This window comes from Methylomarinum sp. Ch1-1 (assembly GCF_030717995.2).
In the GTDB taxonomy this organism is placed as follows: domain Bacteria; phylum Pseudomonadota; class Gammaproteobacteria; order Methylococcales; family Methylomonadaceae; genus Methylomarinum; species Methylomarinum roseum.
Genome location: NZ_CP157743.1, coordinates 4,206,345 through 4,264,015, shown reverse-complemented (window position 1 = coordinate 4,264,015; position 57,671 = coordinate 4,206,345). Strand labels below are relative to the sequence as shown.

The 57,671-nt window shown below is 52.3% G+C and carries 42 protein-coding genes and 2 pseudogenes (2 of these 44 cut by a window edge); 26 read left to right on the top strand and 18 right to left on the bottom strand.

Annotation, left to right across the window (positions count from 1 at the left end; translation table 11 throughout):
* Positions 1-570, bottom strand: partial view of a methenyltetrahydrofolate cyclohydrolase gene (gene fchA, locus Q9L42_RS19260; RefSeq protein ID WP_305906762.1) — the 5' portion only. Its footprint begins 60 nt before the window's first position; the window shows 570 of its 630 coding nt (coding positions 1-570); it begins with the start codon at positions 568-570; its stop codon lies beyond the left edge, outside the window.
* Positions 571-720: 150 nt separating this feature from the next.
* A complete protein-coding gene (cysS, locus tag Q9L42_RS19255; protein WP_305906763.1) occupies positions 721-2,106 on the bottom strand; it encodes a cysteine--tRNA ligase in 1,386 nt (461 codons plus the stop codon).
* Between the two features lie 195 nt (positions 2,107-2,301).
* Here cysS and Q9L42_RS19250 point away from each other — a divergent pair, with 195 nt between their 5' ends.
* Both Q9L42_RS19250 and Q9L42_RS19245 read left to right on the top strand, forming a co-directional pair.
* Positions 2,302-2,814, top strand: coding sequence for a peptidylprolyl isomerase (locus Q9L42_RS19250; RefSeq protein WP_305906764.1), 513 nt, complete (start codon positions 2,302-2,304; stop codon positions 2,812-2,814).
* A 116-nt stretch (positions 2,815-2,930) separates the two neighbouring features.
* Positions 2,931-3,659 carry a UDP-2,3-diacylglucosamine diphosphatase gene (locus tag Q9L42_RS19245; RefSeq protein ID WP_349431638.1) on the top strand — a complete coding sequence of 243 codons (729 nt, stop codon included), beginning with the start codon at positions 2,931-2,933 and terminating at the stop codon, positions 3,657-3,659.
* Positions 3,660-3,677: 18 nt separating this feature from the next.
* On the opposite strand, the gene Q9L42_RS19240 is transcribed toward Q9L42_RS19245, so the two are convergent.
* The 3 genes from Q9L42_RS19240 to Q9L42_RS19230 all read right to left on the bottom strand — a co-directional run bounded on the left by Q9L42_RS19240 (position 3,678) and on the right by Q9L42_RS19230 (position 5,820).
* On the bottom strand, positions 3,678-3,848 hold the full coding sequence (locus Q9L42_RS19240) for a hypothetical protein (RefSeq protein ID WP_305906765.1): 171 nt from the start codon (positions 3,846-3,848) through the stop codon (positions 3,678-3,680).
* Between the two features lie 218 nt (positions 3,849-4,066).
* Positions 4,067-4,984: an OmpA/MotB family protein gene (locus tag Q9L42_RS19235; RefSeq protein ID WP_305906766.1), complete on the bottom strand. Its 918-nt coding sequence runs from the start codon at positions 4,982-4,984 to the stop codon at positions 4,067-4,069.
* Positions 4,981-5,820, bottom strand: coding sequence for a motility protein A (locus tag Q9L42_RS19230; RefSeq protein WP_349431637.1), 840 nt, complete (start codon positions 5,818-5,820; stop codon positions 4,981-4,983). The genes Q9L42_RS19235 and Q9L42_RS19230 overlap by 4 nt, the downstream gene beginning before the upstream one ends.
* Before the next feature lie 402 nt (positions 5,821-6,222).
* Here Q9L42_RS19230 and Q9L42_RS19225 point away from each other — a divergent pair, with 402 nt between their 5' ends.
* On the top strand, positions 6,223-6,873 hold the full coding sequence (locus Q9L42_RS19225) for a response regulator (protein WP_305906768.1): 651 nt from the start codon (positions 6,223-6,225) through the stop codon (positions 6,871-6,873).
* A gap of 29 nt (positions 6,874-6,902) precedes the next feature.
* On the opposite strand, the gene Q9L42_RS19220 is transcribed toward Q9L42_RS19225, so the two are convergent.
* Together Q9L42_RS19220 and Q9L42_RS19215 are read right to left on the bottom strand one after the other, a co-directional pair.
* On the bottom strand, positions 6,903-7,808 hold the full coding sequence (locus Q9L42_RS19220; RefSeq protein ID WP_305906769.1) for an NAD(P)-dependent methylenetetrahydromethanopterin dehydrogenase: 906 nt from the start codon (positions 7,806-7,808) through the stop codon (positions 6,903-6,905).
* A gap of 37 nt (positions 7,809-7,845) precedes the next feature.
* Positions 7,846-8,754 (bottom strand): NAD(P)-dependent methylenetetrahydromethanopterin dehydrogenase, encoded by a 909-nt coding sequence (locus Q9L42_RS19215; protein ID WP_305906770.1) that lies wholly within the window; start codon positions 8,752-8,754, stop codon positions 7,846-7,848.
* A 251-nt stretch (positions 8,755-9,005) separates the two neighbouring features.
* Here Q9L42_RS19215 and Q9L42_RS19210 point away from each other — a divergent pair, with 251 nt between their 5' ends.
* The 17 genes and pseudogenes from Q9L42_RS19210 (at position 9,006) to Q9L42_RS19130 (ending at position 28,572) form a co-directional block, all read left to right on the top strand.
* Positions 9,006-9,626 (top strand): 5-formyltetrahydrofolate cyclo-ligase, encoded by a 621-nt coding sequence (locus Q9L42_RS19210; RefSeq protein ID WP_349431636.1) that lies wholly within the window; start codon positions 9,006-9,008, stop codon positions 9,624-9,626.
* Positions 9,626-10,765 carry a carboxynorspermidine decarboxylase gene (locus Q9L42_RS19205; RefSeq protein ID WP_349431635.1) on the top strand — a complete coding sequence of 380 codons (1,140 nt, stop codon included), beginning with the start codon at positions 9,626-9,628 and terminating at the stop codon, positions 10,763-10,765. The genes Q9L42_RS19210 and Q9L42_RS19205 overlap by 1 nt, the downstream gene beginning before the upstream one ends.
* 6 nt (positions 10,766-10,771) lie before the next feature.
* On the top strand, positions 10,772-12,055 hold the full coding sequence (locus tag Q9L42_RS19200; protein WP_349431634.1) for a MinD/ParA family protein: 1,284 nt from the start codon (positions 10,772-10,774) through the stop codon (positions 12,053-12,055).
* 305 nt (positions 12,056-12,360) lie between these two features.
* The gene (gene queA, locus Q9L42_RS19195; protein WP_349431633.1) at positions 12,361-13,383 is read left to right on the top strand and encodes a tRNA preQ1(34) S-adenosylmethionine ribosyltransferase-isomerase QueA; all 1,023 of its coding nucleotides are present in this window, start codon (positions 12,361-12,363) and stop codon (positions 13,381-13,383) included.
* Positions 13,384-14,522: 1,139 nt separating this feature from the next.
* On the top strand, positions 14,523-15,104 hold the full coding sequence (locus Q9L42_RS19190; RefSeq protein WP_305906778.1) for a hypothetical protein: 582 nt from the start codon (positions 14,523-14,525) through the stop codon (positions 15,102-15,104).
* Between the two features lie 62 nt (positions 15,105-15,166).
* A complete protein-coding gene (mfd, locus tag Q9L42_RS19185; protein WP_349431632.1) occupies positions 15,167-18,616 on the top strand; it encodes a transcription-repair coupling factor in 3,450 nt (1,149 codons plus the stop codon).
* A 1-nt stretch (position 18,617) separates the two neighbouring features.
* The gene (locus Q9L42_RS19180; protein WP_305906779.1) at positions 18,618-19,148 is read left to right on the top strand and encodes a CsiV family protein; all 531 of its coding nucleotides are present in this window, start codon (positions 18,618-18,620) and stop codon (positions 19,146-19,148) included.
* 90 nt (positions 19,149-19,238) lie between these two features.
* On the top strand, positions 19,239-20,321 hold the full coding sequence (gene glcE / locus Q9L42_RS19175) for a glycolate oxidase subunit GlcE (RefSeq protein WP_305906780.1): 1,083 nt from the start codon (positions 19,239-19,241) through the stop codon (positions 20,319-20,321).
* A complete protein-coding gene (gene glcF / locus Q9L42_RS19170) occupies positions 20,322-21,527 on the top strand; it encodes a glycolate oxidase subunit GlcF (protein ID WP_305906781.1) in 1,206 nt (401 codons plus the stop codon).
* Between the two features lie 4 nt (positions 21,528-21,531).
* Positions 21,532-21,729 (top strand): DUF1289 domain-containing protein, encoded by a 198-nt coding sequence (locus Q9L42_RS19165; protein WP_349431631.1) that lies wholly within the window; start codon positions 21,532-21,534, stop codon positions 21,727-21,729.
* 383 nt (positions 21,730-22,112) lie between these two features.
* A complete protein-coding gene (locus Q9L42_RS19160) occupies positions 22,113-22,574 on the top strand; it encodes an REP-associated tyrosine transposase (RefSeq protein ID WP_305906783.1) in 462 nt (153 codons plus the stop codon).
* A gap of 64 nt (positions 22,575-22,638) precedes the next feature.
* A pseudogene (locus Q9L42_RS19155) lies at positions 22,639-23,926 on the top strand (transposase).
* 392 nt (positions 23,927-24,318) lie between these two features.
* A complete protein-coding gene (locus tag Q9L42_RS19150) occupies positions 24,319-24,696 on the top strand; it encodes a rhodanese-like domain-containing protein (RefSeq protein WP_305906785.1) in 378 nt (125 codons plus the stop codon).
* Between the two features lie 214 nt (positions 24,697-24,910).
* On the top strand, positions 24,911-26,266 hold the full coding sequence (miaB, locus tag Q9L42_RS19145) for a tRNA (N6-isopentenyl adenosine(37)-C2)-methylthiotransferase MiaB (protein WP_349431630.1): 1,356 nt from the start codon (positions 24,911-24,913) through the stop codon (positions 26,264-26,266).
* A 3-nt stretch (positions 26,267-26,269) separates the two neighbouring features.
* A complete protein-coding gene (locus Q9L42_RS19140) occupies positions 26,270-27,250 on the top strand; it encodes a PhoH family protein (protein ID WP_305906786.1) in 981 nt (326 codons plus the stop codon).
* A gap of 9 nt (positions 27,251-27,259) precedes the next feature.
* On the top strand, positions 27,260-27,718 hold the full coding sequence (ybeY, locus tag Q9L42_RS19135; protein ID WP_349431629.1) for an rRNA maturation RNase YbeY: 459 nt from the start codon (positions 27,260-27,262) through the stop codon (positions 27,716-27,718).
* Positions 27,718-28,572: an HlyC/CorC family transporter gene (locus Q9L42_RS19130; RefSeq protein WP_349431628.1), complete on the top strand. Its 855-nt coding sequence runs from the start codon at positions 27,718-27,720 to the stop codon at positions 28,570-28,572. Before ybeY ends, Q9L42_RS19130 begins: the two co-directional genes overlap by 1 nt.
* A 550-nt stretch (positions 28,573-29,122) precedes the next feature.
* Here Q9L42_RS19130 and Q9L42_RS19125 read toward each other — a convergent pair.
* From Q9L42_RS19125 to glgB, 3 genes are read right to left on the bottom strand one after another with little or no spacing between them, the layout of a single operon-like run.
* A complete protein-coding gene (locus Q9L42_RS19125) occupies positions 29,123-29,944 on the bottom strand; it encodes a type II and III secretion system protein (protein ID WP_305906788.1) in 822 nt (273 codons plus the stop codon).
* The gene (gene glgA, locus Q9L42_RS19120; RefSeq protein ID WP_305906789.1) at positions 29,937-31,439 is read right to left on the bottom strand and encodes a glycogen synthase GlgA; all 1,503 of its coding nucleotides are present in this window, start codon (positions 31,437-31,439) and stop codon (positions 29,937-29,939) included. The genes Q9L42_RS19125 and glgA overlap by 8 nt, the downstream gene beginning before the upstream one ends.
* A 10-nt stretch (positions 31,440-31,449) precedes the next feature.
* Positions 31,450-33,627 carry a 1,4-alpha-glucan branching protein GlgB gene (gene glgB, locus Q9L42_RS19115; protein WP_349431626.1) on the bottom strand — a complete coding sequence of 726 codons (2,178 nt, stop codon included), beginning with the start codon at positions 33,625-33,627 and terminating at the stop codon, positions 31,450-31,452.
* A gap of 214 nt (positions 33,628-33,841) precedes the next feature.
* On the opposite strand from glgB, the gene glgC reads away from it, so the two are divergent.
* The 4 genes and pseudogenes from glgC (at position 33,842) to Q9L42_RS19095 (ending at position 40,455) form a co-directional block, all read left to right on the top strand.
* Entirely contained in the window at positions 33,842-35,122 is a 1,281-nt protein-coding gene (gene glgC / locus Q9L42_RS19110) for a glucose-1-phosphate adenylyltransferase (protein ID WP_305906791.1), read from the top strand.
* A complete protein-coding gene (locus Q9L42_RS19105) occupies positions 35,112-36,797 on the top strand; it encodes a glycoside hydrolase family 57 protein (RefSeq protein ID WP_349431625.1) in 1,686 nt (561 codons plus the stop codon). The genes glgC and Q9L42_RS19105 overlap by 11 nt, the downstream gene beginning before the upstream one ends.
* Positions 36,798-37,171: 374 nt before the next feature.
* Positions 37,172-38,653 carry a 4-alpha-glucanotransferase gene (malQ, locus tag Q9L42_RS19100; RefSeq protein ID WP_305906792.1) on the top strand — a complete coding sequence of 494 codons (1,482 nt, stop codon included), beginning with the start codon at positions 37,172-37,174 and terminating at the stop codon, positions 38,651-38,653.
* Between the two features lie 187 nt (positions 38,654-38,840).
* Positions 38,841-40,455 (top strand): annotated as a pseudogene (locus Q9L42_RS19095) (ISNCY family transposase).
* Between the two features lie 1,119 nt (positions 40,456-41,574).
* On the opposite strand, the gene Q9L42_RS19090 reads toward Q9L42_RS19095, so the two are convergent.
* Both Q9L42_RS19090 and Q9L42_RS19085 read right to left on the bottom strand, forming a co-directional pair.
* A complete protein-coding gene (locus tag Q9L42_RS19090) occupies positions 41,575-42,432 on the bottom strand; it encodes a quinoprotein dehydrogenase-associated putative ABC transporter substrate-binding protein (RefSeq protein WP_305906793.1) in 858 nt (285 codons plus the stop codon).
* A gap of 372 nt (positions 42,433-42,804) precedes the next feature.
* Positions 42,805-44,661 (bottom strand): methanol/ethanol family PQQ-dependent dehydrogenase, encoded by a 1,857-nt coding sequence (locus Q9L42_RS19085; protein WP_305906794.1) that lies wholly within the window; start codon positions 44,659-44,661, stop codon positions 42,805-42,807.
* 714 nt (positions 44,662-45,375) lie between these two features.
* On the opposite strand from Q9L42_RS19085, the gene Q9L42_RS19080 reads away from it, so the two are divergent.
* Positions 45,376-47,847 carry a cation:proton antiporter gene (locus tag Q9L42_RS19080; RefSeq protein ID WP_305906796.1) on the top strand — a complete coding sequence of 824 codons (2,472 nt, stop codon included), beginning with the start codon at positions 45,376-45,378 and terminating at the stop codon, positions 47,845-47,847.
* Between the two features lie 118 nt (positions 47,848-47,965).
* On the opposite strand, the gene Q9L42_RS19075 is transcribed toward Q9L42_RS19080, so the two are convergent.
* Together Q9L42_RS19075 and Q9L42_RS19070 are read right to left on the bottom strand one after the other, a co-directional pair.
* Positions 47,966-50,125 (bottom strand): transglycosylase SLT domain-containing protein, encoded by a 2,160-nt coding sequence (locus Q9L42_RS19075; protein WP_349431624.1) that lies wholly within the window; start codon positions 50,123-50,125, stop codon positions 47,966-47,968.
* A gap of 320 nt (positions 50,126-50,445) precedes the next feature.
* The gene (locus Q9L42_RS19070; RefSeq protein WP_305906799.1) at positions 50,446-50,976 is read right to left on the bottom strand and encodes a hypothetical protein; all 531 of its coding nucleotides are present in this window, start codon (positions 50,974-50,976) and stop codon (positions 50,446-50,448) included.
* A 278-nt stretch (positions 50,977-51,254) separates the two neighbouring features.
* On the opposite strand from Q9L42_RS19070, the gene Q9L42_RS19065 reads away from it, so the two are divergent.
* Positions 51,255-51,725: a methyltransferase family protein gene (locus Q9L42_RS19065; RefSeq protein ID WP_349431622.1), complete on the top strand. Its 471-nt coding sequence runs from the start codon at positions 51,255-51,257 to the stop codon at positions 51,723-51,725.
* A 301-nt stretch (positions 51,726-52,026) separates the two neighbouring features.
* On the opposite strand, the gene Q9L42_RS19060 is transcribed toward Q9L42_RS19065, so the two are convergent.
* From Q9L42_RS19060 to Q9L42_RS19045, 4 genes are all read right to left on the bottom strand, one after another.
* Positions 52,027-52,545, bottom strand: a complete 519-nt coding sequence (locus Q9L42_RS19060) for a DUF2937 family protein (RefSeq protein ID WP_305906801.1) — start codon at positions 52,543-52,545, stop codon at positions 52,027-52,029.
* A 70-nt stretch (positions 52,546-52,615) separates the two neighbouring features.
* The gene (mltF, locus tag Q9L42_RS19055; RefSeq protein ID WP_305906802.1) at positions 52,616-53,959 is read right to left on the bottom strand and encodes a membrane-bound lytic murein transglycosylase MltF; all 1,344 of its coding nucleotides are present in this window, start codon (positions 53,957-53,959) and stop codon (positions 52,616-52,618) included.
* Between the two features lie 31 nt (positions 53,960-53,990).
* Positions 53,991-57,467, bottom strand: coding sequence for a translocation/assembly module TamB domain-containing protein (locus Q9L42_RS19050; RefSeq protein ID WP_349431621.1), 3,477 nt, complete (start codon positions 57,465-57,467; stop codon positions 53,991-53,993).
* Positions 57,464-57,671, bottom strand: the 3' portion of a protein-coding gene (locus Q9L42_RS19045; protein ID WP_349431620.1) for an autotransporter assembly complex protein TamA. The gene runs 1,520 nt beyond the window's last position; only the last 208 of its 1,728 coding nucleotides appear in the window; the start codon falls outside the window, past its right edge; it ends in the stop codon at positions 57,464-57,466. The genes Q9L42_RS19050 and Q9L42_RS19045 overlap by 4 nt, the downstream gene beginning before the upstream one ends.

Here is a 57,671-nt window from a genome sequence, read left to right as displayed (position 1 = left end):
GATGGATTCTAATTCAGCCAGTTTGGCATCGGCGAAGTCCCTATCTTTAAGGCTGCCGGCATTGATGTAGACATTCAATGCGGCGCTTTTTAGCGCTGCGTAGCCGGCCATGACGGCGACGCCGGCATCGCTGATGACGCCCAGATTGCCTTTATCGGCGGCGATGCGGCTGAGTCTTATTGCTTCGGCGCAAGCCTTGGCGCAGTCCAGCGGCACTATCGTCGCTTCCTTCAAAGCGGCTTGGATTTGCTCACTTCTGGCGGCTTTTTCTTCATCGCTTTCCTTGGGCAAGCCATAACAGGTCATCAGTTGGTCGAATACTTCGACATCGGCCTTGATCATCTCGGTCAGTTTCGCCCGCAGTGCTTCCGATTTATCTAATAAGGCCTGCATATCGGTTTCCACTTCGGCATATTTCGGTTTGCCGATGGTCAGATTGCAGACCATGCTGGTCAAGGCGGCTGATTGTGCGCCCATCACTGCCGCGGCGCTGCCGCCGCCCGGCGTCGCTGCTTTACTGGCCAGTTCGTCGAGAAAAACGGCTATCGATTTGTCTTTGATTTCGTTCATTGTCTGTTGGTCGTGTTGATATTAGCTACAGGCCTGCATTGAGTTTACAGGCTGTATTTCACTGTTGGGTTAACGCTGTGCTAACCCAGCCTACTAAATAAATAACAAGTGGCCGGCTGGATTCGTCCGGCATGCGGGCTGCTTCCTGTGCTAGCTTTCTCGGCGCCAGGTGGTTTTGCCGCCGGGGGCGTCTTCCAGTACGATGCCTTGCGCCTTCAACTGGTCGCGGATCTGGTCGGCCTTGGCCCAGTCTTTGTTTTGTTTGGCTTGCGCACGCTCTTCGATTAATTGCTCGATGTCCTGTTCGGACAGACCTTCTTTATTGGCGCCGCCCTTTAGAAAGTTGTCCGGATCGTCCTGCAAGATGCCGAGGATGGAGCCGAGGAATTTCAATGTGGCGGCCAGCGCTTGGATTTTGTCGGGATTGTTTTTAGACTTGTTCAAGTCTCTGGCGAGGTCGAACAACACCGAAATGGCGACTGGCGTGTTGAAATCGTCATTCATCGCTTGCTCGAAGGCGGCCTTGTAGGCCTTGTCGATATCAGCGTCGCCGATATCGATGCCGCGCAGCGCCGTATAAAGACGGGTTAGGGCGGCGCCGGCCTCGTCCAGTTGTTCGTCGGAATAATTCAGCGGACTGCGATAGTGGCTGGACAGGATGAAGAAGCGAATGATTTCCGGACGATACTGTTTCAGCACTTCGCGCACGGTGAAAAAGTTGCCCAATGATTTGGACATTTTCTCTTCGTTGACCCTGACGAATCCGTTATGCATCCATAGATTGACGAATTTCTCGCCGGTCGCGCCTTCAGATTGGGCTATTTCGTTTTCATGGTGCGGGAACTGTAAATCCATGCCGCCGCCGTGGATGTCGAAATAGTTGCCCAGGCAGCAGGTCGACATCGCCGAGCATTCGATATGCCAGCCGGGGCGGCCGTGTCCCCAAGGGGAGTCCCAATAGGGTTCGCCGGGTTTGGCTGTTTTCCAGAGCACGAAGTCGAGCGGATCGCGTTTGGCGGTGTCGACATCGACGCGTTCCCCGGCTTGAAGGTCAGCAAGGTTTTTACCGGACAGGCGGCCATAATTTTCGAATTTGGCGACCGCATAAAACACATCGCCGTTGCTGCCGACATAGGCCAGGTCGTTGTCGATCAGTTTGCCGATCATTGCGATGATTTCATCCATCGATTGCGTGGCTTTCGGTTCCCGATTCGGCGGCAATACCGACAAGGCGCGTTCATCTTCATGCATCGCGTCGATGAAGCGTTCGGTCAGGGCGCTGAAATCTTCACCATTTTCGTTGGCGCGTTGGATGATTTTGTCGTCTATGTCGGTGACGTTACGCACATAGGTCAGATCATAGCCCAGATATCTGAAATAACGTGCGACCGTATCGAATACCACCATGACGCGGGCATGGCCGATATGGCAGTAATCGTAAACCGTCATGCCGCAAACATACATCCCAACTTTGCCGGCCACTCTGGGTGTAAAGGTTTCTTTGCTTCGTGTTAAGGTGTTATATATTTTCAGCATTTTCGCCACGATAGTTTGATTGCATTACCAGAACGGTAAAAAAACTTGCCAATTTACCAAGTTTTGGGCTTCTCTTTCAAGAAAAAAACAAATAGAATCTGCTGTTTGCATCATTTTTAGGGGAATCTGTACTTGAAATCGTTTTTCCTGATCTTGTCAATATTACCAATTCTTTCATTTGCAACGGAAAATAACATGTCTGAAAGCCAAGAAAAAGTAAAGTTAACCACGTCCATGGGCGAGATTGTTATTCAATTGAATGCCGAAAAAGCGCCGATTTCGGCGGAAAATTTTCTGACTTACGTCAGGGATGGTTTTTATGACGGCACTATCTTTCATCGGGTGATTCCCGGTTTCATGGCTCAGGGAGGCGGCTTTGATAGCGACTTCAAACAAAAGCAGACACACGCGCCGATTAAAAATGAAGCGGATAATGGGTTGAAAAACAAGCGCGGCACGTTGGCGATGGCGCGCACGCCGGATCCCGATTCGGCGACCGCGCAATTTTTTATCAATTACAAAGACAACAGTTTCCTGGACTTTAGCAGTCCGACGCCGAATGGTTGGGGGTATGCTGTTTTCGCCGAGGTCGTTGAAGGCATGGATGTGGTCGATCAAATGGCCGATGTGCCGACCGGAAACCATGGCATGCATCAGGATGTGCCGAAAACCGACATCGTGATCGAAAAAGCCGAAGTGGTCGAATAACACTCCGCCGAGGCTCATCGTCATCAAATCTTGAGATGCGATGGGTGTCGCCATTCCTTCAGGGCGACTGTCTGCCTGTTTACGAATTCGGAACTGAATAACTTCATAGCAATACATTGAAACAGGAAATCATTTTTATCTCCGATCTGCATATTTCGCTGGAAAAAAAAGCTATCACTCGCAGGTTTCTAGCTTTTCTGGAGAATAGGGCGGTACGCGCTGGTGCGCTATATATCCTGGGCGATTTGTTTGACGCCTGGATCGGTGATGACGACAGCACGCCTCCGAATAAAGCGATCAAGAAGCAACTGAAACAATTGACCGCATCCGGAACCGCGGTTTATTTGCAAGTGGGCAATCGCGATTTTCTGCTAGGCAGGCAGTTTGCCGAGGAAACCGGTGTGAGATTGCTGGACGATTATCATGTCATCGATTTGTTCGGGGTTCAGACCTTGCTGACGCATGGCGATTTGCTGTGCAGCGACGATATAGCTTATCAGCAATTCAGAGCCAAGTCGCGAACGACTGAATGGATGGCCGACGTCTTGGCCAAGCCCTTATGGTTGCGATTGTTGGCGGCGCGTTGGTATCGTTTTCGCAGCCATTTTCACAAGCGCAAGAAAACTCAGGAGATCATGGATGTCAATCAGCAAACCGTTGTCGACACGATGCGGCGTTATCGGTGTAAGCGGCTGATTCACGGTCATACCCATCGACCGGCAGTGCATGATTTTGATTTGGACGGTTGTTCGGCGCAACGTTTTGTATTGGCGGACTGGAAGAGGCAGGGCGCCGATATCTTATGTTGGACGGACGAAGGTTATACGATCGAACGTCTGGCTTAATAAATTAGCAGACTGGCGTTAATGTGGGGCGCTTTGCTCTTCCCATCCTATCGAATTGTCAAATTTGCCGCTCTGCAAAGTCAATTCTCCGGCGATAGCCGGTTCAACGCTGAAATTCAAAAACACGGTGACGATGAAAACGTATGTGATAAGCTTCAGCAAGACTGATTGGGCTTTGACGAAGGCCATAAAAATTACCCTTGTATTGTAGTATTTATCGGGATAAAGCTGTTAACAAAATTAACGCAAAAATCATGCCTTTGCTGGTGAGGGCTTGATCTGTCAGGGTGGGTCGGCATTATCTGACATTATGCCGGGCTTTACTGTAAAGAAAGTCGACGCTTTTGCTCGTAAATCTAAACGTTCTGCACGCTTTTTGTGCAAGCAATTTTGCTGAGAAGGCGGATTTATTCGGTTTTGTAAGGGACGTTAGTGTTGTCAGGCATCTTGACGACGATATTGACGCGCCGGTTTTTTCGCCGTCCCGGTTCGGTGGCATTGTCGGCAATCGGTTGAGTATCGGCGTAGGTGACCGCCCGCATTCTGGAGGCATCGATCTGTTGGGAGGCGAGAAAATGCAGCACGCTGGTGGCCCTGGCGGCGCCTAGTTCCCAGTTGGACGGAAATTGAGCGGTTTTGATCGGGCGGTTGTCGGTATGCCCTTCGATATATATCAAACCCTTGGCTTGTTTCAGCAGTGGTGTCAGCTTACTTAACACCGACCTTCCCGTTTCGGTCAGTGTCGCCTCCGACGATTGATAGAGGATGTTGTCTTGAATCTCCAGTTGGGCATAGCCCTGCGTGACGGTCATGTTGATGCTGTCGGACAGGCCCAGTTGTTGCAGCTGGCTATGCAATTGTTGTTGCATGGCCGCTTCGTCCTTAGGTTCGGTTTTGCTTTCGGCTGCCTGTTCTTGTTCGGGCAGCGGTGTGTTTTCGGTAGTCTGTATTGTCGCAGCCGGTTTTGTGGCTATGGGTGTCTTTTCCGGCGCAACCGTTGGCTCCGTTTCGACTTGAATGGGCTGTTGAGGTTTTGCCGGTGGCGGCGCTACAGCAGGCTCGGCAGGAACGACGGGTGCGGGTTCGGCTTTCTTCGCCGGCTTGATGGTTTTTTTGATAATGACGATTTTTGTCGGTTTTTCATTGCTCCGAACGTCGGGCTCAAACGTGCTCAAGGCCACCAGCGTGACCACCAGCATGACAATCAGTACGAAGACGTCGAGATAGGTCAGCAGCCAGTTTGGCGGCTGGCGGCGGTCGCTCAAGCTCAGTAATTCGTCAATGGCCTGGGAGGATTCGAGGCGGGAGAAAGACTTGCCGTTCATCGGTGCTGGGGCTTGCCGCTGTCTTGCAATTCATCCTCGTAATGAACGATGAATGAACTGAGGGTTTCTCGGATAAAAGAGGGGTTGCGGCGTTCGGCGATCAGCGTGATGCCTTCCATCAGCATGCTCATCAGCATGATGCGCTGTTCCGTTCTTCTTTCCAGTTTGATGGCGATGGGGTTGAACATCAGGTTGGCCAGCATCAGTCCGTAAAAGGTCGTGGTCAAGGCGACGGCCATGTTGGCGGTGATCGAGCTGATGTCCTTGATTTCGATGATTTGTAGCATGTTGATCAGGCCGACCAGCGTTCCCAGCATGCCGAAGGCCGGGGCGAACGAGGCCATGCTGTGGAAAATGCTCGATTCGGCTCTTTCCTTGGCACGCAAGCGGGAAATACGCCATTTCAATAAGGCTAGGATGTCTTCAACCGGGGTGTTGTCGACGATCAGCTGAAAGCTGGTTTTCAAATACGGATTGTTGATGTTGTCGATGACATTCTCGATGGCGGCGGTATCGTGTTGAAACCACATCTTGGCGACGGCGATGATTTCATCGGCTTCCCGTTGCGGATTCAAGCTGTCGTAAAAGAAAACGCGTTTGATCGATTTGATGGCTTGTTTGATATCGCGTAATGGATAACTGAGAAATGCCGCCGCCAACGTGCCGCCCAGTACGATGGTCAGTCCGGGGAAATTGATGAAGGTATCCGGATCGTTAGCGGCGTAAGCGATAATGAAGATCAATAGCGCCAGACTTAACAAGATGCCTATCGTGGTGGAATAATTAATAGCCGGTTGTTTAGCCACAGATTGCGAGAGCCATTTGCTGTTTTTCATGGCAAAAGCATAGCATAACTTTTTATTGCGTCCGCAATATCCGAGGCAGTTATGATTGGATCGGGGCGATTGCGCTATGTTGCCGGTGATTGTCGCGTAACCCGCCCACATCCACACACATCTAGCCCTCTTTGTTATCTAAATTAAGGATTGCTGAAACAGTTGTGGCGGGATAATATTGTGCGAGGTCTAAAGCGCTTTGTTGTAAAATACGGCAGCATAACCTAGCCGGTAATGATGCTGTGCATACCAATGGAAAATGGTCTATGCTTTGAACCGGTACGAAACGATAGTAATTGCTGTATAGTGGAAAATTTGTGACACTAAAAGGCATTTGTTCAGGGATCGATGGGCGTCATCATGACGTTTGTCAAAATATTCAATTTATAGTGCAGTGATTTTATGATTAAGGTTTTACTTGTTGATGATCATGAGTTGGTCAGAACCGGGGTTGAGGCTTTGTTGAATGCGGTCGATTCAATCGAGGTCGTCGATGTGTGCAGTACCGGAGAGGAGGCTCTGGAGCTGCTGGAAAAGCATGATCCGGACATTATTATGCTGGATATCAATATGCCGGGCATCGGCGGTGTGGAAACCTGTCGGAGGATTCTGCAATCCAACCCTGAGGCTAAGGTCATCGTGTTGTCGGTGTGCAACAATGGGCCGGTGCCTCAGCGCTTGCTGAAAATGGGGGCGATGGGATTTATTTCCAAAGGCTCGCCGGTGGACGAGATGGTCAATGCGATCCATACCGTTATGTCAGGCCAACGTTATCTGTGTTCGGAAGTGGCTAACAATCTGGCTTTTCAAGGCTTGCAGGACGAAGGTTCGTCGCCGTTCGGTAAATTATCGCAACGAGAATCGCAGGTGGTTAATCTGATTCTGCAAGGCAAGAGTATCCAGGAAATGTCGGATATTCTGGTGATCAGCGACAAGACGGTGAATACCTATCGCTATCGCCTGTATGAGAAATTGAAGGTTAAAAATGACGTCGAATTAACGCGTTTGGCGGTCAAGTTTAATTTACTGGAGAACTCGGTCAGCGGATACTGAAGAAAGCGATTTCTTCAGTATCCGTGAGCTCACACCAAGGTTTGCGCCTTGCTGAAGGCGTCGCGAAAGTCCAGGTATAGCGGGGTTTCGCTTTCCAGCATCGATTTCAACAACACATTTTGCAGTTGATATTTGATATCGCCGACCGCCAGCGGTCCGACGCCGACCGCGCCGCTAACGCCGGTCGCATGGATCAGCGGGGCGCCGAAGTCTTTCAGCTTAATGCCTTCGATGCCCATCGGGGGGACTGCATTGACATCGCCGGCTACTTTCAGCTGTTTGACCTCGGCTAGGACCCGTGCATTCAAGACCTGAATGCCGGCCTTGGCGGTGCAGAAAATAATGTCTGCATCGGTGATCAAGGCGGCTTTTGCGTCATCGGAACCAGCCACGGCGCCCTGCAGCGTCGACTTAAAGCGTCGGTTGTATTCCTTGGCGGCGTCATTGGCCGCGTCAAGCGACAGATGATCCACCAGCGTCGTATCGGCGCCTGCCAGCGAAGCGATCACGCCGGTGGCGATGCCGACCGGGCCGGTGCCGCCAAAAACCAGAGCTTTGCTGCCTTTTAGCGCCTTGCCGTGTTTTTGTTGCAGCTCTCTTTCCACGCAAGCCACCAGTGCGGCGGCGGTGGTGTAAGCGCCGCTGGGATCGGCAAACACGGAAATCTGGAAAGGAGGCACCATCGCCTGTTGGGCGGTTTTCAGCATGTCGATAGCCAGTCCCATGTCGCGCCCGCCGATGAAGATCGCGGTTTTTTTGACGCCGCTTGGCCCGCGCGAAAAAATGGCGTCTTGCGTCAGGCCATGCACGCTTTCCAATTTGACATTCGAATACGGCATCAATACATCGAAGCCGGCATCCAGCGCCATGTTGACGTCGAAGGGGCTGTTGTTAGGCGTCGGATCGAACATATGGAGGATACTACGTTTATCCATTTTCTGGCCTCCTTTCGGATGATGGGGACAAAAGCCTTTAAGCAGATTCTTTAATAAATTCACGAGCGACTTCAAAAGCGTGTTCAAAATGTATATAGAGAGGCTTGTCGGATTCCAGCATCCGCTTCAGCAGACGACTTTGGGCCTGATATTTGATGTTGCCGATCGCCAGCGCGCCAATGCCGACGGCGCCGCTTTGTGAACCCGCGATGGCCGCGCCGTTATCGAAGGCATCGACGCCGGCAATGCCGGAGGGTGGAACCGCATTGACGTCGGCCGCGACTTTCAATTGCGGCGCCGAGGCGATCAGTTCCGCGCTCAACAGTTCGATGCCGGCCGCGCCGGTCGCAAAAACCACATCGGTGGTTTTAATGTATTCCGCCTTATCGGCGTCGGCGCCCGCGCTGATGGAGATTTTGCCGTCGCCGAATTCATTGCTGCATAAGTCGGCGATGCGTTCGGCTTTTTCCAACTGGCGTCCGATAATTCTGACATTGGCGCCGGCCTGAGCGGCGATGACGGCGGCCGCCTGTCCGACGGGTCCTGTTCCGCCTAGCGCGAGGATGTTTTTGCCTTCCAGCGTGGAGCCGAATTTGTCGGCCAGCTCTTTTTCAACTGCGGCAACCATGCCGGCAGCCGTGGTAAAAGCGCCGCTGGGGTCGGCGAATACGGAAACTTCAAAAGGCGGAACCATCGAGTTTTTCGCCGTTTTCAACATGTCCATTGCCAATTTTGTTTCACGGCCGCCAATGAAGATGCCGGTTCTTTTCAAGCCTTTGGGGCTACGTGAGAAGATGGCGTCCTGAACCAGGCCGCGAACTTCGCTAGGTTCAACATTTATATAGGGGACCGCTTGCAGCCAGCCCGCGTCCATTGCCATGTTGACATCGAAAGGACTTAAATTTTTCGCCGTTGTCAGCATGTGTAGAATAAATGGTTTTTCCATGGTTACCTCTTGAAGTTGTTTAGCGCTTAAGTATAAAAGAAAATACCGGTCGATAACAGGCTTGTGCGGTTTGAGTTTCATTGTGAGGGTATAATTGCTGACGAAAGACGAAAGACGAAAGACGAAAGACGAAAGACGAAAGACGAAAGACGAAAGACGAAAGACGAAAGACGAAAGACGAAAGACGAAAGACGAAAGACGAAAGACGAAAGACGAAAGACGAAAGACGAAAGGTGAAAGGTGAAAGGCAGGTGAGTGAGAGTGAAGAAGGGGATAAATCGGTGCTAAAACAGCAACAGCGTCGCCAAGCCGATGCGGCGCGTCAGGCTCAATCAGAGAAAGATGAGCTCAGTCGAAAGATTTGTGAGCAGTTTGTTGCGCTTCCGGAGTATCAATGGGCCGGCACTGTCATGTGGTATCTGCACTGTCGCTCCGAGGTTAGGACAGTGGACACGCTGCTTACCCAGTTGGATAGCGACAAATGCTGCGTGATTCCTTACTGCACCGTCGATGAACAGGGCCGTAATAAACTGGGCTTATGGCGTTTGGAGGATCTTAATGAACTGGTGACAGGAACCTGGGGAATTCTGGAGCCGCCGCAGGAAAGATGGCTGGAGCCGGCGAAACGGGTCGATGTCGAGGAGCTCGATCTGATCATGGCGCCCGGCGTAGCATTCGATTGCAATGGCGGGCGTCTCGGTCATGGCGCCGGTTATTACGATCGCCTATTGGAGAATGTTCGCGAGGATGCTGTGGTGGCGGGGGTATGTTATCAGGCGCAATTGCTAGAGTCGGTCGCGATGGACAGCCATGACGTCTACATGGATAAGGTCATCACCGAAACGGCGGTTTACCGGGGTAAGGGGCGCTGATGGAAGCGTGTTTGCGGGAGCAGGGTTTAACAGACAGTCCGGCTTTTATCGTCGACGAGACCGCCATCCGTAAAAGCTTGCGCGATCTCGCCGAATTGCGAGAGGAAAGCGGATGCAAGGTGCTGTATTCGATGAAGGCTTTGCCGTTACAACCGGTCGTGGAGTTAGCGGCGCAGGAGTTGGACGGCATTTCAGTCAGCTCCTTATTCGAGGCTAGACTGGCTCGGGAGTGTATCGGTGCTGACGGCAGCATACACCTGACTTCGCCGGGACTGAGGAACGGCGAATTTGCCGAATTAAGCAAACTTTGCAGTCATATCAGTTTTAATTCCCCCGGGCAATGGCAAACACTGGCGGCTAAGGGGGGCGAATATTCGCCTGGTTTACGCATCAATCCGAAGCTGTCATTTCTAAGCGACCTACGCTTCGATCCCTGTCGGCCCCATTCCAAATTAGGGATCGATATCGAGCTGCTGGACCAATTAGATTGGGCCGGAGACGTCGAGGGGTTGCATTTTCATACCGTTTTTTCCTGTCAGGATTTTTCTCCGTTGCTGCGGACCATGGAGAAGATCAGTAAGGCTTTGTCGAAACAGGCGAGTGCTCTGAAATGGCTCAACCTGGGCGGTGGTTATCTGTTCAGCCAGATAGAGGACAAGGGGGCATTTGTGCAGCTGGTCAAGGCCTTGAAAGGGGATTTCGCGTTGGATGTCTATATCGAACCTGGCAAGGACATCGTTGGCCGGGCCGGCTATCTGTGCACTCGCGTGATCGACCGCTTCGACAGTGACGGCAAGACCGTCTTGATTGTCGACAGCACGGTCAATCATCATCCCGAAATTTTTGAATACCAGCGCGCAGCGGAATTGCTAAATCCACAGCAGGGAGAGGTACCTGTTATTCTGGCGGGGTCGAGCTGTTTGGCCGGCGACCTGTTTGGTGAATATCGTTTCGACAAGACGCCGGAAATCGGCGAGCGCATCGTGTTTAAAAACCTCGGCGCCTATAGTCTGATCAAGGCCAATCGCTTCAACGGCTATAATTTACCGACGATTTATAACTGGGACGGAAAAAACTTGATGCAGCTGAAACAGGATGATTACCAGGATTATCGCAAGCAATGGCGGGTCGGAGGATAGCGAGGCATGGCGACAGTTATTGCGATAACCAGTGGTAAAGGCGGCGTCGGCAAGACCAATGCCGCCACCAATCTCGGTTTGGCCTTGGCCGCCCGGCATGCAAAAGTCTGTGTGTTCGATGCCGATACCGGGCTGGCCAACATCAATATCCTGCTGGGCATACAGCCGCAATACACCCTCGAACAGGTGCTTAATGGCGACAAGCGCATAGCGGAAATCATCGTGGAAGTGGAGGGCGGCTTATCTGTCGTGCCCGCGGCCTCCGGCGTGCGTCGTTGTTCGGATTTAGGCAGAGAACAGCGTCAGGTGTTGGTGAACGCGCTGGCCGAATTGGAACAGCGCTTCGACTATATCCTGATCGATACCGCCGCGGGCATCGACAGCGGGGTGCTGGATTTCGTCGCCTCGGCGCAGTATCGGGTCGTCGTGATTACGCCGGAGCCGACTTCGCTGACCGATGCCTTTGCCTTGCTGAAGATGCTGTCGATCAGGGGCGGCAAGCGCAATCTTTTTGCGCTGGTCAATCGTGTCGATGATTATAAAGTCAGTCAAAAGGTGTTTAGACGCTTTCAGATGGCGGTGGAAAAATACCTGAAGGTCAATATCCACTATCTGGGCTACCTGGCCAATGATGCGGCCGTGGCGGATGCAGTCAGTCGGCAGCAGCCGGTGGTGATAGGCGCGCCCGAATCATCAGTCAGTTGTTGTTTCTTCGCCTTGGCCGATATCGTCAAAAGACAATTCCTGAACGAAAAAAACCTACCTTATTTCAGTCATTATTGGCGCAAGATATCGGCGGCCAGCCAACAAAAAATCCAACAGCATGAGAAGTCTTCGGCCGCGCCTCCTGCCGCGAAACAGCGGGAAGAGGGCGAATTTCAGATGGCCGATGTGTTCGCCTGGCTGGAGCGTCGCGGTTATCCGGAAGAGGATATGCGAGAGCTGATCACGACGCTGGAAAGCGTTTACCAAAAACAGCACCATAAGCCGGTCAAAAGCACTGACAGTGTGATTGCCGGTTTGTTGGCCGATGTCCATGGCAATGAGGACAAGGCGCGTTTACTGTATAAAACGCTGAGCAACAGTTTCGAACGGCAGTTCGATAAAAAAATTGACGACCCTATCGCCAGTATGATCGCTCAGATGGAGGGCGAGCGCTTTTCCCGTCAGGAATTTTCCGCGCTGCTGATGCGGTTCGGCGAAATTTACCGAACCCGCTTCGGCGTCAGATACTTCGACGACGGCGAACAATTGCTGGAGGATATCGCCCGATTGTTGCAGAACAAATAAGCTTTTCCACTGTCTATCCGCAACCCTTCTTTATAGGGCGATAGCACACCGAGATGTCAGCAATTCCCAGTTTGAGTATTTTTTCGGTGTTTAGGGCATGGGGTGTGTCTGTCGAGGAGCGCCGTAAACCCATCCCTGGGGGCTTGACGGCAGCATCCTTGCTGCCGACATCCTCGCCAAACACACCCCATGCCCTTTTTGAACGCCAAAGTGGGAGTTGCTGCCGAGATGTCATCAGTTTGAAAGACACTGAATGTTTACTGAAACGATGAAGATGAGCTCAGGCTCACAAAAGACTCAGGCTAATGAAAAAAAACGATTTTAACTACCATCTTCCGGAACACTTGATTGCGCAGAAGCCGCTGGCCGAGCGCAGCGCCAGCCGCATGCTATGCATGAACAGACATAGCGGTGAATTGCAAGACCGCATGTTCATCGATTTTGCCGACTTGATCAGCGCCGATGACCTGTTGGTGTTTAACAACACCAAGGTGATACCGGCGCGCCTGTTCGGTCGTAAACAAAGCGGCGGCAAGGTGGAAATCTTGATCGAACGCGTGCTCGATGACCGGCGCGCCGTCGCCCACATGCGTGCCAGCAAGTCTCCGAAAGCAGGCGCCGTGATCGAACTGGACAACGGTTTTTCCTGCACCGTCACCGGCAGGGAAGGGGATTTGTTCTGTTTGCAGACGAACGGTCGACAAACCTTACCGGATATGCTGGCGCAGATCGGTCACATGCCGTTGCCGCCTTATATTAATCGAGCCGATGATGAAGAGGATTTAAGTCGTTATCAGACCGTTTTCGCCGAGGAATCCGGTGCGGTTGCCGCGCCGACTGCGGGTCTGCATTTCGATCAGGCGATGATGGACAGGCTGGATCGAATCGGCGTCGGCAAGACCTTCGTCACGCTGCACGTCGGTAGCGGCACCTTTCAGCCGGTCAGGGTGGAAAACCTGGCCGAGCATGTCATGCATAAGGAATTTTATTCGGTTTCCATCGAGACCGTCTCGGCGATCGAGCAAACGCGCGAGCGGGGCGGGCGGGTCATCGCCATCGGCACCACTGCGGTCAGGGCGTTGGAGTCGGCCTCGCGCAGTGGCCAAATAAAGGCCGGTTTCGGCGAAACCGATCTGTTTATCACGCCCGGTTATCAATTCAAATCGGTCGATGCGATGCTGACCAACTTCCATTTGCCGGAATCGACCTTGCTGATGCTGATTGCCGCCTTCGCCGGCTATGACCCGGTGATGAAGGCTTATCGGCATGCGATTGAACAACAATACCGCTTCTTCAGTTACGGCGATGCGATGTTCTTGAGTAGTTGATTTTTACCGGTAAGCGGCGTAAGGGTATAACCTATAAATAACGTAACTATTCAGTATCTTTCGGGTTTTAGGCAGTAGGCATTGATTTCTCGGGACGCGTGAATACATCCATGGCAGCTAACGGCATCCTGCCTCACGCGGCACTTGCACTTCCCTGTGCGGCGTAAGCTCTGACTGCAACGTCTGACCGTCAGGGACGATGGAAATGCAGATTTTGCAGGAGCAAAAATCTGCCTGTTGCAGACAGCCCGATAAATCAATAACCTACTCCCTCTTAGTAAAACTACGCTGAATAATTACTAAATAACTTACTAACTGAAGTTTCTCAGTTTTTAGGGGGGTATCCTAACTTGTGGGGTAACTACTCATCCCCATTCGTAGGGTGGATAAGCGGAGCGCATCCACCGGGTCGGCATCTTTGGTGGATTCGCCGCCAGGCAATCCGCCTGGTACGCACAACGGCTAATTTTGCCCCGGTGGCGGTTTTTGGCGGCTTCTTGCTTCGCGAAGCCGCCCTACGTTGGTTACGTTGGCATTGTAACCGTCGGGTGGATGTGCCTGCCTTTGATGCGCACAACGGCCAATTTTGGCCCACGGCGCGAGGTTTGGCGGCTTGCTTCGCGAAGCCACCCTACGTTAGCTACGTTGGCGTCGTTATCGTCGGGTGAACCACCGTAGGGTGGATTCGCCGACAGGCAATCCACCTGGATACGCATAATGGCCAATGTTGCCCCCGGTGTGGCGGGTTTTGGCGGCTTGCTTCGCGAAGCCGCCCTACGCGTTATATTGCAACCGTCGGATGGCCCCACCGGGTGGATAAGCCTGAAGGGCGCATCCACCCTACGAATGGGGGGGAGTAGTTACCTTGTGGGGATCTTTTTTAATGGATTTGCCATAGCTTACTAAAATAAGCAGCTTTGGGGGATACATCGCAGGGTAGATGTATATCGAGCGACAAAAGCTTCCCCCAATCGATCCTGTCCTAGATTAATCGGTATACGGACGCGCCGACTGGTGCAATGGCGTTGAGTCATTGAGCCAGAAAAAGTTGGAAAATAGCTTTTCCAATGCCTAAAAGGAGAACGCGCCGGATTGCTGGTTTTTCCGGATGAATACTATAAATATTTTAGGAGTGCGTTATGAAAATCTCAGAGGCAAAACAAGAAATCGCTCAGTTTCTACCGCAGAAAAACCTGATCTATATCCGCGGCTATATAATGGTGGGCATCGGTGTATTGATTGCTTTGGGTACCATTATTGCGCCGAATGTCGGCATAATGTCATTTAAAAACGCCTGGCTGCCGGTCGCCTCTTTCGTCATCTTGTTCACCGGTGTGGTCGAGGCCTTCGATACCTATATTTCCAGAAATACGCCGCGATTTTATGTCAATTTGCAATTCGCCATATTGGACCTTGTGGTTGGTTGGGTCGTGCTGTTTAGCCTGAACTATCCCGCCTATAAATTGAGCATACTGATTGCCGTGTTTTTGATGATTAAGGGGCTGTTCAGGGTGATCGGGGCCTATGCCGGCCATTTCGCCACGACCAAGCCGACGATGATCGGCGGGGGCATCTCTTTTCTGCTGGGTTTTTTGATTTGGGTGCAATGGCCGGGAGAACCGACCACCGCCATTTTGTCTTTCTGCCTCAGTGTCGAGATCGCCTTGCGTGGCTGGGCCTTGGTGCGTTTAGCCGAGTGGCTGGGGAATCTTGAGGAATAGCGCCATGAAATGCGTCGGCGCAAGGTATATAATTAGCCGTTTTCAATAAACTGCTCAGAGTCATGCCTGCCAACGACTTGTTTTCTCCCGAACTGCCGCAACAACCCGCCACGCCCTTTTATTGGAGCGGTTTGACAGGATGCGGCGATTCGCTGGCGCTGGCGTCGGCGATCAAGCGAGAACGGCGACTATTCGTCATCGTCACGCCGGACAATCAGACGGCGCTGCGTCTTGAACATGAATTAGCGTTTTTCTTGAATAATCGTTTCCCTATCTTGCATTTTCCGGATTGGGAGACCTTGCCTTACGATGTTTTCTCGCCGCTGCCGGAGATCATTTCCGAGCGGCTGAGAACATTGGCCTTATTGCCGGATACTCGCCGCGGCGCGTTGGTGGTTTCCGTTCCTACCTTAATGCATCGATTGGCGCCTCGCGAGCATGTGCTGGCCAACAGTTTTTCATTGCAGGTGGGCGGAGCCTTTAACCTGGAACTGAATCGGGCCAAACTGGAAGCCGTCGGCTATCAATGCGTGTCGCAGGTTTATCAGCATGCCGAGTTCGCCGTGCGCGGCTCGATCGTCGATTTGTTTCCGATGGGCAGTAAAAAGCCTTATCGTATCGAGCTGTTTGACGAGGATATCGAGTCTATCCGCACCTTCGATCCGGAAACGCAGATGTCGCTGGAAAAAATCGACAAGGTGGAGCTGTTTCCGGCGCGCGAGTTTCCGTTTACCGATGAGGCGATCAAGCATTTTCGCCAGGCGTTTCGGGCCCATTTTCCGGAAGTCTCGGAGAAAAATCCGATTTACCAGGACGTCAGCAAGGGGGTGGCGTCGGGCGGTATCGAATACTATCTGCCGTTGTTTGTCGAGCGAACCGAATCGCTGTTCGCCTATCTGCCGGAGAGCACGGTTCTGGTGTTGCCGGACAAGTTTGACGAGGCGGCGGAAAATTTCTTCGCCGAGACGGAACAGCGTTTTCAGCAGCGTAAATACGATCCGCACCGACCGCTGCTCGATCCCCCGACCTTATTTCTGAGCGCCGAACAGTTGCGGCAAAAAACCCTGCCCTTCAGGCGGGTCTTGGTCGGCGCGCAAACAGAAACATCACAACATTTCGATTGCCGGCCACTGCCCGAACTGGCCATCGATACACGCCTGAAAGAACCGGCCCAACGCTTGCGTCAGTTTGTCGAAACGTTTACCGGACGGATTCTGTTTGTCGCAGAAACGGCGGGACATCGGGAAGGCTTGATCGATAAGCTGAAACGCCATAAGTTGAGTCTGAAGCAAGTCGATGACTGGCAGGATTTTCTCGACAGCGAACAGTCTTTATCGATCCTAGTCGCGCCGATGGATCACGGTTTGTTACTGGAACAGCCTCCCATCGCCATCATCACCGAAAGCCAGCTCAGTGGCGAAAAAGTTCAGCAGCGGCGCAGGAGACGCCAGTCCGCGGCTAAGGAGCTGGAAAACGTCTTCAATAATCTGAATGAGTTGACGGTCGGCTCGCCGGTCGTGCATCAGGAGCACGGCGTCGGACGCTATCTGGGGTTGCAGACTCTGAAGGTCGGCGATATCGATGCGGAATTTTTGACTCTGGAATACGCCAATCATGACAAGCTCTATGTGCCGGTCTCGTCGCTGCAGTTGATCGGCCGCTACAGCGGCGTCAGCGCCGAAAATGCGCCGTTGCATCGCCTGGGCACCGACCAGTGGAGCAAGGCCAAGAAAAAAGCGATGGAGCGCGCCCGCGACGTGGCCGCCGAATTGCTGGACATACACGCCAAAAGGGCGGCCAGGTTGGGGCACGAGTTTGCCATCGATGACAGCGAATATGACGCCTTTGCCGGCGCCTTCCCGTTTGAGGAAACCCCCGACCAGCAGTCCGCGATCGAGGCGATACTGGCCGATATGCACAGTCCGCAGCCGATGGACAGGGTGGTGTGCGGCGATGTCGGTTTCGGCAAGACCGAGGTGGCGATGCGCGCGGCCTTTATCGCGGTGCAAAGCGGCAAACAAGTGGCGGTGTTGGTGCCGACCACGCTATTGGCGCAGCAGCATTTTCAGAATTTTCGCGACCGCTTCGCCGATTGGCCGATGCGCGTCGAGGTGATGTCGCGTTTCAACACGCCGAAACAGCAGAAGGCGATTGCCGAGGATCTGGCCGAGGGCAAGGTCGATATCGTCATCGGCACCCATAAGCTGCTGTCCAAGGAAATTAAATATAAGGCATTGGGTCTGGTCATCATCGACGAGGAGCATCGCTTCGGCGTGCGGCAAAAAGAACATTTCAAGAAGCTGCGCCATGAACTCGATCTGCTGACCCTGACCGCGACGCCGATCCCGAGGACTTTGAATATGGCGATGTCGGGACTGCGTGATATCTCCATTATTGCGACGCCGCCGCCCAATCGACACGTCATCAAGACCTTCATCAGCGAATGGATCGACGCGCAGATACAGGAAGCCTGTCAACGGGAAATTAAACGCGGCGGTCAGGTTTTTTTTCTGCATAATGATGTCAAGACGATGGATAAAATGGCGCGAGAACTGGAAAAGCTGGTGCCGGAGGCGCGCGCCCAGATCGCTCACGGGCAAATGGCGGAGCGCGAGCTGGAGCAGATCATGCTGGATTTTTATCATCAGCGCTTCAATATGTTGATCAGCACGACGATCATCGAAAGCGGTATCGACATACCCAGCGCCAACACCATCATCATCAATCGGGCCGATAAGCTGGGACTGGCGCAATTACATCAATTGCGCGGAAGGGTCGGGCGCTCCCATCATCGCGCTTACGCCTATTTCATCGTGCCGCCGAAATCGTTAATGAGCAAGGATGCGGTGAAACGGCTGGAAGCGGTGGAAGCATCCGGGGAACTGGGCGCCGGCTTCATGTTGTCCTCGCACGACATGGAGATACGCGGCGCCGGCGAGTTGCTCGGCGAAGACCAGAGCGGACAGATTCAGGAAATCGGCTTCACCTTGTACACCGAATTACTGGAAAGGGCTGTGAATGCGTTGAAATCGGGCAAACAGCCGGAACTCGATGCGCCGTTGGAAACCGGTCCGGAAGTGGATGTGCAGACCGCGGCATTGATTCCGGAAGATTATTTGCCCGATATTCATGCTCGTCTGGTGTTGTATAAGCGCATCGCCAGCGCCGAAACGGCCGATGATTTGCGCGCGCTGAAGGTGGAAATGATCGACCGCTTCGGTCTATTGCCGGAGCCGGTTAAGGCGCTGTTCAGCGTGACCGAATTAAAACAACTGGCGGCCGAGTTGGGCATCCGTAAAATCGAAGCCACCGCGACCGGCGGCCGGGTGATTTTCAATAAGGAGCCGAACATCAATACCGCGGCGCTGATCGAGTTGATACAGAGCCAGGCGCAACAGTACAAGTTCGATGGCGCCGATAAACTCAGATTCACTCATAGCTTCGAAAGTCTGGACGATAAGTTGGACTTCCTGAAACGATTACTGGACAAGCTGACACCGGAGGCGGCTTAACATGGAAAAAAGATGCTTTAATACCCTGATGCTATTGCTGATCGGCTTTTTCAGCGCCGCTCTACAGGCCGATAGCAAGACCTTTAAAATAGAACTGGTGGTCTTTGCCCAGGATATGCCGAACAGCGAAGTGTTCGATCAGGTCGACAGCGAAATCGAATGGCCGACCAGGTTAGCCGATCTCGGCAGCTATCAGCAGGTGGCTGCGCAATACCGGAGTCTGAGCGGCATTTACGCCAAATTGGAGCGAACTCCCGGTTATCGTCCCTTGTTGCATGTCGCCTGGACTCAGGAAATCAAGGCCGACAGACTCGGCGCCGCCGTGCAAATTCAAAGTCCGGACGGCAGCCTCAATGGCTATTTCCGCCTGCAGCGCGGTCATTATCTACATATGGTCACCGACCTGGAATACAGCCCGGAGGGGTGGGTGATTTATCGTCTCAATGAGAAGCGCCGTTTCAAGCTGAACGAGATTCATTATCTGGATCACCCTAAATTCGGTGTCATCGCTCGGATTTCGCCGTTGTCTTGATAGGGTGTGTTTCCTCAATTGCAGGAGTAGGTTGTTGATTTCTCAGGCTGTCGGAGCTTACATGAAGATATTACGCATCAAAACTAACGCATGCTGAATAGTTGCGATATGGGCTCATGCGACCAGTCCCGACGGATACAACAGGCGGTCGAAAACGCTGTCGCCGAACGGACGCCGGTTAATATCGTCGCCGGCAACAGCAAGTCTTTTTACGGGCGTAAGGCTCAGGGGGTCGATCTCGATGTCGGCGGACATCGCGGCATCGTCAGTTATCATCCGGAGGAGTTGGTCATCACCGCCAGGGCCGGCACTCCATTGGTCGAGATTCGCCAAATGCTGGCCGAGCAGGGGCAGATGCTGGCCTTTGAACCGCCGTTTTTCGCCGGCACGGCGACGCTCGGTGGCGCGATTGCCTGCGGTTTTTCCGGCAGTCGACGGCCTTTTAGCGGTTCGGCGCGCGATTTTGTGTTGGGTTGCAGGATCATCGATGGTCGCGGAGAGATAGCCACTTTCGGCGGTGAGGTGATGAAAAACGTGGCCGGCTATGATGTCTCCAGACTGATGGTCGGTGCGATGGGTACTCTAGGCGTTTTATTGCAAGCCTCATTGAAAGTGTTGCCGATTCCGCAACGGGAAATGAGCTGCGTTTTCAGCCTAGCAAAGGCCGCGGCGATGGAGAAAATGCAGCAATTGGCGTTGCAGTCATTGCCGCTTTCCGCGCTCAGTTTTGATGGTGAACTGCTATATGTGCGCTTGTCGGGCGCGGACAAGGCGGTGCGGGCGGCGGCGCAGAAAATCGGTGGCGAGGTGCTGGCCGATGACGGCCAATACTGGCATGACTTGATCGAACAACGCCTGGATTTCTTTCAGTCCGATCAGCCGCTGTGGCGGATTTCGCTGGCGCCGGCGACGCCTGAACTGGCGTTGACCGGCGACCGTTATTTCGATTGGGGCGGGGCCTTACGCTGGCTGAACAGTGAGGAACCGGCCGAGAAAGTTTTCGCCGCGGCGGCGGCCGCCAACGGCCACGCCACGCTGTTCAGAAATGGCGACAGCCGCGGCCAGCTGTTCCAGCCGCTGCACGGCAAGCTCAGGGAGCTGCAGCATCGAGTTAAAAAGACCTTCGATCCCTTAGGGATTTTCAATCCTCAACGACTGTACCTGGACTGGTAAATGCAAACGCGACTGGCCGATTTCGTCAAACAACGACCGGAGCACGATGAGCTGGCCGCCATATTGCGCGCCTGTGTGCATTGCGGCTTTTGCAATGCCACCTGCCCGACCTATCAACTGCTGGGCGATGAACGGGACGGTCCGCGCGGGCGCATTTATCTGCTGAAGCAGGCCCTGGAAGGCGGTCCGGTCAGTAAACTGACGCAGCGGCATTTGGACCGTTGCTTGAATTGCCGTTCTTGCGAAACCACCTGTCCTTCCGGAGTCCAGTACGGACGTTTACTGGACCTGGGCGGAAAGATCGTCGAGGAAAGAGTGGCGCGCTCCTTATTCGAGCATTGGCGGCGTCATGGCTTGCGGCGCATTTTGCCCTATCGGCAGCGTTTTCGGCGGCTGCTGCAGTTGGTCCGCTTGTTGCGCCCCATACTGCCGAAGTCTTTGCGCGGCAAAATTCCGCCTAAGGCGGCCACGACGCCATGGCCTACTCGCCGGCATCGCCGTCAGATGTTGGTGTTGGTGGGCTGTGTGCAAGCGGAATTGGCGCCGGCAATCGATGTCGCGGCGGCCAAGGTGTTGGATAGGCTCGGGATCTCGCTGTTGGCGGTGGAAAACAGTGGTTGTTGCGGCGCGTTGCCCTATCATCTGCATGACCATCAGCAAGCCAGGGAGCTGGCGCGGCGCAATATCGACGCCTGTTGGCCCTATATCGAACAGGGAGCGGAGGCGGTGGTGATGACGGCCAGCGGTTGTGGCGTCACCGTCAAGGATTATGACAAGTTGTTGGAACGCGACCCGGCTTATCGGGACAAGGCGCGCCGCTTTGCAGGGGTGGTCAAGGATATTGGCGAAGTCATTGGCGACGAAGACTTGTCAGGATTCAAGGCGGACGGCGAAAAAATCGCCTTCCATTCTCCCTGTACTCTGCAGCATGGACAACAACTGAATGGCAGGGTCGAGTCGATTTTAACGCGCATCGGCTATCATTTGACGCCGGTGCGCGATAGTCATTTATGTTGTGGCTCGGCCGGCGTTTATTCCTTATTGCAACCGGAACTGGCGACGCAATTGCAACGCAATAAGTTAGCCAATTTGCAAGCCGGACAACCTGACTTGATCGCGACCGCCAATATCGGTTGCCTGAGCCATTTGCAGGCCGGCGGCGCCAAGGTCGTGCATTGGATAGAGTTATTAACTGAATATGAGTGACAACATGATAGATGAACTGCCCGAATTGGAAATGGTTGAATCGCCTTGCGTCGGGCGCTGCTGCTTGAATGAAGAAGATGTTTGCCTGGGCTGTTATCGCAGCCTTGAGGAAATTAGCAATTGGACGCTGGTCGATAACGAGGTGCGGCGCCGGTATTTGGAAAATATCGTCCAAAGAAAGGCGCGAAACCTGGCCGAATAAACAGGCAGGGAGGAACCGCATTGTTCATTCCGCCCTACGCATAGGCAATGAGCCTCATGGTGTAGGGCGGATCAAGCGCTGCGGATCCGCGAAAATGCGGACGATGATTTCACGATGCTTTACTGCGTCCGATGAGGTGGAACCGCGTTGCTTGTTCCACCCTACGTTTAGCAGGGCGATTAGCCTTATGAAGTAGGGCGGATCAAGCGCTGCGGATCCGCGAAAATGCGGACGATGATTTCACGATGCTTTACTGCGTCCGATGAGGTGGAACCGCAGGCTTGTTCCACCCTACGTTTAGCAGGGCGATTAGCCTTATGATGTAGGGCGGATCAAGCGCTGCGGATCCGCCAAATCGAAATTAGCGAATAAGCCGAAAAAGTATGAGCCATTACCGTAGAGCCTATATACCCGGGGGCTGCTATTTTTTTACCGCGGTCACCCATCATCGCGAAGCATGGTTTTCCACCCAGGAGAATGTTGATCGCCTGCGAGAGGCATTCCGACATGTAAAAAATCGTCACCCGTTTGCGATAGACGCCATAGTCGTATTGCCCGACCATATTCATACGGTTTGGCGGCTTCCTGACGGTGATGCTGATTTTTCGCTACGATGGCGTTTGCTTAAACACTACGTTGCGATCAAGCTGAGCAACGGCACAAACAACCGAGGAGAAAAGCAGTTTTGGCAGAGACGTTTTTGGGAACATGTCATCAGGGGTGAGACAGATTGGCGCAATCATATCGACTATATCCATTACAATCCTGTTAAGCATGATTATGTGACAACTCCGGCTCAATGGCCCTATAGCAGCAATTCCCAATTTAAAACCCTGGTAAAATAGTGGCAATTTTAAACCTGTAAATCACCCCCCATAATCCCATAGGTCAATTCAAATGGACTTGGAAATAATTAACCAGATTCGCACTACCTTCGAAAACCTGCCTGACCACCGCAAACCCGGCAACAATCGGAAATATGCGGTGGAAGATGCCGCCCTGAGCGCCTTCTCGGTCTTCTTTACGCAAAGCCCGTCTTTTCTGGACTATCAGCAGCGAATGCAAAAGCTTCACAATCGAAATAATGCGCAATCAATTTTTGGTGTCCATCAAATTCCTTCGACCAGCCAAATCGGCAACCTGCTGGATCCGATTGCACCGGAAACACTCTATCCGGTGTTGGCCGAGGTGGGTGACCAGCTTTACACGCAGGGTTGTCTGAAGCCGTTCATGAGTGTTGGCGGCACCTTGTTGGTGGCGATGGACGGCACCGATTCCTTCAGCTCGGAAAAGATTTCCTGTCCGTGCTGTACTCAACAAACGCTGAAAAACGGCCAAACCTTATACCGTCACACCGTCGTGACACCGGTGATTGTCGCCCCCGGGCAAAGCCGCGTGGTGCCTTTGCCGCCGGAATTTGTTCGCGTCCAAGACGGCGTCGACAAACAAGACTGCGAATTGGCGGCGGCCAAGCGCTGGCTCACCACGTGGGGTGCTCATTACGCTCCTCGAGGCATCACCGTGCTGGGCGATGATTTGTATTGTCACCAGCCGTTTTGTGAGGCCGTGCGTGCGCAGCACCTGGATTTTCTGTTCGTCTGCAAGCCTGATTCCATGCGTTATTGTACGAATGGCTCGACGATTTTACCCGGACCGGCGAGGTCCAAACGCTCGAAAAAGCCGTTGGAACGGCAAACAACGCCTGACCGAACGCTACCGTTACCTCAATCAAGTCCCGCTCCGCAACAGCGACGATGCGTTAATGGTCAATTGGTGCGAAGTGACGATCCTCAATGCCAAACAAGAAGTGGTCTACCGTAATGCCTGGGCGACATCACACACCCTCGACGAACACAATGTGATCGACATGGTCGCTGCAGGCCGCGCGCGCTGGAAAATAGAGAACGAAAACAACAATGTTCTCAAGAATCACGGCTATCATTTCGAGCATAACTTTGCCCACGGCAAGCAGCATTTGTCCAACTTCTTGGCGACCCTTAACTTATTGGCTTTCCTCGCTCATACCGCGCTTGAATGGTTGGACGAGGCTTACCGGGCCGTCCGCCATGCGGCGCCCTCCAGGCGCACTTTCTTCGAACAATTCCGAACCTTGCTTCAGTTCATGCCTTTTGATAATTGGCAGCATCTGATGCGGTTCATGCTATATGGTGAAAATCTAATACCCAGGAAAACGTAAGGTTTTAAATTGGGAATTGCTGGCCCTATAGCTCATTTGGCAAGGCGGTGGCAAAAGGATGGTATGAAGCCGATTGGGGATGTGAAATACCCAGCAACATTGTGGAAATGAATTGTGAATAGAAGTTGAGGGGGAACCGCATTGTTCGTTCCGCCCTACGCATAGGCAATGAGCCTCATGGTGTAGGGCGGATCAAGCGCAGCGGATCCGCGAAAATGCGGACGATGATTCTACGATGCTTTACTGCCGCCGATGAGGTGGAACCGCAGGCTTGTTCCACCCTACATACAGGAGGGTGATGAGCCTTATGTGGACGGATCCGCCTTAAATATTTTTTTTCGCTAGCGTAAATGATACGATGTTTGCTTGATTACTGCGTTCCATCGATTGTCATGAAAAAAATCTATGCATTCATTATCTTAATATTCATCGCGGCCGGCTGTATGTTCCAAAAGCCGGATTATCTGACCATGATCAATGCGAATGAATTGAATCAAGTCATGCAAAATGAGGACATCCTGCTGGTCGACGTGCATACGCCCGAACAGCGGCATATCAAAGGCACCGATCTCTTTATTCCTTATGACGACATCGAAAGCTACAAAGATAAGCTGCCGGAAGATAAGCAGACCGCGATTTATCTGTATTGCGAGGGCGGTCCGATGGGAAACGCCGCGGCCAGATCGTTGCATGAATTAGGTTACCGCAATTTATTCAATCTAGATGGCGGCGCAAATGCCTGGCGTCAAGCCGGCTTTGCTTTTGAATAAGTCGAATACGTGATGAGGCGGCGACAACAATCGCCAAGCCAAGGCCTTCTCTGCTCTGCCATGATGCCATGTGGGAACTATTCGCCAACAAGCCAGACTAACTTTTTTGCATTGAATTAGCCAATTCAGGTTATAATCGCGCTATTTATCAGCCCTGGTCGTTATGATCGGGGCTTTTTGGTTTAAGTAGATTAGCTGGAGTATCTACGACAATATGACGCAAAAACTTTATATACAGACTAACGGCTGCCAGATGAATGAGTACGATTCCGACAAGATGCGGGATGTGCTGCAAACATCGCACGGGCTGGAAATGACGGAAAACCCCGAAGAAGCGGATGTGCTGTTATTGAATACCTGTTCGATCCGGGAAAAAGCCCAGGAAAAAGTGTTTTCGGCGGTCGGGCGCTGGAAAAAAATCAAAGACAAACGTCCCGATATCATTATCGGCGTCGGCGGCTGCGTCGCCAGTCAGGAAGGCGAGGCGATTCAGAAACGCGCTCCTTATGTCGATATCGTGTTCGGGCCGCAAACTCTGCATCGTTTGCCTGAATTATTGAATGAAGCCCGCAACGATCATAAAAAAGTCGTCGATATTTCCTTTCCGGAAATCGAGAAATTCGACGCCTTGCCGGAGCCGCGCGCGGAAGGCCCTAAGGCCTTTGTTTCGGTGATGGAAGGTTGCAGTAAATATTGTACCTATTGCGTCGTGCCTTACACCCGCGGTGAGGAAATCAGCCGTCCGCTTGAGGATGTGATCGCCGAAATCACCCGACTGGCGGAGCAGGGCGTCCGTGAAATCAATCTGTTGGGTCAGAATGTCAATGCCTATCGCGGCGAAATGGCGGACGGCGAGATCGCCAGTTTCGCCCTATTATTGCATTATGTGGCCGCCGTCGACGGCATCGATCGGATCCGTTTTACCACTTCGCATCCGTTGGAGTTCACCGACGACATCATCGAGGCCTTCGCGGAAATTCCAGAGCTGGTCAATCATTTGCATCTGCCGGTGCAAAGCGGCAACGACCGCATCCTGGCGGAAATGAAACGCGGTCATAGCCGCGCCGATTACCTGGAGATCATCAACAAGATCAAGGCGGCTCGTCCCGGCATCAGCTTGTCTTCCGATTTTATAATCGGTTTTCCCGGCGAAAGCGACGAGGAGTTTGAAGATACGATGAAGTTGATCGAGGAGGTGGGCTTCGATTTTTCCTACAGTTTCATTTTCAGCCCCAGACCGGGTACGCCGGCGGCCGATTATCCGGACCCGATCGGCGTCGACGTCAAAAAACAGCGTCTGGCCCGCCTGCAGGCTCGGCTGGATGAAATGACCCAGGCGATTTCTCGCTCCATGGTCGATACCGTGCAGACGGTGCTGGTGGAAGGCGTATCGAAAAAGAATCCCTTACACATGACCGGGCGCACCGAGAATAACCGGGTGGTAAACTTTGCCGCTCATCCCCGTTTGGTTGGCCAGTTCGTCGATGTCTTGATCACCGAGGCCTTGCCAAATTCTTTAAGAGGACGTTTGGTCGAGTCCTCCGTTGATAAAATTATAGAAAACGCTTAAGCCTTGTCCAGTTCCAATTTTTCCCAGGAAATCACGCTGTTACCTGCGGATAATCAACGCTTGTCCAATTTATGCGGTCAATTCGACAGCCATTTGCGACAAATCGAACAACGCCTGAAGGTTGAAATTTCCAATCGCGGCAACCATTTTAGGGTTAATGGTTTTGAGGATGCCGTCAAGGCCGCCTGTGCGGTGATCGAGAAGTTATTCGTCCTCGCCAAAGATGAGCTGATCACGCCTGAGCAGATTCATCTGGCGCTGCAGGACGCAAGTATCGATCAGATTATGCAATCGCCGTCTTCTCTAGCCGAGGAGTCGGTGTTTATCAAGACCAAGCGAGGCGTCATCAAAGGGCGAGGCGAGAACCAACAAGGTTACTTGCGGAAAATCTTGACTCACGATATCAATTTCGGAGTCGGGCCGGCCGGCACCGGCAAGACTTATTTGGCGGTCGCCTGCGCCGTGGAAGCGTTGCAACGGGAAAAGATTCGGCGCATCATATTGGTCAGGCCGGCCGTTGAAGCCGGTGAGAAACTGGGGTTTTTGCCCGGCGACATGGCGCAAAAGGTCGATCCATATTTGCGGCCTTTATATGACGCCCTTTATGAAATGCTGGGCTTCGAGAAAGTCGAGAAATTGATCGAGAAGAATGTCATCGAGGTGGCGCCGCTGGCCTTTATGCGCGGGCGGACATTGAACGACTCCTTTATCATTTTGGATGAAGCGCAGAACACCACGACCGAACAAATTAAGATGTTTTTAACTCGCGTCGGTTTCGGCTCCACGGCCGTCGTGACCGGCGACATCACCCAGATAGACCTGCCCAATGAAAGAATGTCTGGGCTGATACATGTGCTAAAGGTGCTGAAAGATGTCGAAGGCATCAGCTTCACCTTTTTCGGTGTCCGCGATGTGGTCAGGCATCCGCTGGTGCAGCGTATCGTGTCGGCCTATGAGCAGTATGAGCAGCGCCAGGAACAATAGTTTAGAACGATGAATCAACTGGACATCCAAATCGCCACAGTAGCGGGCGGACTTCCTGACAGACGGAAATTCCAGCAATGGGTGGATCAGGCGCTCGCCGATGTCGATACCGATACCGAAATCGTCATTCGCATCGTCGATGCGGCGGAAAGCGCCGAACTCAACGAACAATATCGCCATAAACAAGGTCCGACCAACATTCTCAGCTTCCCTTTTGAGGCTCCGCCCGGCATCGAGATGCCGTTGTTGGGCGATCTGCTTGTTTGTGCGCCGGTCGTGGCCGAAGAAGCGCGACAGCAACAAAAAAAACCTTATGATCACTGGGCCCATATTGTTGTGCACGGCGTGCTACATTTGTTAGGCTATGATCATATCGAGGAGACCCAGGCCGAACGGATGGAAGCCTTGGAAATCAAAATCCTACAACACTTGAATATACAAAATCCCTATCTGGAGGATAATGACTAATGAACGATGATAACCCCCCGAGTAGTCAGTCACAGCATAAGAGTTTCATTGACCGTATCGGTCAAATGCTGTCCGGGGAGCCGCATGACCAGGATGATCTGTTGGAAATACTGAGGGAAGCGCAGAAGAATAGGCTGCTCGACTCCGACGCCTTGGCGATGATTGAGGGAGTGTTACAAGTTAGTGAAATGCGGGTCAGGGATATCATGATTCCGCGTATTCAGATGGTAGTGGTGCCTAGGGACGCCGAACTGGAGACCATCTTCCCGCTGGTGCTGGAATTCGGTCACTCGCGGTTTCCGGTGATCGAAGAGGACCGCAGCAGAGTGGTCGGCATTTTGATGGCCAAGGATCTGCTGGCTTATGCCTTGCAGAATAAGTCTCTGAAGGTAGAAGACATTATGCGGCCGGTCAGTGTCGTGCCGGAGAGTAAGCGCCTGAACGTGTTGTTGAAGGAGTTTCGCACCGAGCGCAATCATATGGCGATCGTCGTCGATGAATATGGCATGGCCGCAGGTCTGGTCACCATAGAAGACGTGTTGGAACAGATTGTCGGTGAAATCGAGGACGAGCATGATGCCGCCGAGGAAGAATATATACTGCAGCGCAATAAGCGCGAATTTACCTTGAAGGCGCTGACGCCGATCGAGGAATTCAATCAATATTTTGCAGCCGACCTTGATGGTGAGGAGTGCGACACCATCGGCGGCTTCGTCGTTCAACAGCTGGAACATCTGCCTAAAAAGGGCGAAAAATTGGAATTTGGCCGCTTCCGCTTTGAGGTGTTACGCGCCGACAACAGGCGGGTGCATTTATTGAAATTGAAGCTTAGGAAAGAAAAGCATTTGGATTAATGTCTTCGTCGTATGACCTGAGTTCGGGTTAAGAAACCCGCCTGTATCAGGCAGTTCTTCCAGAAGACGCCGTTCACCCAGCATCTAAATAAACGAAGATGATTTATCGCAGCCATTAGCCTATGGAATTTAGGTGCTGGGTGAATACGTCCATGTGGGCTTGAGCGCGGCCTCCATGCCGCGCACACTTCTTCCAGAACGACCTGACACCGTCTTAAACGTCTGGAATATAAGATTATTTTATCCCGAATTGTGGTTATGTCTACGCTTTTAAAAGAAATATAGTAACTACTCACCCCCATTCGTAGGGTGGATAAGCGGAGCGGTCATCCACCGGGTCGGCATCTGAGCAGGCCGGAGTTTGTAACTCCGGTCTGAATCTTTCAATCCTATGCCAATAAAATCAAAACGTTCGGTGCGGGTTGAATAACCCGCCCCGCGCAGTTATGCAATTCAAAGTTGACTTTCAAGACGGTATCTACATGCCCTTCCGCGTTCGATAAGTGGGGCAAGTAATAGTCCGCTGAATAATGACAACTAAATTTTCTAATTAATTGGTTTTCTCGACCTTCAGCAAAATCCGCACCGCCTGTTGTTCAGTCGTGCGTCTGTGACTTAGAAAGCCCCGCTGTTGGCTCTCAGAATCTTGATTGATGGAGCCGATTTCCACCCATTTTCCCAGTTTGACGCGCAGTGTCGTATGAGCGCTTTGCGTTGCTATGATGCCTGGCCTGTCCATTTCATCCGTCCAGGGCCAAATTTCCAGCGTGACATAGTGTCCCGATAGCCTGGGGAGTACGGCAAAACCGCTGCTGGCTTCGATTAACCGGGTGTTGCTGGTGACGCTTGGATAACCATAGCCAGTGTCGTAAATGCTGATGTCGGTCAGCGGTTGTATGTTGCCGGTCTCGATATGGGCCGGTCTGCCCTCCAGTGTCCGGATAACCTGGGTATGTTTGTCGTTTTTGAAGCCTTCGGTGCTGCCGGCAAGACCGCGCATTTTCCCTCCACTCTGATGTGGCTGGTCTAGCGGCATGTGAATCGAGATAGCCGCCTCGGCATTGAGTTCACGGGCCGTTTTGTGCTGGCTCTGGATCACCGTGATGATCAGATTGGTTAACGCGGCATCCAGTTTTTTGATCAGAGCCTGAATGGTCGGCAGTCTGTCGACCGTGGTCCTGACAATCAGGCTGTCGCCGTTAGCGATGATCCTGTCAGAGCCTTCCAGCAGCGGCGAGATGAGTGGCTGGAGTTCCGCCGCCGGCCGATGCTGCAATGGAATGACTTCCAGTATTCTTTGCTCAGCATGTGGCAACGGGCTGGCGAGCAGCAACAGCCCCGCCAGTATCGCTTTAATGAACCGCTTAGGCATCCGAGATGGCGTCGTACAAGGCTAGATATTGGTTGGCGCTGTTCTCCCAAGAGAAGTCTTTTTTCATCGCGCTTTGCTGGATCTTTCGCCAGGCCTGTTTGTTTTCAAACAAAATCTGTGCGCGCTTGATCGCCTCCAACAGCGCGCCAGCCGAGGCGTCGTTGAAACTGATGCCGGTCGCGCTGCCGGCGGCGATGCTGTGGGGTAGCGCATCCTCGATCGTATCAGCCAGTCCGCCGGTCTTCCTGACGATCGGTATCGTGCCGTAACGTTGACTATACATTTGATTGAGACCGCAAGGCTCAAAGCGCGATGGCATCAGAAAGATATCGGCGCCGGCTTCGATTTGATGGGCCAATTGTTCATCGTAACCGATCGTGACGGCGATTTTATCCGGGTAAAGGTGTGCGAAATTTTTCACCTTCAGCTCGATGCTCTTATCGCCGCTGCCCAGTAGCACAATCTGCAAGGGCTGTTTGACCAAATGAGGTAAGCAGGCGAGCACCAGGTCGATGCCTTTTTGTTCCACCAAGCGGCTGATCAGGCCGAAAACCGGAATATTTTCATCGACCGGGAGCGACATTCTTTGCTGTAGCGCGGTTTTGTTCGGTAGTTTCTGTTTGATCGTGCGCGCGGTGTAGTTGCTGACGATGTGCTCGTCGGAGGACGGGTCCCATTGTTCCAGATCCATGCCATTCAAGATGCCGCTTAAAATCGTGTGTCTATGACTTAACAGGCCTTCCAAGCCGTAGCCGAATTCAGGCGTCTGAATTTCTTGGGCATAGGTCGGGCTGACCGTGGTAATGCGGTCCGAATAAACTAAACCGCCTTTGATGAAAGACAGCATGCCATGATATTCCAGGCCGTCGGGGTGCCATAATTGGCCTGGCAAGTTCAGCGCCGAAAAGATTGCGCCCGGGAAAACCCCCTGATAAGCCATGTTATGAATCGTGAATACCGTCGCCGGGGCTTTGCTTTCCAACGACAGCAGCGCCGGCACCAGGCCGGATTGCCAGTCATTGCAATGCACGATATCCGGTGTCCAGTCCAGATGGGCCCTGTTCATCGCGACCTCGGTGGCAAGGCGGCAAAACAATGCGAAGCGTTCGGCGATGTTATGCCAGGGATTGCCGTGATCGTCGACATAGGGATTGCCCGGATAATCGAAAAACGGGCGGTAGTCGACCAGCCAGGCGATCACGTCGCTATCCGGCAAATGGGTTTCCAGGATGTTGACATCACGATTGTCGACGCGCAGCGTGCAGATGTAGCGGGGTTTTTCTACATGCTGGATGTCTTGATAATTCGGCATGATCAGGCGTATATCCTGGCCGTGTTCGGTTGCTGGCTCAGACTCCGTTTCCGTTGTGGCGTCGATGATGGGACCTTGGCCCAGTTTGGCCAAGGCCTTAGGGAGGCTGCCGGCGACGTCGGCCAAGCCGCCGGTTTTGATCAGCGGGTGCGCTTCGGAGGTGACAAAGAGTATTTTTTTCATCGCGGCGTCATTAGCGTTTGAAGATGATTCCACCCAGTGGCGGCAGAGTGACGGTAATCGAGTGATCGAGAGTCATCCATGGCAGAGGTTCGGACAGAGCCTGGCCATTACCGGTATTGCTACCGTGATAAAAGCTGGAATCGGAATTGAAGATTTCGGTATAAGTGCCGGCTTCTGGAACGCCGATACGATATTGCTCTCGCGGCACCGGGGTGAAATTCAAGATGACGATTAACTCTTCGTGCTCTGTTTTACGGCGATAACTGATTACCGATTGATTGACGTCGTGGCAATCGATCCATTCAAAGCCCTGATGATCGAAATCATATTGATACAAGGCTGGATGCGTCGTATAGAGTTTGTTGAGATCCTTGACCAAAGTCAGCAGCCCTTCATGGTGCGGATAGTCCAGCACATACCAGTCCAGCACTTGATTGAAGTTCCATTCGCTGCCTTGGCCGAATTCGCAGCCCATGAACAGTAGCTTTTTACCCGGATAAGTAAACATGAAGGTGTAAAGCAGTCTTAGGTTGGCGAAACGCTGCCATTCATCGCCGGGCATCTTGTTCAGCAGCGAACTCTTGCCATGCACGACTTCATCATGGGAAAAAGGCAGGATGAAGTTTTCCGAAAATGCATAGAGCATGCCGAAAGTGAGTTGATCATGATGATATTTGCGATTGACCGGATCTTCCTGAAAGTAAGAAAGGATGTCGTGCATCCAGCCCATGTTCCATTTCATCGAGAAGCCCAGTCCGCCGGTCCAAGTAGGGCGGGTGACCTGGGGCCATGAGGTCGATTCTTCCGCCATGATGACGGTGCCGGGATGTTGTTCATGAGTGACCGAGTTCAGGTGGCGCATGAAATCGATCGCCTCCAGGTTCTCATTGCCGCCATACATGTTGGGAATCCAGTCATTGTCTTCGCGCGAATAGTCCAGATAAAGCATCGAGGCGACGGCATCGACCCGCAGACCGTCGAGATGATATTCCTCCAGCCAGAAAAAAGCGCTGGCGAGCAGAAAGTTTCTGACTTCATTGCGGCTGTAGTTATAGATCAGCGTGCCCCAGTCGCGGTGTTCACCCTTGCGTGGATCTTCGTGTTCGTACAACGGCGTACCGTCGAAGCGAGCCAAGGCGAATTGATCCTTGGGGAAATGCGCGGGAACCCAATCGAGCAAGACGCCGATATTGTTTTGATGACAGTGATCGACGAAATAGCGGAAATCGTCCGGCGAGCCGAAACGACTGGTGGGCGCGAAGTAACCGCTGGTCTGATAGCCCCAGGAAGCATCGAGCGGATGTTCGGTAATCGGCAGCAATTCGATGTGGGTGAAGCCCAGCTCTTTGACATAGTCGACCAACTGCTTGGCAAGCTGTCTATAATTGAGGAAATTACCTTGCGCATCGCGTTGCCAGGAGCCGAGATGAACCTCGTAGATCGACATCGCCTCATGCTGCCAATTGTTTTGTTGGCGATGTTCCATCCAATTGGCGTCTTGCCAGCGATAGTGGTTTTCCCGACAGACGACTGCCGCCGTTTGCGGGCGGAATTCGAATTGTTGACCGTATGGATCGGTTTTTACCAGGATTTCGCCGCTGTAACGGTTGATCAGCTCGAATTTATAGAGGTTGCCGACAGTCAGACCGGGAATGAAAATTTCCCAGATGCCGCTGCCGCCGAGGTTACGCATCGGGTGACAGCGTCCGTCCCAGCGATTGAAATCACCGACGACGCTGACGCGTTCGGCATTAGGCGCCCAGACGGCGAAATGCACCCCTTCAATGCCGTCGATGGTATGAAGGTGCGCTCCCAGTCTTTGATAAATGTGCCAATGACGTCCTTCGGAAAATAAGTGCTGGTCAAATTCGGGCAACACGGTGCCGAAATCGTAAGGATCGTATTGCCGATGGGGCTTGCCGTTTTTGTCGACCCAGTGGAGTTGATAATGTTCGTTTAAATCCTCCTTGTCGGCATCGCAGACGAACATATCGGTACCCGGAATCCGTTCAAAATCGGGGCCTTTAGCGCCCAGCTGAACGCTTTCCGCAAACGGTAAAAAAACTTTGATAATATCTTTGCCATTCACCGTGTGTGGCCCTAACACGGAAAAAGGATCATGGTGCTTTGCATCAATAATTTTTTTTGTATCCGAATCAAGCGTGATTTTTTTGATGTGCTTGTTCATTTCGCAATGCCTCAGTATAGTAGGAGTTTTAAAGGGAATACTAACAAATTCAGGGGGGGTAATGAAATATTGTTATCGACTCCGAGCAGTTGTACTAGTATATCTTTAAGCGGTTGAGCAGGTATGCAAAGTTTGCAATAAAAATAATGCGCGCTATTTAGGCATTTGACAAAAACAAGAAATCATCAGCAGATATCCAAAAAAGGGGATGCCAATGTCGGAAGAGAATAAACAGCAACCAGAACGCTTTGTCAGTCATCTAACACGTAATACCATTGCCCTGATCTTGGCGGGTGGGCGCGGCTCGCGTCTGAAACAGATGACGGACTGGCGCGCTAAACCCGCGGTGCCTTTCGGCGGAAAATTCAGGATTATCGATTTTCCATTATCTAACTGTATCAATTCCGGGATACGCAAGGTGGGAATCTTGACCCAGTATAAGGCGGATTCGTTGATTAGACATGTCCAGCAGGGCTGGGGGTTTTTGCGTGGTGAATTCGGCGAATATGTCGATTTAATGCCGGCTCAGCAAAGGCATTCCGAGCATGACTGGTATTTAGGGACGGCGGATGCGATTTACCAGAATATCGATATCTTGAGGCATCGTAATCCAGAATTCGTGCTGGTGCTGGCCGGTGATCATATCTATAAAATGGACTATGGCGCGATGCTGGCCGACCATGTCGCTAATAAGGCCGATTTAACGATCGGTTGTCTCGAGGTCCCGCTGGAAGACGCCAAGGCCTTCGGCGTCATGCATGTCGATGACGACCGCCGGGTTAAGGCCTTCGTAGAAAAACCGGAAAATCCGCCGCTGATGCCGGGCAAAACCGATAGCGCATTGGCCTCGATGGGGATCTATGTTTTTAATGCCGATTTTTTGTTTGAGCAATTGATTAAAGACGCCGACACCAAGGGCTCCAATCGTGATTTCGGCAAGGATATCATTCCGGCGGTCATCGATAAATATCGGGTCAATGCCTATCCTTTTTTGGACATGCAGAATGGCGTACAAAGTTACTGGCGCGATGTTGGAACGATCGATGCCTATTGGTCGGCTAACATGGAGTTGATCGGCGTTAAGCCGGATTTGAATTTGTACGATAAGACTTGGCCGATCTGGACCTATCAGGCGCAAACGCCGCCGGCCAAATTTGTCTTTGACGACGATGACAGGCGAGGGCAGGCGATAGACTCTATGGTCTCAGGCGGTTGTGTCGTATCGGGTTCCACGGTCAGACATTCTTTATTGTTCTCTCAGGTGAGGGTCAATTCCTATAGTCTGGTCGAGGACTCGGTGGTGCTACCGGATGTGAATATCGGCAGGCACTGTCGTATCAAGAAGGCGATCATCGAAAAGGGTTGCGACGTACCGGAAGGCACCGTGATTGGCGAAAACCGGGAAGAGGATGAAAGGCGTTTCCATGTGAGTCCTGGTGGCGTGGTGTTGGTAACTTCCGATATGTTGGGACAGAGACGACATTATGTCAGATAAGAAGCTGAAGCTGGTGCTGTGCTGGCACATGCATCAGCCCGAATACCGGGACAGGCAGACCGGTAAATTCATGTTGCCATGGACCTATCTGCACGTCATCAAGGATTATGTCGACATGGTGGCGCATTTGGAAGCGGTTCCTGCGGCCAAGGCGGTAGTCAATTTCGCGCCGATCCTGCTGGAACAAATCGAAGATTATGCCGCCCAGATTAACCGTTTTTTAAGCGAGCGCAGTCTGATCAAGGATCCTTTGCTGGCGGCCTTGGCGGGGCAGGCGGTTCCTAGTCACGCTGCCGATCGATTGAAATTGCTGAAAAACTGCATGAAAGCCAATCGAGAAAGACAGGTCGATCGTTATCCGGTTTTTTCCCGATTGGTCGATATGGCGAGCTGGGTCGAGTCGCATCAGGACAGCGTTAACTATGTCAATGAACAGTTCATCACCGATATACTGGTTTGGTATCACCTGGCCTGGTTGGGAGAAACGGTAAAAAAAGACGATAATCGTGCGCAAAGGTTGATCGAAAAAGCCTCGGGTTTTAGCTTTGACGACCGATTAGAATTGCTGGAACTGATCAATGATTTGCTGAAAGGCGTCATCGGTCGATATAAAACGCTGGCGATTCAGGGGCGGGTGGAGTTGTCGGTGACTCCATATGCCCATCCGATCATGCCGCTGATGCTGGATATTGCCTCAGCCCATGAAGCGATGCCCGATGCCTCGTTGCCTGAGCTTAAATCTTATCCAGGCGGTGAAGAGCGGGTGTTATGGCATTTACAAAAAGGCATTGATACCTTCCAACAATTCTTTGGCTTTAGGCCGCTAGGGTGCTGGCCTTCCGAAGGCAGCGTCAGCGCCAAAACCTTGGATTTGCTGTCCGAATTCGGCTTTAAATGGACGGCTAGCGGAGGCAGTGTCTTGCATAATAGCTTACATGCGTCTGGAATCGAGGCCAAGGGGGTGCATCATCCCTATAAGCTAGCCGATAGCGACATAGCCTGTTTTTTTCGTGATGATGGCTTATCCGATTTAATTGGCTTTGAATATTCCAAATGGCACGCCGATGACGCCGTCGCCGACTTGATTCATCATCTAGAAAATACCGTCCGCCATGAGCCGGCGGGCAGCGTGGTTTCGATTATCATGGATGGCGAAAACGCCTGGGAATATTTTCCTGAAAACGGCTATCATTTTCTGAGCGCCTTGTATCGGCGCTTGAGTGATCATCCGAACATAGAATTGGCGACCTTCTCCGAATGTCTCGGCGACCATGTGACGGTCAAGTCCTTGCCTAAGTTGGTGGCGGGCAGTTGGGTATACGGCACTTTTTCCACCTGGATCGGTAGCCCCGATAAGAACAGGGGATGGGATATGCTAGGCGACGTTAAAGAGAGTTTTGACAAGGCCGTTTTATCCGGTAAATTAACCGAACAGGCCATTGCCGAAGCGGAGTTGCAGCTTGCGGTCTGCGAAGGGTCAGATTGGTTCTGGTGGTTTGGTGATTACAATCCCGGTGAGGCGGTCAGTGATTTTGAAAAGCAGTATCGGTTGAATCTGACTAATTTGTATCGACTATTGGATGAGGAGCCTCCGGCCTATCTTGAGCTGTCTTTTACCAAGGGCGCTGGCGCCCCGGCCATGGGCGGCGCGATGAGGCGTGGTAAAGAAATTTAATCATTATGGTTAATTAACCTACTGCAGGTTGTTTCCCTATTTGGCTTTCAAGACCCGGCATGAATGCGTTGTTGGCAACAAACAGCTCCTGCTCACGTTGCACCTTGTGTTGGCAGATTCTGACCGCCAGGGACGGTGGGAATGCCAGCGCCCGCCTGGAGCGGGAGTGGTAGACCGCCAGGGACGGTGGGAATGCCAGCGCCCGCCTGGAGCGGGAGTGGTAGACCGCCAGGGACGGTGGGAATGCCAGCGCCCGCCTGGAGCAAAAATCTGCCTTGTTGTCGACAGTCTTGAAAACCAAATAGGATACAGCCTAAGTCAAATTCACCTGTGGTTTGTTAATAGCCATATTAAACATTTTGTAAAAACGGATAATGAGCGACCATTTAAACAAACGCCGCGCCGGCATTCTACTTCATATCACCTCCTTGCCAGGAGCAGGCCAATGTGGAGACCTGGGGGAGGAGGCTTATAATTTTATCCGTTTCCTTCATGATGCAGGCATCAGCGTCTGGCAAACCCTGCCGCTAGGTATACCGCATGGCGATGGTTCCCCTTACCAATGCATGTCGGCCCATGCCGGCAATCCGGCGTTAATCAGCATCGAGTGGCTGGAAAATAAAGGTTGGTTGCAACGCACCGGGCGCGCCGAGGTCAGTTACGAAGGCTATGGCTTGGTGATCAGTAACTTGGTCAGAAAAGCCTTTCAGGGGTTTAAGGAGTTAGCGACGGGCACCGAACAAGAAGATTTCGTCAGTTTTTGCAGCGAAAAGGCCTACTGGCTGGATGAGTTCGCCCTGTTCTATGCCTTGCATAAAAAATTCGGCGGACGCAGTTGGAATCATTGGCCGGAGTATCTGAAGCAAAGGGAGCCTAAGGCGATCAGGGAAGCCAGGAAGCGCTTGAGTGAAACCATCGAAATCATTAAATTCGAACAATACGTGTTTTACAATCAATGGCAAGAGCTCAAACTGTTTGCCGAACAGCATGATGTGCTGTTATTTGGCGATATTCCTATTTTTGTCTCTTATGACAGCGCCGATGTCTGGGCTAATCGTCAGGCTTTCAAGCTTGATGAAGAGGGCGAGATGCAAGTGGTGGCCGGCGTGCCGCCGGATTATTTTTCCGCCACCGGTCAGCGTTGGGGCAATCCGCACTACGACTGGGATTATCTGTTGAGCACGAATTTCAGATGGTGGCGGGAAAGAATCAAAACGCAGGATGAGTTGTTCGATATCTTGCGCATCGATCATTTTCGCGGTTTGGAATCGGCTTGGGAAATACCGGCCAGCGAAGACACGGCGATTAATGGCCAATGGATTGCCGCCCCCGGTCATGCCTTGCTGAAGGCGATTAAGGCGGAATATCCGTCCCTGTCGTTAGTCGCCGAGGATTTGGGGGTTATCACCGAAGAGGTGGAGGCGCTGCGGGATGATTTTTCCTTGCCCGGGATGAAGATATTGCAGTTCGCCTTTGACGGTGGCGCCGATAATCCTTATTTGCCGCATAATTGTACGCAAAACAGCGTGGTCTACACTGGCACGCATGACAATGACACGACGTTAGGCTGGTTTAATGCGCTTAATGATGACGAGAAGCATCGTGTTTATGAGTATCTGGGGTTTACTCAAACTCAAATGCCTTTCACCTTGATCGGCACCGCATTTGCGTCGGTTGCTAACTTGGCCATAGTGCCGATGCAGGATGTTCTATGTCTGGGCTCCAAATTCCGCATGAATACGCCTGGCACCATCGAAGGCAACTGGCGTTGGCGATTCGAATGGGATCAGTTAACGGAAGAGCATGCGGGCAGGTTAAAGCACTTAGTGGAGCTGTTTGGTCGCCGATGTGAGTAATCTAAGTAGTGCCTGACCGAAAATTGATTATCCCTAAAATAATCAATGGGATATAATGAATTCCGGGAAATGAGTTTGCAGCCCAAAATCACGATTGTTGCGTTGCTCAATCCGTAAGGTACTGATTTTAGGTGAGCGCCGCCATAAAAATTTACGAAAACCAGAAATCTTCGTCCGTTGAAATCCTATGCGCACCGTCAAGAATCCGCAAATGAGCCTCGGTCAGGTCGATATTGCCGACATCGAGATTAACCTCAAATCCAGAGACGACATCCCGCAACTGCTGCTAGGGTTGCAGTACATCTATACCACGCCCGAACTGCGCGACCGTGTGTTCGCCATCCTCGAGCAGGTTATCCCCTACCGAAGCGGTCAGGGCCTTAGCGAAGCAGAGCGTCAGCAACCCGCTGACCCAGGGCGCGGTCGGCCCGGCCTGGAACAATGGAAAATTCTAGTGCTGGGCGTTTTGCGTCTGGGCCTGAATACCGACTATGACCGCATCCATGAACTGGCCAACCACCACAATACCATTCGACAGATGCTGGGCCATAGCGACTGGTGTGACGACACGAAGTATTCTCTCCAGCGCATCAAAGACAATCTGAGGCTGTTCACCCCGGAACTGTTCGATCAAATCAACCAGGAAGTGGTCAGAGCCGGCCATGCCCTGGTAAAAAAAAAGCCAAACGCTGGGCCAACCGTCCGCAGTGACTCGACTGCCGCCGCGACGGTCGACCACAGCGATAAACTGAGAGGGCGGTGCGATTCCTTTGTGGTCGAAACCGACGTCCATTTTCCGACCGACATCAACCTGCTGTATGATGCGATCCGCAAAGCCATTGAAGAGAGTCATACGCTGGCGAAACACTATGACCTGCCGGACTGGCGCCAATACCGGCACAACATCCGGCGACTCAAACAACAGTACCGAAGAGCTCAACAGCTCAAACGCTCCACCAGCCAGGATGAAAACAAACAAGCCGTACGGGAACAAGCCATCCAACAGGCTCATCAGACCTACCTGGACCTGGCGAGCGCCTACCTGGGCAAATCCGAGCGCACCTTAAAACAAGCCCTGGACCGTGGCGCCCTGGCCGATGAAACGCAGCCGTTGCAATCCTACCAGGCCTATGCCCGCCTGCTGCTGGACCAAATTGAGCGCCGCGTCATACGCAGCGAAACCATCCCTCATGCCGAAAAGATCTTCTCCGTGTTTGAACCGCACACCGAATGGATCAGCAAAGGCAAAGCTTCCGCTCCTGCTCACGCTCCTTACCTACATCCCTGTAGGCAAAGCAGGCGTCCCGGTTGAGTTGGGTTTAAGGGTCTGCGTGATGGAGGACCACCATCGCTTCGTTCTTCACCACCTAGTGATGGAAAAGCAAACCGATGACAAAGTCGCCGTCGACATGGTCACCGAAACGCGCCGGCGCTTCCCCGAACTGACCGTGACCAGCTTCGACAAAGGCTTTCACAGCCCGGCTAACCAAAAGGAACTGAAAAATCATCTGGAACAGGTGATTCTGCCCAAAAAAGGCCGACTCAGCGCCGCGGATCAAGCGCGGGAAGGCAGCAATGCTTTTAAACAACTACGCCACCAACACTCCGCCGTGGAATCGGCCATCAATGCCCTGGAGCATAACGGCTTGGATATCTGCCCCGACCACGGCCTCGATGGCTTCAAACGCTATGTCGCACTGGCGGTCGTCTCGCGCAATATCAAACGGTTGGGCGCCATCCTGCGTCAGCAGGCGCAGGCGAAAGAAAAACGCAAGCGCGGCCCCTACCAACAAGCGGCCTGAACAATACCATCGGAGCGAGAAAAGGCTCACTACAGGATAGTTGCGCCCGCAGACCGGTGAATGGCCCGCTAATGAAGAAATCAGACGAGACAGCGATGGATTTTTTCCGGAAAATGGCCTGGGCTGATCAAAATGAGTGTGGCAAAAGTTGGGTATCGGTTGAAAAAAAGGCTTTTTCTGTCAGACACTAAGTAGTATCAATTCCGCCGTGAAAAGACAGCAATTCCCATCAGTTTGAGTATTTTTGCGGGGTTTAGGGCATGGGGTGTGTCTATCGAGGAGCGCCGTTCACCCAGCACCTAAATTATCCTGGAATGTAAAATATAGTCCTGTAGCCATGGAATTTAGGTGCTGGGTAAACCCATCCCTGGGGGGCTTGACGGCAGCATCCTTGCTGCCGACATCCTCGCCAAACACACCCCATGCCCTTTTTGAACGCCAAAGTGGGAATTGCTGGTGAAAAGAAGTGGATGGAGCAAACATCGGCTTCATGTCTTTCGTGGCGATTTTCCATATAGCGAGTCACCGGAATTGCCCTAGTCGCGAAGACTAGTACTCAGTCATGTTAAATATGACGGGTACTCGATAGGCGCCAGCCATGCCCTTTTTGAACACCAAGCAGGGAAATGAGCTACCTCATTAAATAGAAGCGCACCGGTTTTTGATGCGCTTCACGGTGTTCGACACATCCTAAGGCAACGCCACATTGGCATGCAATCGTAGGGTGATTCGCCGCCAGGCAATGCGCCTGGATACCACAATGACCTATTTTGCCTCCGGTGGCGGTTTTTGGCGGCTTGCTTCGCGAAGCCCCGCCCTACGAAGGCAAGACGGTGCTTTGCGTAGGAGCTCCGCCCTCGACGCGAAAAGCAAGTGGTCCGCATCGCTATGCGAAATGCGGGTCAACGAGGTCCTGAACGATTCAACCGTGACTAGAGTAAGTTAAACGTTCGGGGCGGGTTAAATAACCCGCCCCGCCCAGAAGGTATTTTTTAATGAGGGAACTCTGGGGAAATGTTGAGGTAGGTGCGAATTTATTCGCATTGCCCGGCTAAATCTGCACCTACATTCACAATTGCCGGCAGAATAATATTGGCTCTATGTACTAGGGTTATGATATTAATCGTCGTCTTCGCGTCTGGGCTGATGCTCTGGGATGGGAAGCAAGGGGATGTTATAACTTTTGATGATAGCTTGAATCTGGTCGATATTGTTGTCGATCAGTCTCTCCAGCTGTTCCTTTCTCTTATTGTCGCCATAACGAACCGCCATCGCCATTGAGAAGTCAAACTTAAGGCCGGGAACCGACTGCATCGGAATCATTGTGTAACTGTCTTCAGGACTTTGTGAGATGATATAACCCGCCATCGGACCCCAGAGTAAGACCATGTCGATGACGCCGTTGCGAAGATCTTTGTCGATCTGCATGGCGGCATTATTTTTGTCGTCTCCGGTCATGCTTTGGTAGGGGATGCCCTGATCCAATAAGCCTTGTCTTTGCAGCCAGGCAGTGCCGGGACCCCGGTCAAACATCGCGATTTTTAAAGCTTCTTGACGCTGCAGTGGCAGCTCCGCCAGTTGTGACGCCTCGCTGATATCGTCCCAGCCTCTGCCTTTAGCGATCAATAAAACATAGGTGGAATGAAAATAAGGCTTGGTGGTTTTGGCGAAATCGAAGCCCGATGGGACGCCGATGACGACATCGCAGCGATACTGGTTGGTGTTTTCAATTTCGGCTTTCAAGGTGTTGCGGATAAAGCCGATGCGCTGAGGAAACCAATAGTATTCCAGTTCCTGGCCTAATTGGTCGGCGAACAGCCGCGCGATCTTGTTTTCATAGCCGGTTTGTTCCTTGGTGGAGTAGGGCGGGTTGAGCGGGTCGGCGCAGACCTTGAATTTTTCCTGGGCGTGACTGACTGAGCCAGTCAGTAGGCCGATGCATGCAAGCATTTTAATGGAATCAGAAATGACCTTCATAAATCTCCTCATTGGTTAAACTGGTTTTTGTATGCCGTATTGTAGCCCGGATACAGTGCAATGGGATCCGGAGAGTGTTTTTGCTACACCCGGTTTTTCGCAGGCTGCGAAACGTTGTTTTTGATCTCTGTTCGGTATAAGAATCATGAAGAGTATCAGGTATTGATTCCATAAGGCGCTGTCAATATGTCCTCGGCAGCTCAACTGGCTCCTGCCTTGGCTCATCGCTATGCAGCACGCTTCTTCCATCAACAGCTGATACTCATAGTCTATATTGCGAACAGTTAGGCTATTTTAACAGCAAAAAAAAACCCCGGCCGAAAGACACGGCCGGGGCTCTTTATTAAAGTCTTTCTAAAAAGTCAGACTTTATTATTTACCAGGTAAAGCGAATACAGTCAATACACCACCCAGTTTGGTGTAAGAGCTCAGGCTTCTGTATGCGCCAACTGCCCCTAGGCCTTCAGAGTTGGAGGACTCTTCACCTGAATCCAGACCGGCTGCGATACCGATGCCGGCCCAACCGCCGATGCCTGACAGTACGCCAACGTATTGTTTACCGTTGTATTCCCAAGTGTTGACGTTACCGATGATGCCTGATGGGGTTTTGAATCTGTATAGTTCTTTACCGGTTTTCGCATCAACTGCTTTCAGGTAGCCTTCCAGCGTACCGTAGAAAACCACGCCGCCGGCAGTCGCCACAGAGCCAGACCATACAGAGAATTGCTCTTTGTTAGACCAGACGATTTTACCCGTAGTCGCATCCCAAGCGGTGAATTGACCCAGGTTGTAAGAACCATCAGGTTTGCCGGTCATGACGTCGCCTTGTGCTGGACGCATGGTCAGAGTCGCGCCTACATAGGGTTGGCCTGCTGTGTAAGAAACTTCGAAGGGTTCGTAGTTCATGCACAGGTGATTGCCTGAGATGTAGAAGTAACCGGTTTGCGGTGAGTAAGAAACGGGTTGCTGGTTCTTAGCACCCAACGCCGCCGGACAGATGTCGGTGGTGTTTTCGTCTTCGCCGTTGAATTCGGTTGAGTAGCGATCGACCACTTGAGGACGGCCGGATTTCATGTCGACATGAGTCGCCCAGTTAACGGTTTTGTCGAATTTTTCGGCAACCAACAGTTCACCGGTGACACGGTCCAAGGTGTAGCCGAAACCATTACGGTCGAAGTGAACGGCGGTTTTGCGCATTTGGCCGTTGATTTTTTGGTCAACCAGCGCAACTTCGTTGATGCCGTCGAAATCCCACTCATCGTGTGGCGTCATTTGGTAGACCCATTTGACTTCACCGGTGTCGGCGTCACGCGCCCACAGAGACATGGACCATTTGTTGTCGCCTGGACGTTGTGCCGGGTTCCAGGTCGAAGGGTTGCCTGAACCGTAATAGACCAGGTTCAAGTCAGGATCGTAGCTGTACCAGCCCCAAGTGGTGCCGCCGCCGATTTTCCATTGGTCGCCTTCCCAAGTTTTCAGGCTTGAGTTAGCGCCGACTTTTTGAACTTTACCGTTTTCCCAGGTAGTGGTTTTGTTAGGGTTGATCAGCGTGTCTGCGTCTGGACCCATGCTATAACCTTTCCAGACCAGCTCGCCGGTACGGATGTCATAGGCGGCCAGGAAGCCACGAACACCGAATTCACCGCCGGAAATACCGGTCAGGACTTTGTCTTTGACAACCAGAGGCGCTTGCGTGTTGGTCATGCCCAGTTTAGGATCGCCGTTTTGCACGCTCCAGACGCGTTTACCGGTTTTTGCATCCAATGCTGTCAAAACAGTGTCGGATTGTTGCAAGAAAATCTTGCCGTCGCCGTATGCCAGGCCTCGGTTAACGGTATCACAACACATAACCGGGATAGTGACATCTGCATCCATAGTCGGTGTGTATTCCCAGATGACCGCTTGGGTTTTTTGGTCGATCGCGTAAACGGTGTTGGGGAAAGGAGTGTGGATGTATAGAACGTCGTTAACAACTAAAGGACCACCTTCATGACCACGCAGTACACCGGTAGAAAAAGACCAGGCTGGTTGCAGGTTTTTTACGTTTTTGTTATTGATTTGATCCAGTTCGCTGTAACGGGTGCCGGCATAGTTGCCGCCCCAGGTCGCCCAGTTAGCCGGGTTTTGTGTCAGTTTTTCAACGCCGCTGTTAGCAGTAGATACAGTTGGTGCAGCTAGTAAAGCAGCTACAGTTGAAGCAAGCAGCCAGCTTTTTACAGGCTTCTTCATATGTTTCCTCCTGGTATTCTGTTAATTAGACAGAGTACGATTTTGTGTTATTAAGACTAATATTAGTTTTAAAGCTTTTATTGGATGGCTTTACTTATAATCCAGTTTATGCTCAACCTGAATCCATTGATTGCGGCCATACCAGATGCGTAAATTGAATGATTTTGCCTTAAAAGTCAACTATAAATAGCCTCTGGCTAGGGTTTATAGCGGCTCCGGTTTATTCAGTGAATCGTGATCAGTCATGCTAAGTGCATGAAATTACACTGTTCCGGTATGTGTTTATGGAGGGCTGAACATAGGACTGAAGAACAATCCAGTCAAATCAATTAAAACAGCCTATACGAAGGCGCCGGAAGGTCTATAAGGCCATCTATTACACCGACACCCTCAGGCGTAATATGGTACGCTAAATTTTATGAAATGGCATTAAGTGCTGCGTTAAAGTTCGTTTTTCTCTGTACAATGCGATCCTGCGTCAGCTCGAAAAAAAACGCTAAAATAAGGTATGGAGCGCGCCTGTCGATGAAAACCATGGGGGCGGGCATCCTTGTCGCCGCAATCGTCGCCAGCCACACCTTACGCACTTTGTGATCTCCATATATGGGAAGTGCCGCCAAACGCCCCATATCTGCGGTAACGTAGTATGATCTCCAAGGGAGTCATGAGCTGCTTATTGTTGCTTAATTCTGGAGTATTAATGCACTCGAAATTATGCCGGGACACTTAATGGAGCTATCGGAAATTCTTCTTGTCGCCTTCAGTTTGTTATTTCTGGCGATGGTGACCGCCGGTCTCAGCAGACATTTGACGGTCCCCTATACCGTGATGCTAGTGATTCTGGGTATGGCGATTAATCTGGCCAAGTCATATATTCCTTTTTTTCCGCTGTTGAAAAATTTCCATATCACCAGTGAATTAGTGCTTTTCGTCTTCTTACCCGCGCTGATTTTTGAAGCGTCGTTGAAAATCGATGCGCGAGAGTTGTTGAAAAATATTTGGCCGGTATTGTTGCTGGCAATTCCTGGCATGTTGATTTCGATGCTATTGGTGGGGATAGGTCTGTGGTTCACACTGGATGTCGACATAGCCGTGGCGTTGTTGTTCGGCGCCTTGATTTCCGCCACCGATCCCGTCGCCGTCGTCGCGATTTTCAAAAACTTGGGCATATCCAAACGCTTGACGGTGCTGGTTGAAGGGGAGTCGCTGTTCAATGACGCGACCGCCATCGTGTTGTTTAATATGATCTTGGCGATGGTCTTGACGCCTCAGTTTTCCTATAGCAATGCATTGCCGGCAATCCCGGAGTTTTTCCGGGTATTTCTCGGCGGGATAGGCGTCGGCGTAGTGGTTGCCTTGCTGATGAGTGAATTGATGGTCAGATTGAACCATGAAGATTCTTCGGCGCCGGTGGTTTTCTCCCTGATCATGCCCTATTTCTGTTTCATCTTTGCCGAGCATGCCTTTGAGGTGTCCGGCGTCATGGCGGTATTGAGCGCGGCCATTTGCCTCAACGTGGCCGGCCTGATGCGTCTCTCCGGCGAGACTAGCGACGCCGTTTACACCACATGGGAAGTACTCGTATTGATCTGCAATTCGCTATTGTTTTTGCTGATCGGCATGTCGATCGATATCGTGGTGTTGGCCCAGTATTGGCAGCCGATCGCGTTTGCCGTCATCGCGGTCACCGTCGCCCGAGGTATTGGCGTCTATGGTTTTTTACCGATGACGATTAAGCTTTTTAGGCTGCCTAGGGTCGATGTTAGTAGCCAGCACATGATGTGGTGGGGCGGATTGAGAGGCGGGTTGGCGATCGCCATCGTGTTGACGGTGCCGGATACGCTGGCGGAAAAACGATTGTTGTTCGAACTGACTCTGGGCGTGGTCTTGGTGAGTCTGTTGATCAATGCCTCGACGATCCGTTACTTGATTCGTTGGCGTAGAATCGACGGGCTGGCCGAGGGTGAGAAGGCGGAATTGCAACAGAATCTGGAACGGGTCAATAATGCGGTCGATGCGGTATTGCAGCAGTTCTCACAGATGCATTTGTTGGATAAGGAGCTCAAGCTGTCGATAGAGCATGAGATGGAACAGGACTTACAAAGCCATAGTCAAGACTTGAATCGCTCGCAGCGTCTGGAATTGGTCCGTATCAATGCGATTGACGCGGAAAAGGACGAGTTGGAGCTGTTGCAAGATATCGGCTTATTGAATTATTACACCTATCTGACCTTCAGGGATTTGCTGCATCATGATCAGGCGCGTAGCTCTCAGCAACCGAAGAAGCGAAATGACAATCTGGCGGAAGCGAAGAACATCTTCGTTCGCAGCGAATGGCGAATCATCAACTTTCTCGGTCAGCATGACTGGACGCAATCGTTATTGACGAAGTATCAGGAATTGCGTTTTTCCAACCGCTTGCAGCATGATATCGCCGGCGTCTTGCTGGCGCATGCGGCGTTGAGACTGCTCAAGGAGCAAGAACATTTTCTAGACCCTTATCAATATCATCGGCTCAGAAATGTATACCAGGATAGGCTGAGAAGGCGACAGTTACGCTTACGGACTTTTGCCGAACATTACAGCGATTTTTATCATCAATATGAAAACGTGTTGTTTCAGCGCGTCGCATTGAAATATTCGCTGAAGCTGATTAACGACGAACATGAAGAGGGAAAAATCAGCACCAAGGTCTACAATCATATCGGCAAGCGGCTGCATGTCGCGTTGAAAAAACTGCCGATGATGAAAACGGCGCTCAGTTTGAATCGTAGAGATGACTGGATTAACCATGTTTCGCTGTTTAAGGGATTGCCCGAACAGGAACTGGAAAAGTTGGCTGGCAATGCCCAATACGTCAACTTTTTGTCAGGCGATACGATTTTTAACGAAGGCGATAAGGGCCATGCCATTTATATTCTGGTTGGGGGCAGGTTGAATGTCTTCAAATTGAATCAGCATGGACAAAACCAACACTTGGCCGAATTAAGGGAGGGCTGCGTGGTTGGAGAACATGCTTTGTTTGAAGAATCGCGGCGTTCGGCGACGGTCGTCGCCAAAACCTATGCCACCTTGTTGCGTTTGACGATTAAGGATATTACTCAACTCAGCAAGGTATTGCCGGAGCTGCAGAGCCGTCTGCTGGCAATAGACAGAGAGCGCATAGAGAACACGACCGGAAAATGAATTTGGCAGGCATTAAACTGGGGGGATTCAATCCATTGCGAGCGTCTTGTATATTGTTTGGCTCGGGTTGAAAGATTCGGGATGGAGTTTCACCCCGTTAGAGGGGTTTCTCAATGGCTTAATTCATATGCGCTCGAATCTCCTTAAACGAGCGTATCCAGGGTTTGAGTGGGGTGAAACGGCGGCTATCACGCATGGCGAGCTGGCGGTCGCGAAAGCGGCCATAGACAACGGTATAGTGCGGTCGATTGTCGTGCTGCCGGCGGTAAACGGCATAATCGCCGATTACTTTCTGTCTGCGGATAAATGCATTTGCCGCCTGGCTAGAACTGAATACCCCCAGTTGCAGGGTGAAATGAGTTTGGCTCTGGTTTTTGATCCAGGCATCATCAAGGATGCGCTTTTTCGTTGCGGCGGGACGTTGTGTCTTATCGGCGACGGCAGGCGCACTCTTAGGGCTTGCTTGAAGGTCTAATTGACCGGCGCCCAGACATTCGGCGACGGCCAGTTCCCGACCTTTTTTGACGGTCAGGTATTTGTCGTGAAAGGCCTGGTCTATGGCCTTATGCGCCGACTTGCCGTTCCGATAACGCGAGTATTGCCCCGGTCCGCCGTTGTAGGCGGAATAGGTGGCCCTCGCCAAGTTATCGAGGCCGCCGCGTCTTTTGTGTTCGCCGTTTTTGATTGCGTAACGAGTCATGTAGTTGAGCAATATTCGGCTGCCGGCGTCGATGTTGTAGTCAATATCCCAGCGCAGTTTGTGTTGGTCGACGAATCCGCGCCAGACTCTTTCGTTAATTTGCATGATGCCGGTATCACCAGTGTTGGAGCGTAACGGGACGATTTTTTTCTGCTTTACCACATATTGTCGCCAACAGCTTTCCTGCCAGGCCGTGGCCATCAGCAGTTTTCTGAATACAGCTTGTTGGGCTGATGTCAATGAGCCATTATTCGCGCTCGCACTGAGGGCCTTGTCGCGTAGCAGATCCCGCACCGTCAACAGGTAGGCCGCCAATTCATCGTCGGCAGGAACCCACCGGTTCAGCGGTCTAGTCGCCGCCGCCTGTGCGCTGCCGATCGGCCAGAGGTCGAAAGCGGTCTCGCCGCGCACGTCGGCGGCCTTGGGGAATCGAAACAGGCGCAACAGTTCCGGGTCCTCTGCCTGATCATAGTTTAACGGGGCGCCTTCGCGATCATGATTCAGCATCCTCGCCAGCCTGCGCAAACCATCGACTGAAATAGTCAAGCCGAAGCGGGGGCCTAATTTGTCCAGGGTGCGTAATGCATCGCTCGCGGTGACCAGGGTCATCAAACCCAGCGTCGCATGTTTGGGGTTTTTGGCGCTGATTTGTTGCAAAACTGGAATCAGTCGCGTCCAACTGTCTATAAACCAATGTCTGAGCGGATCGTCGGTTTGGTTTTGTTGCAATGCCTCCTGCAATTGATAACGCGCATCCAGTAGAATGTCGAACAGCGCCAGTCTGAGCTCCTCAAGTTCGGTGGCGGCCGCATAGTGTTTAATCGCATAGGTTAGCAGGGCATCCATGCTTTGCCATTTCTGTTGCCATTGTTCTTGCTCCTGTTCGGTCAAAGGCCGCTCGGGCTGCTGGGGTAGGCTAATGGGGGCCAGCTGGAACATTAAATCCCCGCGTATGCCGTTTGCGGCGACTTGTAAATCGGCTATCTGCAATGACGCCAGCAGACTGTCCAACTGCGCATGCGTATGCCTGGGTAGAAACAAGGGTAGAACGTCTTGCAGTTCCTCAATGGAGGAAGTCAGGTCGAGGCGGAAACGCTTGAACCACGGATGTATTTGTTTTCTGGCTTGGTCCCATATCGGGCCGGAGCTTAGGCGTTCGTTATCGAGGCTGATTAAATGACTGTCCAGCACCCGTAGATAAAGCAGGCGCGGATTATCCGGGGCGATGGCCGGATCGCTGATAATTTGCGCATAACCCTGCCAGTCTAATAGTTTCACACAGCGGTCCAGCATTTTGACGGCCAGGCTGACGTCGAGTCGGGAAAGGATTTGCAAGTGTTGGTTAGCTTCGCTCAGTTTCGGCTCGGACAGGACGATGCTGCTGCAGCCGTTGGGGTCGTTTAACAGCTCCGTTGAAACGTCTTCTCCAGGGAAAAGCTGGTTCACGACCAGCTGACGCAGCAGCGGGAAGTCGAGTTGCAAGGGAACTTTGACCGTTTCCGCCTGGAGCGCTTGGCTGGACAGTAGCAGCATCAACGCCATGCCATGGATTGAGGATTTGATGTTTTTCGGACGCATAGTGAGTTTGGTCAGTGGTGAAACTCAAGTATAGCAATAAGACGGGCTTCGTTATCGAACATCGATGACGGCATTTTGATCGGTGATCAGTCGGCCCGTTTTTGGCCATGATCATGGCTAGTACTCAGTTATTTGTAACTATTCAGTATAAAAATACTTTTACTATCAGTTACTTGCTCCAGAAGATGCCTCGCCAAACACACCCCATACCCTTAAACTGATGGGAATTGTTGCGGTAGGGTGCGAACATTTACTCGCATTGCGCGGCTAAATCTGCACCTATATGCACAATTGCCGACAGAATATAGTCATGCCGTCCGTCAACAAAGCAGGAAAAGTAAGATCAGGCCGGGAATGATGCCGAGAATAAGGCCGAGCACGATAGCGATGATTTCTCCCGTCGAGTAATTGCACGTTGTATTGCCGACGTTGACACGCGCCGGATTGTCGTCGTCTAAACTGGCCAGCATCATGCCGGAGAATTCATCGGCGACTTCTGTCTGGGAAGAAGCTAATAAAATACGCGAGCGGGTTTCACTAAGCCGCATTTCGGCGTTACGAAGCTCATCGCTGAAGGGCATGAGGGCGCGCGCATTGTTTATCGCCTCGATGGCCGATTCTGTGGGGGCAAGGGCGAGGGAACGAGCCTGTTGAACGGACTCGGCGGAGACGATTGCATGTTTTAATTGGTCGAGCTTTTGGCTTTGCTCAGAGTCAGCAGGACAACCGGACTCGATTAAAGCCAAAGAAGCCCAGCTATTCTGCGTTGTTGTTTTTGCTAGAGCAACGCAAGGGGGCAGCATCAGTATGGAAAAAAGCAACAGTGACAACATGTTCTTGATTTTTAACATGGCTCCTCTCCTCTATAGGGATGGGCGGGGCTAGTCGGAAACTCGAGAAAAAATCAATAGACCCTAGGAAGAAAGTCTAACATAGTTAAGGAAGTGTTGATTAAATCGGCATTGCCTAAATCTGTGACTACCAGTCATTTAATAGTCCGCTGAATAATTGCAGAAAAACTGGGCAGGTCGAGTCATCGAACAATAGAATAGCGTCTTGGTCAACTTAACGGGATGGCAACAGCGCCATTGCCTTTTTTCCGTCGCTAATTTACATCGAGTAGGTCGCTATGATGCTTTTTTTTAAAAACCTCATCTTTACGCTGGTTGTTCCGGGTTCGGTGGCGGGCTTATTTCCGTGGTTGATCGTACGAGAACAGCCGATTGTTTTAAACGAAGGCGTTGGGTTGGCGTTGATTTTTTTCATAACCGGCGGGATTCTCTATAGTTACTGCGTTTGGGGATTCGCCTATGTCGGAGGCGGGACGCCGGCGCCGATAGACGCGCCAAAGAAGCTCGTTGTCCATGGGGCCTATCGTTACACGAGAAACCCCATGTATCTGGGAGTGCTAGCGATTCTTGTCGGCTGGGCAGTGCTTTTTCAGACTATTAGCCTGTTAACGTACGCGGTTTGCGTCGGCATCGTGATACATTTGTTGGTCATAGGTTATGAAGAGCCGCAGTTGCGGAAAGCTTTCGGCGCCGAATACAAGCTATATTGCTCTCAGGTCCGACGCTGGCTTCCGTTTTTTAGTCGTTGACGAGCCGGCTCAATTTGCTTGTTAAAGCGCTTCATTATTTGGGCGGCAGGTCATTGATTTCACGGGACGGGTTTACCCAGCACCTAAATCCCATGACTACAGGACTATATTTTACATTCCAGGATAATTTAGGTGCTGGGTGAACTTTGCTCCTGCACTTTCCACATTTCCGCCTTCCTTGGTGGTCAGAACAAAAATCGGCCGTGCCGCGCACACTGCTTCTAGCGCTACCTGATATCGTCTTAACCCTTGGCAATATTATGATTCTTTTATCCCGAACTGAGGTTATTTAAGTTTGAGATCATGCGGTCAACATGATGCGAACGATGCGTCTTAATGCGGAGATCAGTAGGTGGACGGCGATATTGAATGCCAAGGCCAGGGTCAGACCGGCGCTCAAGGCCTCCGCATTAAGCGGTATAGTCGCCGCATAATTGGCCATCACTTGCTCGGCGATCTCGAAGTCGAGATCGGTCGCCAGGCGCAATATCTGGCGATGCAGCGGTTTGTTTTGCAGCGCGTTCAATTGCCGGTGCAAATAATCATTGCGCTCGATTGATGCGGCAAGGATGCCGGCTTCGGCCCTGATCGCGGCGACCCCATTATGTCGGTGTGCAGTCAGCAATTGGCCGATATCGCCGGCATAAAAGCGGTTGGCAAGTTGCTGATAGGGACGTATTTGTTTTTGGCTTTCATCGTAGCGGGCGGCGAGGTTCTGTTGATATTGCATGACAAAATTCGGTAATTGCATCCCTAACAGCAGGATGCCGGCGAAAAACAGTTTATCCAGCAAGCTTTTCAGGCTTTGGCTTAGCAGCATGTTAGTCGTTGTCTCGTTTTGGTTGGATGGCTTGCTGTCATTATTTCTCGCTCTATACGGCAGAATTAATTTATGTCAGCGCGTTGACCAGCACGTCTCGATAATAGCGGATCCGGTCGATATACCTGACCGGTTCAAAGCCTCTGGCGTAGCCGTGTTTCAAGGTTTTGTAATAGCGCTTTTGCGTCAATAACGGCAGCACCGTTTTGAGGTCATGCCACTGGTTGGGGTTTTTACCCAGTTTTTTGGCCAGTTTCCTGGCGTCCATTAGATGTGCATGGCCGATGTTGTAGGCGGCGAGTGCAAACCACAGACGATCTTCGGCGGCGACCGCAGCGGGTATCCTGTTCAGCATGCGGTTCAGGTATTTTGCTCCGCCTTTGATGCTTTGGAGGGGATCGGTGCGTTTTTTGATCCCCATGGCCCGAGCCGTGTTTCGGGTCAGCATCATCAGTCCTCTGACGCCGGTTGGGCTTTTGGCGGCAGGGTTCCAGCCGGATTCCTGATAGGCTTGGGCGGCCAACAACGTCCATGGCAACCGGTATTGTTCGGCGACCTGCTGGAAGGCTGAGCGATAGTTTGGCAATCGAGTGTCTAGGCGGCGCAGAAACACGCTGTTGTCATAGTAATCGAAGCTATCGACATAGCCATAATAGCGCTCATCGATGCTGGCCAAGGTTGAGGCGTTCGCCATACGCCCAAACCACTCGGAAATATAGTGTTTGAAATGAGATGCTTGCGGCGAGAGCAGCCAGGCTAGTTGCTGCGGCTTGGAAATAGAGAGGGCGACTTTCAGATCGGGAAAATAACGTTGATTCAGGGCAACGATGTTGGAGTCGGCCACGGTGCAGTCGACTTCCTGGTCGACTACTTTTGCCAGTACCTGTTCGGTGGATAATTCGTTGGTCGTCTCCCAGTTCAAGTCGGGATAACGCTGGCGCAGTCGCCGCAATGATTCCTGATAGCTGCTTTCGGCGATCACCAGCAGCGAATAGTGTTGCAGTTCATCGATAGCGGCGGGGCTGGCGGCATGACGATGGCAGACCACCTGCTGTTGTACCGTTTTATAACTGGGACCGAATACATGATTTTGCTCGCGGCTGTCGGTTCGAGTCAGGCCGGCTGCGGCAATATGGCCCTCGCCGTTAGCGATGGCTTCGATGATGTCTTCGATATTGTCATAGATTCTGTATTCCGCTTCGACATGCAGTGAGCGCGCCAACGCGAGGCTTAGGTCATATTCAAAACCGGCGGGGTTGTCGTCCACGTCAAGATAATAAGTCGTCGGCGCATTACGAGTTAGGATGATCAATTTGCCCTGGCTGCGTATATCGCTGAGCACTGGGTCTTTTTCGCCACAGCCGACCAATAGACCGGCAATGACTGCAACGAATAGATAGGCGGGTTTCATCATCGTTAAGGTGTTGCAGGGTCCAATAGAGTTTTCATTCGGTTTTCAACTGATATTTTAGTTCAATACGCTGGGTTTCGCCGGCACGGGTGCTGACGCTGAAATGTTCGCTTAATTGGTATCTGAGTCTGGCCGCGTATTTGCTGGCGAACACTCCCATGCTGACGCCGACATAAAGGTCCGGATTCAGGTATTGCCCGAGTCGGACGGCGCTGTCCTCGAGGGTGTCGGCTTGTTCAAATTCAAATTCGTCGATGCCGAGCTGGTCGCTGAGCCAGGACAATTGTCCGGCCCCGTATTTGAATGCGGCGCTGGCGACCGCGTTGCTTTCGCCTTCGCTCAAGCGATTGATCGATTTGCCGGTGAGCAAATAAGCGAGCGCTTCCGATTCCGGTAATGCCGGCTCGGTATAAACTCGTGTTTGCGGCGATTTCAACGGTCCGGTTACGCTCAGCACCGCGGTGACATCACCGCTGACGGCTTTACGGATAGCCTCAATGGTCACCCACGGATTGTCGGGCGGGCCGTTGAACAGAAATTCGCCTTTACGGATAGTCAGATCCTGACCATAAGACCGATAAGTTGCATCCCGCATCAGCGCTCGTCCTTGCATCAGCTGTTGGTTGGCTTTTTTCGTGTATTCCAACTTGCCGCTTAAGCGGGTTTTCAGCCCGAAACCGGAAAAATGGCTGTTATCGCCAAAATCAATGGCGATGCGCGCGTTCAGGCGCGAAGGAACGACTTTTTCAGCGGGCATTTGATCGGCGCCGATGATGACTTCATCATCGCTGGGAGCGACGGCGCTTTCCGGTATGCTTTTCAGCTCAATACGGGCGCTGTCGATCTTAATCTGACCATCGATGTGGGTCGTGTCAGCTTGTTTTTCGATCTGTAAAACCGGGGATATTTCGATCTCGGCTTCCGGTAAGCGGCTGATCTGGAATTTTTCGCCGTTTATCGTCAGTTGCAGCGGATAGCCCTGCTCGGCCTGCAAATTCAGGTGGCCCTGGCCGGAGAGCCGGCCTTGGCCCGATTCGACCTCAGCAGTCAGCAGCAAGCGATCAGGTTGTTCGCTGCTGCTGGTCGCCGCTACGGTGATATTGTGAAAGGTGCTGCCCAGTTTGATGATTTCAAACTGACCCTGGCGCCATTGCGCCGAACCGCCGAGAGCGGGGCGTTGGGTGGTGCCGCCTATCTGCAGGTCGGCGACGAATAGTCCCTGCAGTTTCCTGATTTCCGGCAACAGCCCGTCTATGAACGTCATGTCTTCGATTTTGGCCTGCAGTATTCCAGACAAGGGACGGACGCCGTTGCGGTCGGCAGGGCCGGTATTGACATCGGCCTTCAGATAATCGCCATGACCCAGGTCGAAGCGCAGGCGTGAATTCAGCAGTCCCTGTCGATAGTTCAGTTGCAGCGTCGAGATGCTGAAAGGCAGCTCGTGAGTCACATTGTCTTCATCTTGTAACAGGGCCTTGCCCGCAGCGATATCGGCGTTTAGTTCGGCATTTAGGCCCTGTTCGCCCACAGAAAAGCTAGCCTGAGCCGAAAGCTTGCCGGCCAACTCCAGTTCATCAGGCAGCCAGGGCTTGGTTTGTGTTAATGACCAGGCCGATAACGACAGCCGGCCATCCAATTGACCCGTGGGCTCACCCTGGGCGAAGAGGCATAAACGGGCATCGCCCTGGATCAGACAGCTATTGGGCAGGTCCAGCATCAGACGATCTTGTTTTGGCGTCAACGTCAGCGTTGTTGCCGATTCCAGCCGCCATTGCTGCTGTTGAGGAAGCTCGATAGCCAAGTTTGAGATGCGTCCCAACCAGCGTCGTCCGTTCCATTGCCCGCTGCTGTCGATAGACAGATCGGCCAACGAAGAGGCCAGCGTCACGCTAACAGCATGCTGGGAAGGCTTGCCGTGCGCTTGCAATGCGAGGCGTGCTATCTTGTTGTCAGCCAGTTGGATATCGCTGGCGGAAAATAACAGCTCCGCTGGCCGAGCCGAATCATGTTGATAGTCGGCTTGTAACGATAACTCGCCGATGCGCTTATCGGCGTAACGAATGTTATGTCCGCGCACATCGCTTTTAATCCGAGGCCGGCGCAGACTGCCGTGGATTTGCGCCTGGCCGTTCAAACTGCCGGCCAGGCTGGGCCAGGCGGAAGTTAGATTCGGCGCGGCGATGTTGAGGTCAAGGTCGGCCTGCTCGGCGCTGAGTCGGCCATGGGCCGTTAGCCGGTTATCGCCGGCCATTATTTGCAGTCGTTCGATGTCGGCTTCGGCGCCGCGCCATTGCAGCTTGCCTTGAGCGTTGAGCGGTTGGCCGTGCAGCACGCCGTGCAGGCGCTCGATATCGAGAGCGGCATGGAGTTGCCCGGCGGTGTATCTGCCCCGGGTCTGAGCCTTCAGATTAAGTTGACCGGGGACCGCTGCAAAAAAATCGGCCGTATCGAGTTGTTCGGCAACTATGGCCAGATCGAAGCGTGTTTCCGTTAGCCAGGACAGGCGGCCGCTGAGATTTAACCGGCCTTGCCGGGGAGTCAACTGTAGCTGGACGATATCGAGGCTTTCCTGATTGCCGTTGCCGGTAAATGCGACGGCGAAATCCGGCTGGCCGGCGGCCGCAACGTCGGCATTCAGTTCGGCCTGATAGTTCTGCGGCTGGCCGTGGATGCGAAATTCGCCTTGTCGGCTGCTGACTTGAGCCGACCCGGTCAAAGGCCATTGCATTTTTTGCCAGTCTCCGTGCAGATCGAATTGCGGTTGATCGCCGGTCAAGCCGATAAAGCCGGTTTGTTTCGATTCGATCGGTCCTTCAAGCATGCTGTGCAGATCATAGCGTTTCATGTCGCCGCTGATCGCTAATTCGCCCTGCAATGTCCGGCCTTCGATCAAATAAGACCAGTCCAGGTCGGCTGTCAACGGCCAGTCGGGTTGCAGACTCAGCTCGCCGTGGGCCCGGGCTTGCAGCTGCGGCATGAGCAAGGTCAGCTGGGATAAGGTCAGGATATTGCGCGCCAGTTCGGCGTGTAACGATAATTGCTTGATTTCGGTTTGACTGTCGCCATGGCGCCAATTGAATTGTTTGACGCTGAACTCGTCGACATGGATCGTTAACGGGATTTGGAGAATCCCGCTACTGCTTTCTGTCTCTGCGCCGGCGCTTGGCTGGCCCACGACGGCGATGCCTTGCAGGCGGAGTGATGCGATATGCAGATCACCCCGCAACAGCTCGGCGGCATGCCAGCGCAGACTGGCATCGGCTATCGCAACGGAAAAGTCATGTTGGTCTCGATAACGCAGCTGCTTCAGCTGTAGATCCTTGATCAGCGTACCGTCGATTTGGCCGACGCTGACTGGGTCGAGCCGGGAAAAAACGCCGCGCAACAGCCACCTTGTGCCACTTTCAGTGGCAATCAGATATCCTAACAAGATCAACAGTAGCGTGATGATGGCGGCCAGACCCTTGATGATGGCCGGGACGAGACGTGGCAGTGGGGCTGACGTCATCATAACTGCGCTCCGGCGGAAAAGTGGATTTGAAAGGACGAATCGCTGTCGCTGAGCGGCACGGCAAAATCCAGCCGGATCGGGCCGATGGGCGAGACCCAGCGTAAACCCAAACCGGTGCCGCTTTTGATCGAGATGTTATTGGCGTTATAGGCATTGCCGGCATCGAAAAATACCGCCACCCCCCAGGATTCGCTGATGAAGTGT

What these genes read in the sequence shown, in the direction of transcription:
- cysS (WP_305906763.1), bottom strand. Translation starts at nt 2,106, where the DNA reads ATGCTGAAAATATATAACACCTTAACACGAAGCAAAGAAACCTTTACA.
- Q9L42_RS19250 (WP_305906764.1), top strand. Translation starts at nt 2,302, where the DNA reads ATGTCTGAAAGCCAAGAAAAAGTAAAGTTAACCACGTCCATGGGCGAG.
- Q9L42_RS19240 (WP_305906765.1), bottom strand. Translation starts at nt 3,848, where the DNA reads ATGGCCTTCGTCAAAGCCCAATCAGTCTTGCTGAAGCTTATCACATAC.
- Q9L42_RS19235 (WP_305906766.1), bottom strand. Translation starts at nt 4,984, where the DNA reads ATGAACGGCAAGTCTTTCTCCCGCCTCGAATCCTCCCAGGCCATTGAC.
- Q9L42_RS19230 (WP_349431637.1), bottom strand. Translation starts at nt 5,820, where the DNA reads ATGAAAAACAGCAAATGGCTCTCGCAATCTGTGGCTAAACAACCGGCT.
- Q9L42_RS19225 (WP_305906768.1), top strand. Translation starts at nt 6,223, where the DNA reads ATGATTAAGGTTTTACTTGTTGATGATCATGAGTTGGTCAGAACCGGG.
- Q9L42_RS19220 (WP_305906769.1), bottom strand. Translation starts at nt 7,808, where the DNA reads ATGGATAAACGTAGTATCCTCCATATGTTCGATCCGACGCCTAACAAC.
- Q9L42_RS19215 (WP_305906770.1), bottom strand. Translation starts at nt 8,754, where the DNA reads ATGGAAAAACCATTTATTCTACACATGCTGACAACGGCGAAAAATTTA.
- Q9L42_RS19205 (WP_349431635.1), top strand. Translation starts at nt 9,626, where the DNA reads ATGGAAGCGTGTTTGCGGGAGCAGGGTTTAACAGACAGTCCGGCTTTT.
- Q9L42_RS19200 (WP_349431634.1), top strand. Translation starts at nt 10,772, where the DNA reads ATGGCGACAGTTATTGCGATAACCAGTGGTAAAGGCGGCGTCGGCAAG.
- queA (WP_349431633.1), top strand. Translation starts at nt 12,361, where the DNA reads ATGAAAAAAAACGATTTTAACTACCATCTTCCGGAACACTTGATTGCG.
- Q9L42_RS19190 (WP_305906778.1), top strand. Translation starts at nt 14,523, where the DNA reads ATGAAAATCTCAGAGGCAAAACAAGAAATCGCTCAGTTTCTACCGCAG.
- mfd (WP_349431632.1), top strand. Translation starts at nt 15,167, where the DNA reads ATGCCTGCCAACGACTTGTTTTCTCCCGAACTGCCGCAACAACCCGCC.
- Q9L42_RS19180 (WP_305906779.1), top strand. Translation starts at nt 18,618, where the DNA reads ATGGAAAAAAGATGCTTTAATACCCTGATGCTATTGCTGATCGGCTTT.
- glcE (WP_305906780.1), top strand. Translation starts at nt 19,239, where the DNA reads ATGCTGAATAGTTGCGATATGGGCTCATGCGACCAGTCCCGACGGATA.
- glcF (WP_305906781.1), top strand. Translation starts at nt 20,322, where the DNA reads ATGCAAACGCGACTGGCCGATTTCGTCAAACAACGACCGGAGCACGAT.
- Q9L42_RS19165 (WP_349431631.1), top strand. Translation starts at nt 21,532, where the DNA reads ATGATAGATGAACTGCCCGAATTGGAAATGGTTGAATCGCCTTGCGTC.
- Q9L42_RS19160 (WP_305906783.1), top strand. Translation starts at nt 22,113, where the DNA reads ATGAGCCATTACCGTAGAGCCTATATACCCGGGGGCTGCTATTTTTTT.
- Q9L42_RS19150 (WP_305906785.1), top strand. Translation starts at nt 24,319, where the DNA reads ATGAAAAAAATCTATGCATTCATTATCTTAATATTCATCGCGGCCGGC.
- miaB (WP_349431630.1), top strand. Translation starts at nt 24,911, where the DNA reads ATGACGCAAAAACTTTATATACAGACTAACGGCTGCCAGATGAATGAG.
- ybeY (WP_349431629.1), top strand. Translation starts at nt 27,260, where the DNA reads ATGAATCAACTGGACATCCAAATCGCCACAGTAGCGGGCGGACTTCCT.
- Q9L42_RS19130 (WP_349431628.1), top strand. Translation starts at nt 27,718, where the DNA reads ATGAACGATGATAACCCCCCGAGTAGTCAGTCACAGCATAAGAGTTTC.
- Q9L42_RS19125 (WP_305906788.1), bottom strand. Translation starts at nt 29,944, where the DNA reads ATGCCTAAGCGGTTCATTAAAGCGATACTGGCGGGGCTGTTGCTGCTC.
- glgA (WP_305906789.1), bottom strand. Translation starts at nt 31,439, where the DNA reads ATGAAAAAAATACTCTTTGTCACCTCCGAAGCGCACCCGCTGATCAAA.
- glgB (WP_349431626.1), bottom strand. Translation starts at nt 33,627, where the DNA reads ATGAACAAGCACATCAAAAAAATCACGCTTGATTCGGATACAAAAAAA.
- glgC (WP_305906791.1), top strand. Translation starts at nt 33,842, where the DNA reads ATGTCGGAAGAGAATAAACAGCAACCAGAACGCTTTGTCAGTCATCTA.
- Q9L42_RS19105 (WP_349431625.1), top strand. Translation starts at nt 35,112, where the DNA reads ATGTCAGATAAGAAGCTGAAGCTGGTGCTGTGCTGGCACATGCATCAG.
- malQ (WP_305906792.1), top strand. Translation starts at nt 37,172, where the DNA reads ATGAGCGACCATTTAAACAAACGCCGCGCCGGCATTCTACTTCATATC.
- Q9L42_RS19090 (WP_305906793.1), bottom strand. Translation starts at nt 42,432, where the DNA reads ATGAAGGTCATTTCTGATTCCATTAAAATGCTTGCATGCATCGGCCTA.
- Q9L42_RS19085 (WP_305906794.1), bottom strand. Translation starts at nt 44,661, where the DNA reads ATGAAGAAGCCTGTAAAAAGCTGGCTGCTTGCTTCAACTGTAGCTGCT.
- Q9L42_RS19080 (WP_305906796.1), top strand. Translation starts at nt 45,376, where the DNA reads ATGCCGGGACACTTAATGGAGCTATCGGAAATTCTTCTTGTCGCCTTC.
- Q9L42_RS19075 (WP_349431624.1), bottom strand. Translation starts at nt 50,125, where the DNA reads ATGCGTCCGAAAAACATCAAATCCTCAATCCATGGCATGGCGTTGATG.
- Q9L42_RS19070 (WP_305906799.1), bottom strand. Translation starts at nt 50,976, where the DNA reads ATGTTAAAAATCAAGAACATGTTGTCACTGTTGCTTTTTTCCATACTG.
- Q9L42_RS19065 (WP_349431622.1), top strand. Translation starts at nt 51,255, where the DNA reads ATGATGCTTTTTTTTAAAAACCTCATCTTTACGCTGGTTGTTCCGGGT.
- Q9L42_RS19060 (WP_305906801.1), bottom strand. Translation starts at nt 52,545, where the DNA reads ATGCTGCTAAGCCAAAGCCTGAAAAGCTTGCTGGATAAACTGTTTTTC.
- mltF (WP_305906802.1), bottom strand. Translation starts at nt 53,959, where the DNA reads ATGATGAAACCCGCCTATCTATTCGTTGCAGTCATTGCCGGTCTATTG.
- Q9L42_RS19050 (WP_349431621.1), bottom strand. Translation starts at nt 57,467, where the DNA reads ATGATGACGTCAGCCCCACTGCCACGTCTCGTCCCGGCCATCATCAAG.